Genomic DNA, 51,945 nt, shown 5'->3' on the forward strand with positions numbered 1-51,945 from the left:
GGTATGAAACTGATGCTGAGTGTGTGGTCGAAGATCGACAAGAACTCAGAAGTGGGTCAGCAGATGCTAGCCGCCAACTATTATATCCCTGAAACTGATTGGATTGATTTTTTTAATCCTGAGGCTGCCGCTGCCTATTGGAAGAACTTCAAAGAGCGCCTGTTGCCTTTGGGTATCGATGCCTGGTGGCAGGATGCTACCGAACCTGAGAACGACGACCTGTTGGGCCGTAAGGTGAACAACGGTCGATGGAATGGTGAACAGGTGCGTAATGTCTATCCGCTACTGGTGAACAAGACGGTGTATGAAGGTCTTGTGGCTGCTGGTAAGGAACCGATGATACTCACCCGTTGCGGTTTTGCTGGTATCCAACGTTACGGATCGGCCATGTGGAGTGGTGATGTGGGTAACGATTGGGAAACTTTCCGTCGCCAGATTACGGCAGGCTTAGGAATGCAGGCTGCTGGTATCCCCTGGTGGACCTATGATGCAGGTGGCTTTTTCCGTCCACAGAACCAATATACCGATAGTGCTTATATTGAACGCATGCTGCGCTGGATAGAAACGGCAGTATATCTGCCACTGATGCGTGTTCATGGTTATATGAGCAATACCGAGCCTTGGAACTATGGCAAGGAAGCACAGACTGTGATTGCCGACTGCTTGAAGGAACGTTATGCATTACTGCCTTATATCAAGCGTTGTGCCAAGGCTGTATCGGAACAGGGTGGTACGCTGATGCGTCCGTTGGTGTTCGACTTTGCGCATGATGCTGAGGCTTTACAGCAGAAGTACGAATATATGTTTGGTCCGGCACTTCTTATCAGTCCTGTTACTGAGCCTGGAGTGTCCAGTTGGCGCACCTATCTGCCTCAGCACCCTGGTGGATGGACCGATTACCATACAGGACAGCACTATGAGGGCGGTCAATATGTTGACACTCCGATAACTAAAGCCTTTATCCCCGTATTTATCAGAGCTGGCTATTCTATCAAATAACTACATAAACTTTAAACTTATGAGCAAAAAACTATTATTAACTCTACTGATGGCTTGCGTAATGCAGGCAAAGGCTGGAACCATCACTAATGCCGATGGTACGGTAACATTCCAGTACAAGAACGACCAGGCCAAAGAGGTGCTGGTAGATGTGCAGTTTGCAGGGCGTAAAGCCATGCAGAAAGATGCCAAGACTGGCTTATGGACCGTAACGCTGGGTCCGGCTGCCCCCGACATGTATCCCTATTGTTTCGTGGTTGACGGTGTGAGCATCATGGACCCCGACAACCCACAGTATTTCCCCAACGAGGGTTTTAAGAACAGTCTGCTGGAAATCAAGTCGAAAGACGGATTGCCCCACGACATCAAGAATGTGCCACATGGCACCATGGAGTATATCCATTATTACTCTAAAAGTCTGGGCGGCACCAATACCGCCATCGTGTATCTGCCACCCAACTACATGATGAGCCGTGATAAGAAATACCCTGTATTCTATCTGATTAGTGGTACAACCGATACCGAAGAGGTATATTATAAGGTGGGTCGTGTAAACTATATCCTCGACAATCTGCTGGCTCAGAAAGCTGCCAAGGAGATGATTATCGTGCTGCCTTATGGCAATCCTACCAAGCTGTTGGCTGCACCTGCTGCTAACGGCGCTCCACAGACCCGTTTTGGTGGCGACGTGTTCAGTAAGGATTTGATTAACGACCTGATGCCGTATATCGAGAAGAACTATCGTACTATCAACAACAAGGATCATCGTGCCATCGGTGGTTTCTCACGTGGTGGCAACCAGGCTTTGTTTAATGGCTTGAGCAACCTTGATAAGTTCTCGTATCTGTGCAGCTATAGCTCGTTTACATCAACAGATATTGCCGGTGTTTACGATAATGCAGAAGATACCAACAAGAAAATCCGTTTGTTCTGGTTAGGTGTAGGTACCGACGATTTCCTTTATGGCAATGCCCGCGACTATATGGAATTCCTTGATACCAAAGGTATCCGTAGCGTGAAGGAGTTTACCAACGATAAGTTCGGACATACCTGGATGAATGCTAAGTACTTCCTGACCAAGACCTTGCCACTGCTCTTTAATAAGAAGGCATCGGAAGAGGCTATGAAGAATGGTGAGCCAGCTCCTGCAAAGACCGGAAAGGAACAGCAGTTTACTGCTGGTGTGATGGCACGACTCTTCCCGCGTCCTATCATTTCGCCAGAGTATACCGAGGATGGTATCATCTTCCGTTTCAAGGCGCCTGATGCTAAGAAGGTGGAGCTGGAGTGCGAGATGCTGCCCGAGAATGTGGCTATGGAGCGCGACAGCAATGGCGTGTGGAGCGTGAAGCTGAACGAGTATCTGTTTGAGACCTTTAAGTATTGCTTTGTGGTTGACAGCATGCAGGTTACCGACCCCAGCAATATGTATATCTCGCCCGATGCCGGCTTTAAGTACAGTGTGGCCGACAATCCCAAGTCGCCATTCAACTTTGCCTCGCAAGGTGAGATGGATCACGGTCGTGTCAGCTACGACTTGGAGCGTAATACCGCTTTCTATATCTCTGGCAATATGCGTATGGGTGTGATGCCTGCCTTTATCCAGCTGATTCCTGTCGAAGGCGAATCGGTAGAAAGCTGGTTTAAGGTAGGTGGTGCCGATGCCATTACCGACCGTTTGATAGCCGATGGCAATGCCAAGCCCTGTATGATTACTGTAAGTGCTCAGGACTTGAGTCAGCAACAGGGTGGTATGCAGATGCCAGGCTTTAAGATGAATAAGTTGGATGCTAACGACTATCCTACATGGGGCTTGCGTCGCAGAGCTTTGGTAAAACTGTTGCTCGATATCAAGAAGCAGCCCGATCCAGAGTTCCCAGCCATGGGTGGCTTTGGCGGTGGCGGCTTTGGTGGCGGTTTTGGCGGCGGCCCCCAGATGTAATACGTTTCTAACTAATTGTTTTAATGATGAAGCAACTATTATCAACTATAATTCTTGGTTGTGTTACCCTCTGCGCTCAGGCGCAGCAGGGTGGCCAACTTCCATTAGCTTATCAGGTAGAGAATACTGGCGCAGCGTTTGCAAAGCCTGCCATGCCTGCAGCTAATGAACTGCCCGTTATCAAGGACCTGCCCGACCCACTGAAAGGCGTGAATGGTTTCAGCGACTGGGCGCGTCGCCGCAGTGAGATAGCTGCCCTGATACAGCATTACGGCATTGGCGAGAAGCCGGCTGTGAAGAAAGAGAATATCAAGGCCCGCATGAGTGGCGACACCCTCATTGTGGATGTGACCGTGAATGGACAGACACTCACTCTGACCTCTGAAATCAGATATCCCAAAACGGGCAAGGCGCCTTATCCCCTGATGATTGGCTCGAGCATGATTGCGCTGCCACGCCAGTTGTTCGAGGACCGTCCCATTGCCACCATGAACTTCCACGAGAAGCAGGTGAACGACTACGGACAGTGGGGTAAGCACCATGAACGTGGTGAGCACAACTTCGACCGTTTGTATCCACAGTTGAAGGATAACGGTGCCTATAGCGAATGGGCTTGGGGCTTCAGTCGTTTGATAGATGGACTGGAACTGTTAGGTCCTGAGATCACCAAGATTGACACCAAGCATATCGGCGTTACGGGGTGCTCGTATGCTGGAAAAATGGCCCTGTATTGCGGTGCCTTTGATGAGCGTGTGGCACTCACCATCGCTCAGGAGCCTGGTGGTGGCGGTGCTGCTGCCTGGCGCTACTCGCATCTGCAGGACAGCGTAGAGAATCTGGATAAGACCGACTATCACTGGTTCCTGGAGAGTCAGCTCGAAAACTTCCATGGCGACAGTGTGTATCAGCTGCCTTACGACCAGCACGAGCTGTGTGCATTGGTGTGCCCACGCGCCCTGTTGCTGTTGGGCAATCCCGACTACAAGTGGTTGGCCGACGATGCCATGTTGGTATCAGCCAAGGCAGCCAAGAAGGTATGGGAGCGTTTCGGTATTGCCGATCGTATGGGTTGGAGCATCGTAGGTGGTCACGGCCACTGTCAGTTGCCTGAGTGCCAATGGCCCGAGGTGCTGGCCTTTATAGATAAATTTTTGTTAGACAAAGATACTAAAACGAGTGATATTCGCGTTTATTCTAAAACATTAATCAAATGAAGAAGACTATATTATCAGTATGTATGTGTTGCCTCTCGGCTGTGGCCATGGCTCAGCCAGCAGGCGGATTCGGAGGTTTTCAGGCACCTCAGGTAAAGCTGGAAACCTCGCAGGAATGGAAGGATGTGAATTATGCTGGCGACGACCAGGCTTATCACACCTGCGACATTTATCTGCCTAAGCAGGAAAAGGCTTCTTATCCGGTGGTGATTCATATCTATGGCAGTGCCTGGTTCAGCAACAGCAGCAAGGGTATGGCCGATCTGGGTACCATCGTAAAGAGTTTGCTGGATGCCGGTTTTGCTGTGGTTTGTCCTAACCACCGTTCGAGCATGGACGCCAAATGGCCTGCTCAGATTCACGATATCCGTGCCGTGATTCGTTTTGTACGTGGTGAGGCTAAGAAGTATAAGTTTGATACCAAGTTTATCGCTACCAGCGGTTTCTCTTCAGGTGGTCATCTGGCTTCTACAGCTGCTACCACCAGCGGTACGAAACAGACCAAGGTGGGTACAGTTGATATCGACTTGGAAGGTAATGTAGGTAACTACCTGAATGAGAGCAGTGCTGTGAATGCTGCTTGCGACTGGTCGGGACCTATCGACCTGACTGCTATGGACTGTGGTGAGTCGATGAAGATGGGCGAGAACAGTCCTGAGGACGTGCTGTTGAACTCTAAGTTGGCTAAGGAACCAGATAAGTATCTCAGTCTGAGTGCCAATACCTATGTGGATAAGAACGATCCTCCTATCATCATCTTCCATGGTGAGAAGGATAACGTGGTTCCCTGCTGTCAGGGAAAGGCTTTCTTCGAGACATTGAAGGCTGCAGGTGTAAAGACCGAAGCCACCTTCGTTCCTGAGGGCAGTCACGGTGGTCCAGCCATGTATGTAGATGAAAACCTTCAGAAAATGGTGAATTTCCTGAAGGCTCTCCTGTAATATTACTATTCTTATAACGAAAAGTAGCTTTTTGTCACGCAAAAAGCTACTTTTTATTTGGTGAAGAATTACTTTACGACAAGCGAAAAGTTACTTCTTGATTAGTCGTGAAGGATTAATGCCGACTGTGGCTCTGCAATGGTCTTGGTGCCTTTAATGGTGCCGAGACCATTTTCGTTGATAGTGCCATCGCAGCACACAATGGTGTACTCTCCATCGGGAATCGTAATCTCAGTGGGCTCCTTGCTGGCGTTCAGTACCACGATGATGTTACGCCAATTGTCACGACCAGCGTAGTTCTTCAGTCGGAAGGCTACCACATTCTCTGGGGTATCGATAAACTCCAGGTGTTTGCGTACCAAATCGGCATTGCCTAAGCGGAAAGCAGGATGGTTCTTACGCAGCTGAATCAGGTTCTTATAATAATTGAATACCTGTGGATACTGCTTCAGGTTATCCCAGTTGAGTTGGTTGATGCTGTCGGGCGATTCGAAGCTATTGTGTACGCCTTTCTTATTTCGTAGCAGTTCTTCGCCGCTGAGCATAAAGGGTACACCCTGCGAGGTGAACACTGCGGTCTGGGCCAGCAGGTTGAGACGAATGAGCTCTTCGGTTGTGATGCCAGGGATACTCGACTGTAAGCGATCTACCAAGCACATGTCGTCGTGACAGCTTACGTAGCTAATCATCTGGGTAGGCTCGATAGCCCATGGCTCCTTGCTATAGTTTACCTTGGTCATATCCACCTGTGGATGACTGATGGCACCTGCAATGCCGAACTTGATGCTCTCCTTATGGCCATCCAAACCTGCTAAGAATGCAGGCTGTGTATCGTCGCTGAATGGACCACGCAGGGCATCGCGAATCTCATCGCTAAAGGCAGCGATAGTTGGCATCTGTGGGATGTTAGCCTTCATACCCAATTGCTCGTTAGGAATAGCACAGGCACCAGCGCTCCAGCCTTCACCGTAGATAAACAGACTAGGATCGATCTCGTTGACGGCCTTGCGAATGGCGTTCATGGTCTCGATGTCGTGTACACCCATCAGATCGAAACGGAAACCATCGATGTGATACTCGTTAATCCAGTATTTTACGCTCTCAATCATAAACTGGCGCATCATGGGCTTCTCCGATGCTGTCTCGTTGCCACAGCCACTGCCGTTGCTGTACTGGCCATCGGCTGTTTTGCGATAGAAATAGTCGGGATAGGTGCGCTGAAAGTTGGAGTGCTCGATGTCGTAGGTGTGGTTATACACCACGTCGAGAATCACACGGATGCCAGCCTTGTGCAGTGCTTGCACCATCTGCTTGAACTCGCGGATGCGTACTTCAGGCTTGTAAGGATTGGTGGAATAGCCACCCTCGGGCACATTGTAGTTCACTGGATCGTAGCCCCAGTTGTACTTGTTGTCGCTCAGTCGTGTCTCATCCACCGAACCGTAATCGTAGCTGGGCAAAATATGGATGGCATTCACACCTAACGACTTGAGGTGATTGATGGCCCAAGGCTCGGTGAGTGCCATGAACTTGCCTGGATATTGGGCATCCTGACGATGGATAGAGAAATCACGATGGTGCATCTCGTAGATAACCAGGTCGGCAGGCGACTTGCATACGGGATGCTGATCTTCGCACCATCCCTCGGGGTTGGTGCTTGCAAGATTGATAATGGCGCCACGCTTGCCATTGGCACCTACGGCCTTGGCGAATACACCAGGGCACTCGCCTTTGCCCATGTCGAAGGTGTAGAACATACCCATCAGGTCGCCCTTGATGGTGGCTGTCCAGCACTCGTTGCCGGTTTTCTGCATCTTCATGCTTTTAATGGCTTTGCCGCCCAGACCGTCCTTATAGATGCGTACGGTTACCTGCTTGGCATTATTAGGGGCAAAGAGTTGGAACTTAGTTTCTTTGGGGGCATAGTCAACCTCCTTAAAAGTCTGTGCTACCACCTGTTTAGGTAGTAGCATAGACAACAAACCTGCTAATATCAATTTTTTCATGCTTTATCTAGCAATAAGTGATACGGCGAATCCTCCACCAGGAGCCTCAGTGAGCTTGAGTACATCCTTGGCTGTTACCACCTTCTTGGTGATGACGTAAGCCTTTGGGTTGTGCTCGTAATGGGCATCCTTGGCATCGGCGTAGATGGTACAGTCGTATTTACGACCTTTATCCAAGAAGTTGAGCTTGATAGTGCTCTTGTGTCCGTTCTCATCGCACTTGCCGCCAATAAACCAGTTGTTGGTTCCCTTGGCCTTGCGGGCAACGGTGATATAGTCGGCTGGTTCGGCCTCCAGATAGATGCTCTCATCCCAGTCGCAAGCTACGTCGCGGATAAACTGGAAAGCATCATCGTACTTCTCGTAGTTCTCGGGTAGGTCGGCAGCCATCTGCAGGGGTGAGTACATGGTGAGATAGAGTGCCAGAGAACCAGCGATGGTGATACGTGCCCATGAGGTGTTCTCGCTCCAGTTCTTAAGCTGGGTCTCGAAGATACCTGGGGTGTAGTCCATCGGACCGCCTTGCAAGCGTGTGAATGGCAGGATACAGGTATGATCGGGTCTTGAACCACCGAAGGCTTCGTACTCGGTACCACGTGCACTCTCGCCACCAACCAGGTTAGGCCAGGTACGGCATAGACCAGTAGGACGTGTAGCTTCGTGGCTGTTAACCATGATATGATGTTTGGCGGCCTCCTTGATGACATAGAGGTAGTGGTTGTTCATCGACTGTGAGTAGTGGTGATCGCCACGAGGAATGATATCGCCTACATAACCGGTCTTTACGGCATCGTAGCCATATTTGTTCATCAACTCGTAAGCCTCCTTGATATGACGCTCGTAGTTCTGGGTAGAGCTTGAGGTCTCGTGGTGCATCAGAATCTTAACACCCTTAGAGTGGGCGTAGTCGTTCAGCATCTTGATATCGAAATCGGGGTATGGGGTCACGAAGTCGAATACATCGCGCTTCCATAGGTTAGCCCAATCTTCCCAACCTACATTCCAACCTTCAACCAATACCTCATCAAGACCGTTCTTGGCTGCAAAGTCGATATAGCGCTTAACCTTCTCGTTGTTGGCACCATGACGACCGTTGGGTTTTACCTTGTTCCAGTCGATCTGGTCGAGCTTGATGCTGGGGTAATCGTCGGTATAGTTCCAAGAGCTCTTACCAACAATCATCTCCCACCATACACCGCAGTATTTGGTTGGGTGAATCCATGAGGTGTCCTCAATCTTACAAGGCTCATTCAGGTTCAGAATGAGGTTGTTCGACAGCATGTCGCGTGCATCATCAGATACCATGACTGTACGCCAAGGTGTATTGCAAGGTGTCTGCATAGCGCCTTTCAAACCAGTGGCATCTGGTGTAAGATGACTTACAAAGGTGAAAGGCTTTGGCAGTGGGAAACGCGATGGAGCAGGATTGGGGGTATAGGCATTGGTAAAGCCTTTCAGCTCCTGTGAGAGATGCTTGGTCTGAGCATCAACCAACTCCAGGTGCATAGTGGCGTAATCCTGGCAGGCAGCCTCGTGGATGTTGATGTAGAGTCCATCGTCGCTCTTCATCTGGAGTGAAGTCTGAACACCTGTCTCTGAGAACACGGCTACCGATGAGTTATACCAGTTAACGGCCTCGTTGAAACGGGCACGTATACCAGAGAGCTTGGTCTCTTGTGTCTCCTGCTCCTGAGTATCGTAGTCGCCAGGCAGCCACCAGGCAGTGTGATCGCCTGCCATGGCAAACTCTGTGCGTTCCTCTTCAATCAGGAAGTAGTTCAACTCCTTCTGCTGTGGAAACTCGTAACGGAATCCGATACCATCGTTGTACACACGGAAACGGATAATCATCTGGCGTTTAGCCGAGGGCTGATCCAGCGTTACTACCAACTCGTTGTAATGGTTGCGAATGTTCTTGGTTTCGCCCCATACCGGCTGCCATGTCTCGTCGAAGGTAGATGTTTCTTCCTTGGCGATAGCGAAGCCGTCCATCAGGTCGGTCTCGTTTGTCCACTTGGATGAGTGACGGTCCTTGGCCAGTTCCAGTCCGAGATGTGAGGGTTTGATAACCGCACGACCCTTGTAGGTCATCTCGTAAACAGGGCGGCCTGTGTTGTCTACTGTGAATTTAACCTCGATATTGCCGTTAGGCGATTTTACATTGCCGGCGATGGCCATGAGTGGCAGCAAAGCCAGCGATAAGAGTAACTTTTTCATTTATTTTCTTCCGCTTTGGATAATTAATGTGCTGATTTCGTTATTGAAGTCGTCGGCCTGCAGCAACTGCTCGATGGTGAGATGCATGCGGTAACGCCAGTAATGACGTGGGTTAGCCGGGATATTGATACGTTCGGCATTCTGGTCGGGCAGACGGAGACTCTCGTCGGTGCTCAGCCAATCCTGCAATGACAGCAGACAGAGCATTGAGGGTGATGTGAGATGGCGACTCACAATGTCCTTTGCCAACCAACCTGGCAGTGGGTGTGGAGCTGCACCACCACGGCGTAAAGTGGTGTTATAGTAAGTCTGTGTCTGCTCCTCGTCCTCGTCCCACCATTGGCGCAATGTTGACATATCGTGGGTAGAGATGGTATCTACCGAGCGATAGGGGTTATGCGACAGTTTTCCGAAACGTGTGGTTGGATCCTTTGGCATCGACTGGATTTCGAGACTCAGGATGCGCAGTTCGTTCATTACCCAGGGCACGCAGTCGGGTACCATTCCCAGGTCTTCGGCACAAACCAACATTCGGGTAGCTTGTGTGAGGCGAGGCATCTTCTTCATAGCCTCGGTGTACCAGAACTGGTTGTTACGACGGTAGAAATAGTCGTTGTACAAACGATTGAACACAAACTTATCGTTGTCCCAAAGGGCTTCGTAGATAAAGTCGTTCTGTACACCGATACGTGGGTGGAACTTATCCTTGTTCTTACGGTCGCGAACAAACAGTACATCGCTGATCAAGGCATACAGACCATCGCGCAGATTCAGATCTGCCTCGTCGGTCTTGCCCTTGAAGGCGGTTTCAACCTTACGCTGGGTGTCGTATTCGGGCTTCATCTGCCAGATATCGTCGTGAGCATGATTCAGGAAGGTGTCTTTTACGTACTGAGCACGCTCGCCAAAAATGCGCTCCAAAGTCCAGTCGGCAATGAATGGCTTGGTGAACAGCTCCTCCTGGAAGTGCAGACCGTAGGCTTCGATTTCCTCGCGGGTCATGCCCAGTGATGGTGAGAACTGACCTAACAAGCCGTGAACGGCATCGATAGGAATTTCCCAGATGCGGAAGAAACCCAACACGTGGTCGATGCGGTAGGCATCGAAGTACTCCGACATCTTGCGGAAACGACGAACCCACCATGAGCAGCCGTCTTCAAGCATGGCATCCCAGTTGTAGGTGGGAAAGCCCCAATTCTGTCCGTTAGCCGAGAATGCATCGGGTGGTGCACCGGCCTGTCCGTTCAGATTGAAGTACTTGGGCTCTACCCAAGCCTCTACACCATCGCGACTGATGCCAATGGGGATATCGCCCTTCAGTACCACGCGCTTCTTTCGGGCATAAGCATGGGCGGAACGCATCTGCTGGTCGAGGTTGAACTGTACATAGTACCAGAAAGCTACCTCTTTATATAACTTAGTTGTTGACTTGCTCATAGCCTCGCGCTCGCTGTCGGGCAGCTCGTGATGGTCGGGCCAGTCCTGGAAGGTAGCTGTGCCGTACAAATCGCGATAGTGACAGAATGCAGCGTAAGGTACTAGCCACTCCTTATTCTGATCGAAGAACTGCTTGAAGGCTGCCGTCTTCATCGTCTTGGCGCCTTCCTGTGCATAGATGGCATGCAGATACTCCATCTTGGCATTGTTTACACGCTCATAGTCGATCTGTGGCAGGGCGTTCAGTGATTTACGTAGTACCTCGTACTCCTGACGTAGCTTCTCGTCCTTAAGCTGAGGCAGCTGGCGCAGATCGGTGTATTGTGGATGCAGAGCATAGATGCTGATAGAGTTGTATGGATATGAATCCTGCCAGGTGTGGGTGATGTTGGTGTCGTTGATAGGTAATACCTGCAGTACGCGCTGCTTGGTCTTGTCGCACCAGTCAACCATCAGTTTCAAATCACCAAAGTCGCCTACACCAAAGCTACCTTCACTACGTAGTGAGAAGATAGGAATGACGGTTCCAGCACCCTTCCAAGGATATACGGGGAAATAGGCTTGCGACAACTCGTAAACCACTACTTCGCCATCAGCCATCTGGGGTAGATCTACGGTACGATTCATGCCGTTTTCCCACAGTGGGGTAACATCCACTTTCTCGTCGAGGGCAACGAATTTGAACTCGATGGTACGGGGTAGCTTGTCGGCGTCAAGACTGATAACCCATTCGTTGTTCTCGTGTTCTGCCATATCAATGGCACGCTTAGCTTCCCAGTTTCCTAGGGTTTCGCCGCCACCAATCAGTGCCAGACGCTCGTTGTTACGTAGCTGTGGGGCACGAACCTTCAGACGTATGGTCTTGCTGTAGGATGTAAGGTTGCTCATTTTTGGTGTTCGGGCGGCTACACACTCGGTAAAAGCAGTCGAGTACATATACGAATCTTCTGGGATATCAATCCAGTGGTCGTAAACCATATAACAGGCTCCTTTTGAAGCAGCAAACTCCAAACGGTGTGGAATAACCAGCCACTCGTGGCGCTGCTCATGGTCGCCGCGCATCACGGTATAATAATAGTCGATGTGGGCAGACGATTTCTCTGCCTTATTCATTTCGCACATCCAGTGCAGCCCATCCAGGGTTGTCATCTTGTGCTCTTCCGTCTTGTCATCCGTTAGGATGTTCAGTGCCAGCTCTTCGCCGAAGATAGTCTGGTACTCCAGGTTGAAAATGATCTTCATACCAACTTGCTTTTAGTTATTTTTGGCAAAAGTACGAAAATAACCCGTTCGGTGTTTCCAAACGGGCTTGTATTTGATAGTTTCTCGATGCAAACGATTGCATGCAAGAAGCTCTGCTTATCGGGGGAGTGTCATGACGAATCTGGCGCCAGGACTGAAGTCGGTATCAAGTTGTATATCGCCTCCCATGCGGCGTGCCATACTACGTGCAACGGTTAGTCCGATGCCGGTGCCTTCGTAATATGTATCGAGCTGTACAAACTCGTCGAAGATGTGCTCAGCTTCTTTGGCAGGAACGCCGATGCCATTGTCTTCGATAGCGAACTGTACACAGTTGGGTAGGGTTTCTACATGCAACTTGACACGCTGGTCGGCGCTTTTTGCACTGAATTTGCGCGCATTGTCGAGTAACAGGGTTAGGGCACGAACAGCTGCTTGCATATTTGTCTTCAACTGTATCTTCTCAACATCAGGCTGCATCTCTAAATCGAACGTCAGTGAGGGAGTATCGGCAATCATACTCTTGACGATGGCCTCGCTAACAATCTTATTTGGCGATACCTTATCGGTTCGCTCAATCACGTTGCGGCTGTTGGCATCGCTCAGTTCCAACATCTTGTTAACCAGACCAGTAATACGTTCGGTATTGGTTACAATGTCGTTGGCAATCTGCCTCTTCTCATCCTCGCCTAACTCTAAGTCAGGTGTAGTGAGTATCTGTGTAAAACCACTCAGAATATTCAATGGGGTACGTATCTCGTGCGAAATCTGTTGGATGAAGTGGGTCTTCATCTTTGATGATTCCTCGGCTCTGGCTGTTGCCTCTATTAGCTGGTGGTTGGTTTGTTCCAACTCCATGTGACTCATTTCCAGAATGTTGTAGTTGGTTTCTAACATGGCGTTGGTGAACTGCAACTTGCGGCGGGAACGATACAAGGTGAAGATATAAAGTGATATGAGTGCCAGAATAATAAATACGCTTACATACCATATCCACATGGGCACACCATGATGACTGACACCTTCTTTGATTTCAGAGCCGTATATCTTATCAACCACTCCTTCGCTGTCCATCTTGGCTATCTCCAGACTGATGGCGTCAATCAGTTCCTTGTTGTGGCCAACATAGCAGTATTCGCGTGGCTGTAGCGAAATCTCCTCTCGAGCCAAACCTTCTAGGTTGTAATGATCGATAAAGTACTTGGCCTGATAACGGTAACAGATGATGGCGTCGTAACGGCCGTTTGCCAGTTCTCGGAACGACTGGTCGAGATCGTTTACTTTTACGCAAGTTCCACCTTCACGCTCCACCAGTTCGGAAATATGGCGTGAATTCAGGAAGGCAAACGTCTTACCTTTCAGGTTACGGAAATCAAACGTCTTATAGTCGCTTTTACGATACACCACCTGATAGTACAGACGGAAGATTGGGCGTGAATAATAGATGGAATCCTTGCGATAGGATGAATATACCATCATGGCCAGATCGGTATCGCCGTTCAGCACCGAGGTGGCCACCTTGTTCCACAGGTTAGGTACATAATAGTATTTGATACCCATACGTTTCATCAACTCACGTGTGAATTCGATGTCGTAACCATGGGGAAGTCCGTCTTTGTCTACCGATTGCAGTGGGGCATAGTTAGCATCCAGACCAATAGTAATCTGATCTGTAGGTGGTACGAATGCTGCAGCCCGCATAGATATACTGCATAGAGTTGCTACCAACAACCCTACAAGCCAGTATCTGTCTAGTCTTAATTTAATCACGTGTATTTGCTTTATTAATATAAGTTCTTAATCTTCTTAATCATCAGCCAGTGTAAAGTCTAGCTGTTTGCGCTCCAGATTGGCACGGGCTACCTGAATACGTATGGGGTCGCCCAACTGGTACTTGGTATGATGGCGACGACCAACAATCATGTAGTTCTTCTCGTCGAAGTCGTAGTAGTCGTTACCCAGGTCGCGAATAGGTATCATACCCTCGCAGTGGGTTTCGTCAATCTGGGCGTAGATGCCGTATGACTGGATGCCGCTGATATGTGCATCGTAGGTGTTACCAATCTTATCGGCCATGAACTCAACCATCTTGTACTTGATAGAGTCGCGTTCGGCATTCATAGATATCTGCTCCATGTCGCTGCAGTGCTCGCAAAACTCCTCATACTTATCCTTGTTAGCCGAACGGGCACCATCCTGATACTTGGTAAGCAGACGATGAACCATCATATCGGGATAACGACGGATGGGCGAAGTGAAGTGGGTGTAGTAGTCGAATGCAAGTCCGTAGTGACCGATATTGTGTACGCTGTATTTGGCTTTCATCATGGCACGCAGTGCAACTGTCTCGATAGCATTCTGCTCACGCGTTCCTTCGGCCTGCGACATCAGGGCGTTAAGCGATTTGGTGATAGCGCCCTTGGTACCAGCAGTTTTAACTTTATAGCCAAACTTAGCCACAAACTCGCGCAGGTTCTCCAGCTTCTGTGGGTCGGGTTGGTCGTGAATACGGTAGGGCAGCGTCTTTGCCTTAATACCCTTCTTCACGCGACCGATACTTTCGGCTACTGTTTTATTTGCCAGCAACATGAACTCCTCAATCAGCTTGTTGGCATCTTTCGATACCTTGAAGTAGGCACGGATAGGTTTACCTGTCTCGTCGATATCAAAGTGCAACTCCTCGCGGTCGAACTTCACACTGCCGTTCTTGAATCGGGCTTCGCGCAGTTTCTTGGCCAGCGCATCAAGCTTCAACAGGAATTCGGCGTTTTCGCCTTTTCCCTCTTCAATAATCTGTTGAACCTCTTCGTAGGCATAGCGGCGGTCGCTCTTAATCACGGTGTGTGCCAGATGCCAATCCTTGATGTTTGCCTCGTCGTCCATCTTGAAGATAACGCTATAGCACAGCTTTTCCTCGTCGGGGCGCAGCGAACAGATAAAGTTACACAAACGCTCGGGCAGCATAGGGATGGTACGGTCCACCAGATAGATACTGGTGGCACGTGCATATGCTTCCTTGTCGATGGTTGAACCCTCTTTTACGTAGTGTGATACATCGGCGATGTGTACACCAACCTCCCAAAGACCTTTGTCTGTCTTTCTGATACTCAAGGCATCGTCGAAGTCCTTGGCATCCTTGGGGTCGATGGTGCATGTGAATACATCGCGGAAGTCCTCGCGGCGAGCAATCTCCTCTGGGGTGATAGCTGCGTCGATCTTCTCGGCAGCCTCTTCTACGTTCTTGGGATACTTATAAGGCAGATTATACTGTGCCAGGATGGCGTGCATCTCGGCATTGTTCTCACCTGTCTTACCCAGAATGTCGATGACCTGACCGATAATGTTCTTATGGTCCTGATCGGGCCACTGGATAATCTTTACTACAGCCTTGTCGTCGGTCTTACCTCCTTTCAACTTACGTTTAGGGATGATGATATCGTGAACAATCGTAGAGTCGGCTGTTACCAGAAAAGCAATATCCTTTTCAACGCGCAGCTTACCGACGATAGTGTCGTGGGCTCGTTTCACGATCTCGATGACCATCGCTTCTTTGATATGCTTGTCGCGGCGCGCCATAAGCGACACTTTCACATGGTCGCCATCCATAGCCGACATTGAGTTACGTTCGGCCACAAACACTGGTGTACCACCATCATCGGGCACAAACGAGTTGCGTCCGTTAGCTTTTCTGTGGAAGATACCTTCCTGTACCTGAGTCTTCAGGTTTAGTTTATAGGAGTTGTCGCTCACCTTCAGCAGGAAATCATCCCATGCCATCTCCTCCATCACATCGATGGCCAGCATCTTGAGCGGATGAGTGTCGAGTTTCAACACCTTGAATATCTGTTTGAACGAGAATGTTTCGTTAGGATTATGCTGAAACAGGTTCTGTAGTAGTTCGCTTACCTGCTTCTTTCCTAAACGTTTTCCACCTTTCTTCTTACCCATAGCTTGTTTTCTTTTTCTTTCTGCCTGCAAAGATAGTAATTTTTGGCGCGATTTATACGAATTACGCGAATTATTTTGTGCTATAGAGATTAAAAATCGTGAAATTCGTATAATTCGTGCCTATTTTTTATACCTTTGCACCCAAATTGTAAACTGTATGAAGATATTAGTAACTGGTGCGAGTGGTTTTATCGGCTCGTTTATTGTTGAGGAGGCACTCCGTCGTGGCTTTGACACTTGGGCTGCTGTGCGTGGCAGTAGCTCTAAGGCTTATCTGCAGGATGAGCGCATCAACTTTATCGAACTGAACCTTTCATCGAAAGTTCAACTGGTGGAGCAGCTGCGTGGTATGACATTCGACTATGTAGTACATGCTGCTGGAGTAACTAAGTGCTTGGATAAACAGGACTTCTTTCGTATAAATACTGAGGGCACCAAGAATCTGGTTGATGCACTTGTTGAGGTAGGTATGCCGCTAAAGCGACTGGTGTTTGTGAGCAGCTTAAGCATTTTTGGTGCTATCCGTGAACAGCAGCCTTATCAGGAAATCACAGAAAACGATACTCCCCAACCTAATACCGCTTATGGTCGCAGTAAACTGGCCGCTGAGCAGTATCTGGAACAAATGGCTTCGCGCGTACCTTATATAATAGTTCGTCCAACTGGTGTTTATGGTCCTCGTGAGAAAGACTATTTTATTATGGCCAAGAGCATCAAACAGCACTCTGATTTTGCTGTGGGCTACAAGCGTCAGGATATTACCTTCGTATATGTAAAGGATGTGGTGCAGGCTATCTTCCTGGCTTTGGATAAGGGTGAGAACGGTAGAAAGTACTTCTTGAGCGATGGTAAGGTGTACCAGAGTGAGACGTTTAGCAATCTGATTCATCAGGAACTTGGATGCCCATGGTGGATTCGCATCAAGGCGCCTATCTGGGTACTGCGTGTGGTAACCTTCTTTGGTGAGTATATCGGCCGACTGACAGGTAAGGTTACGGCGCTTAATAACGATAAATATAATATTCTACGCCAGCGTAATTGGCGTTGTGATATACAGCCTGCTATCAGTGAACTTGGCTATAAGCCCGAGTACGACCTGGAGCGTGGCGTGAAAGAAACAATTAAATGGTATCAGGATAACAAATGGTTATAAAAAAATTATTCGAGATAGAAAAGAAACCCCGTAAGGGCTTAATGGCATTCGAGTGGGCAGTGATGGCTTATCTGCTGTTTACGCTGCTGCTTATTATGATTACCTTTACCAAATTGCAGAACCCAGGCGAAATGCTTTGGGGGCGTGCGCAGGTGGTTATTTCTACTCTGGCACTCTGGTGGGTGTATCGTATGATTCCCTGCAGACTTACGATGATGTTCCGTGTGGCATTACAGCTGATACTATTGTCGTGGTGGTATCCCGATACCTATGATATGAATCAGGTGTTCCCAAATCTCGACCATGTGTTTGCTGGTTACGAGCAGCAGCTGTTCCACTTCCAGCCGGCTCTGGTCTTCTCGCAGGCTATCTCTAATCCTGTGTTCAGCGAACTGATGCATCTGGGCTATGCTTCGTATTATCCGCTCATAGCTCTGGTAACGCTTTACTATTTCCTTTATCGTTATCAGGAGTTTTCGCGTGTGGTGTTTATCATTCTTGCATCGTTCATGCTCTATTATGTCATCTTTGTGTTGATGCCTGTTACTGGTCCGCAGTATTACTACTTGGCGGCAGGAGTGGATCAGATAGCGCAGGGTAACTTCCCTAATGTGGGCGATTACTTTGCTACCCACTCTGAGGCGTTAACAATACCAGGCTGGAAGGATGGCTTCTTTTACCAGTGTGTGGCCAGTGCACACGAGGCTGGCGAACGTCCTACGGCAGCTTTCCCCAGCAGTCATGTGGGTGTTACTACCATTCTGCTGTTGTTGGCTTGGCATGCCCGTAATCGTAAACTGCTATACACATTGTTGCCTTTTTACGTGTTGATGTGTTTCGCAACTGTTTACATTCAGGCGCACTATGCAGTCGATGTGATTGGAGGCTGGATTTCAGCTCTCGTCATCTATGCGTTTTTGTTTTTTTTATCGAAAAAATTTGTTTGATTCGAAAATAATGCTTATCTTTGCAACCGAATAAGTAAGGATAAGACATAATACAACATAGGGATTCCGACACAAGGCGAGTCGGGATTCTTTTCTTTTTTGTCCATCCGAGTAATTAAGAAAATCTTTAAAAATTGAATAGTTATGGCATACATGTCACAAGAAGGCTACGATAAACTGATAGCCGAACTGCAGCGTTTAGAAGGTGTTGAGCGTCCAAAGGCCTCTGCCGCTATTGCCGAGGCCCGTGAAAAGGGCGATCTGAGTGAGAACTCTGAGTACGATGCCGCCAAGGAGGCACAGGCTCACCTGGAGGATAAGATCAATCAGCTGAAGATGACTATCGCCGAGGCAAAGGTGATAGATACCAGCCGTTTGAGTACCGACTCTGTACAGATTCTCTCGAAAGTAGAGATGACTAACCTGACCAATAAGGCCAAGATGACTTACACTATTGTGAGCGAGAGCGAGGCTAACCTGCGTGAGGGTAAGATTTCTATCCAGACTCCTATTGCCCAGGGCTTGCTTAACCATAAGGTCGGTGACGAGGTGGAGGTGAAGATTCCTCGTGGTACTATCAAACTGCGTATCGACAAAATCACTGTCGGCTAATCAATAATTAATTATCAAATTGTAAATATTACGATGGATATCTTTAGCAAAATCGCTGCTGGCGAGATTCCCAGCTATAAGTGCGCTGAGAACGAGGAGTTCTATGCATTTCTTGATATTAATCCGTTGGTAGAGGGACATACATTGGTTATCCCTCGCCGCGAAGTAGATTACATCTTTGATATGGACAACGACGAGTTGGCTCGCTATCAGGTGTTTGCTAAGCGCGTTGCTCTGGCCATCAAGAAGGCCTTCCCATGCAAAAAGGTGGCACAGGTTGTGCTGGGTCTTGAAGTACCCCACGCACACATCCATCTCATCCCCATGCAGAGTGAGGCCGATGTTGACTTCCGCCGTGAAAAGCTGAAGCTTACAGAAGATCAGTTCAAGGCTATTGCCGAAAAAATACGTGGTGAGTTTGTGTAATTACACAAACTCATCGCCGTATTTAATCCTTACCTCGTTTACATATTTTTTTACCATCGACGAGTTGTCGCTCTTCTTGCAGATGAGTAGCACCCCGTCTTCTTCGGCAACGATATACCCCTCCAATCCGTTGAACACACCCAGTTTGCCTTTGGGTAGCTTGATGATGTTGTTCTTGCAGTCCTCAAGTATCACCTCCGAGTCCATCACCACATTGTCGTCGGGTACTTTGTGCATCACCTCGTAGATGGCATGCCAGGTACCCAGGTCGGCCCAACCAAAGTCGCACTTCATCACATACACGTTGTTGTTGCTCTGTTCCAGAATGGCGTAGTCGAGTGATAGGTTGGGGTAGCGTGGATAGTTGTCGGCCACAAACTTGGCTTCCTCCTCCTCAGTGTAGTTCGGGTTGTCGTAGCGTAACTCGCGCAGTACTGGGGGAAATACATGTTCGAACGTGTCGAGTAAGTGATAGGCGTTCGAAATGAAGATACCTGTGTTCCAGTAGAACTCGCCGCTCTCCATAAACATGCGTGCAAACTCGCGTTCAGGCTTCTCGGTAAACGATTTTACCTCAAACACATCAGGCTTGCAGCTCAGGTCGCCCAGCTGTATGTAACCATATCCTGGTTCGGCACGTGTGGGCTTAACGCCCATGGCCAGCAGTACGTTGTTTTTGGTTACGTAACTGATACCAACCTCCATGCTGTGTGCAAATGATGCTTCGTTCAATATCAGCTGATCACTAGGCGATACGATGATGTTGGCATCTGGTGTATGGTGGTGAATACGCATAGCTGCCCATGCCACACTGGGGGCTGTGTTCCGATGAATAGGTTCTACTATGATGTTTTTAGGGTCAACCTCGGGGAGTTGTTCTTTCACCAGTTCCAGATATCCCGCGCACGTACATATTAGTATGTTCTCTTTGGGTAGCAATCTGGCAAAACGGTCGTAAGTCGTCTGTAACAAAGTACGGCCAGTGCCAAAAAGGTCCAAAAACTGTTTAGGGTACTGCTCTCGGCTAACAGGCCACAATCGCTGACCGCGACCCCCTGCCAGAATCACGCAGTAATTTTTCTTATTATTTATTTCCATCATTAGGATTTTAGCGTTATATTCTACCTGCAAACGTACAAATATTTTGCGAAACAAACAAGAAAATCCAAGTTTTTTTTCATTTTCTTTTGGTAATTCAAATAAAAGTCGTATCTTTGCACCCGCTTTAGGAGATTAAGCAGCTAAAACTGTTATGCCCAGATGGCGGAATCGGTAGACGCGCTGGTCTCAAACACCAGTGGAGCAATCCATCCCGGTTCGATCCCGGGTCTGGGTACCAAGTCCTAAGGCAAGGGAATCTTCAGATTCCCTTTTTTTGTGTCAAAAAGTTACTTGTTTTTCAGGAAAATGATTACCTTTGCAGCCATGAGAAAGTGTTTTGCGTTTTTTCTGTTACTGTTATTGGCTGCTTTGCCTTGCTCTGCAAAGGCAAAAGCGACTATCAGTACCCGCGATTTGCAGGTTGATACTACAGGTCGTACACAGTGTACCAACCAGTTGCAACAAGCCATTGATCGATTGACGAAGAAAGGTGGTGGTACTTTATTGCTGGCGCCAGGACGTTATCTTACAGGTGGGTTGATGTTGCATTCGGGCATCACGCTGCAGTTTGATGAGGGGGCTGTGCTGCTCGGTAGCACTAATCCTTACCACTATCAATCAATGGTTGTTGAAGATACCGACGACCAACGGGGTGATAATGCCTCGATGGCATTGTTGATGGCAGACGGGGCAGAACACATCTCAATTTGTGGAAAGGGCGTGATTGATGGACAGGGCCTACAATTGGCTCTGAATATCGATAGTCTGCACCATACAGGCGAGCGAGTTGATGTACATTATAACCAGCGCCGCCAACGTCCCAGCGAATTGGCGCGTCCCAAACTCTTTTTCTTTTATAGATGTAAGGATGTTGAGGTAAAGGACATGACATTGAAAAGTAGCGCCAACTGGGGCTTGTCGTTCGATTTATGTCAACACCTGTCGCTTACCAACCTAACTATCGAGAATCGTGCTTATTGGAATAACGACGGCATCGACTTTACAGATTGTCAGCATGTGCTGGTGGCCGATTGCCGTATCAACTCGGCCGATGATGGCGTTTGCTTGAAATCGTATCACACCCAGAGCGAGTGCCGTGACATAGAGCTGGCTCGTTTGGATATCCGTAGTAGTGCTTCGGCCATCAAGTTCGGTACTGCTTCGTGGGGTGGATTCCGTCAGGTGTATATCCACGATATCAAGGTTCGCGATACGTTCCGTTCGGCCATTGCTATCGAGAGTGTAGATGGTGCTCAGATTGATAGCATCCTTGTGGAGCGTGTTGATGCACGGAATACAGGCAATCCTATTTTTATGCGTTTAGGACAGCGTGCTGGTCAGCGTAAAGGCTCGCTTAAGAATGTTACCATTCGCGATTTTAAGTGTGAGGTACCTTTCGGTCGTCCTGATGAGGCTTACGATCTGCGAGGCCCTGAAGTGGATTTCTTTCACAATCCCTTCCCCAGTAGCATCTGCGGTATCCCTGGCAACAAAATCCAGAACGTTATGCTCCAGAATGTCAGCATCCTTTATCCTGGTCGGGCCACCAAAGGTATGGCTTATATTCCCCTTTGGCGTAAAGCCGACGTACCGGAACAGATACAGAAATATCCGGAGTTTACCATGTTTGGCGAGCTTCCTGCTTGGGGCTTCTATATTCGTCATGTCGATGGTATAACGCTTCAGAATGTGTTGTTGAGGTTAGCTGCTGATGATTTCCGTCCAGCCATTGTTGATGAGGATGTGAATCGTCTGCAGATAAAATAAGAAAATGTCAAAAACTCTACAAAAGATTTTAATTAAATAGATTCGTTATGATTAGGTATACCAAGAAGGAGGAGATATGGAATGCAGCATCACACGGTGGAGGTGTTCTGCTAGGTGTGGTGTTTGGCATTATTTTCCTGATATGGTGCTTCCAGGCCGATAATAACTGGGCCCGAATTGGCGTGATTCTTTACCTGTTTGGTATGCTGGGTTCGTATGCTGCCTCTACCATCTATCACTCCATCAAGCACCACTCAAAATGGAAGGAACGATTACGCAAATGGGACCATGCTGCTATCTATTGGCATATAGCTGGTTCGTACTCGCCTTTAACGTTGGTGGCCCTGCGCGAACAAGGCTATTGGGGGTGGAGCCTTTTCTGCTTTGTGTGGGCTTGTGCTATCGCTGGAACCATTATCAGTTTTATCCATCTAAAAGAGCATTCCAACGTCGAAACGTTTTGTTTCGTCGGTATGGGTCTGAGTGTTCTGGTGGCCTTCAAACCTTTGATCGATTCAGTATCAACAGCAGCTGTTGTTTGGATTATTGCCGAGGGCGTGAGTTACATCACTGGTGCCGTTTTTTATTCTTTGAATAAGACCAAGTATATGCACTCCGTTTTCCACTTTTTTGTGCTTGCTGGTAGCATTTGTCATATCATTGCTGTGTGGGATGTGCTGATGGAGTACTTATAATGGTTAAAAGTTCGGCGTTTTTTTTGGTCGTTTCGCTAAAAAGTAGTAATTTTGCACGCAAATTTGCAAATTTAATCTATCATATGGCATATACACGTATCACAGCTGCCGAGGCTGCAGCATTGATTAAGAATGGCGAGAACATCGCCATGAGTGGTTTTACACCCGCAGGTGTAGCCAAGGCAACAACAAAAGAGTTGGCTAAAATTGCTGTAGCTGAGCATGAGGCTGGTCGCGAGTTCAAGGTAGGTATCTTTACCGGTGCATCTACAGGTCAGAGTACTGATGGCGATCTTGCAAATGCACAGGCCATTAAGTACCGTGCCCCTTATACCACTAATCCCGACTTCCGTAAGCATGTAAACTTAGGTGAGATTCCCTATAACGACCTGCACCTGAGTCATATGGCACAGGAACTGCGTTACGGTTTCTATGGCGATGTGGATTGGGCTATCCTCGAGGTGTGTGATATCGAAGAGGTTGGTAACGACTATCACGTGTATCTGACTGCTGCAGGTGGTATCTCGCCAACAGCAGCCCGCTTGGCTAAGAAGGTAATTCTGGAGCTTAACTCGTTCCACAATCCCAACGCAAAGTTTATTCACGACGTGTATGAGCCACTTGATCCTCCTTACCGCAAGGCTATCCCCATTGAACACGTAGGCGACCGTATTGGTAAGCCTTATGTAAGCATTCCAAAGGACAAGGTGGTAGGTGTTGTAGAGTGCAACATCCCCGATGAGGCCCGTGCCTTTAAGGATAGCGACCCTGTAACAGAAAAGATTGGTTTCCTCACAGCCGAGTTCCTGGTAGAGGAGATGCACAAAGGTCGTATTCCCCAGGAGTTCCTGCCATTGCAGAGTGGTGTAGGTTCTACTGCCAACGCTATTCTTGGTGCACTCGGTGAGGATAAGCACGTGCCCAACTTTAATATCTACACTGAGGTGATTCAGAACTCGGTTATCGAGATGATGCTGAACGGACGTGTAAAGGATGCCTCGGCTTGCTCGCTTACGGTGTCTAACGATTGCTTGATGCAGGTTTACGACAATATGGACTATATGAAGCAGCACCTGACACTGCGCCAGAGCGAGATCAGTAACTCGCCTGAGATTATCCGTCGATTAGGTGTGATTGCTATCAATACGGCTATCGAGGCCGACCTTTATGGTAACGTGAACTCAACCCACATCAGTGGTGTGAAGATGATGAATGGTATTGGTGGTAGCGGTGACTTTATCCGCAATGCCTATCTTTCTATCTTCACCTGTCCATCAATTGCTAAGGGTGGTGTAATCAGTTCTATCGTACCATTTGTTAGTCACCAGGATTCTTCGGAGCACGATGTAAACATCATTGTAACCGAACAGGGTGTGGCCGACCTGCGTGGTAAGAGCCCTGCTCAGCGTGCAGAGTGTATTATTGAGAACTGCGCACATCCCGACTATAAGCAGTTGTTGTGGGATTATCTGAAGATTGCAAAGATGGGACAGACCCGTCATAACCTCACTGCTGCATTTGCCATGCATGACACACTGGCTCGTAAGGGCGACATGAAACTGACTGACTTTGCTGAATATGTGAAATAAAAAACAATGGACTAATTATTAATATATGAGAGATTTGAAAAAATGGCAATTTAGGATTACCTTAATCCTTACTGCTGCAATCCTTATGTCGTGTGGCGGCAACTCGCGCTCATGGAAGGGAAACAGTAAGTCGGCTAAGGATTCGCTGAAGGTAAGTGCCATAGACAGTATGATTGTAGCTGTTGAGGAAGCAAAGGATTATGAACGTAAGTTTGCTTTGGCCGACAGTTTGGAAAAGACAGGCGACATCAGTCCTGTAAAGGCAAATTATTGGCGCGGTACTGCTTTGCGCAGCCTGAAGAAAAAAGCAGCCTCTGAGGCATACTTCAAGAAAGCCTTGGAAGTAGAGGAGTTACAGGAAAAGGATTTGCTCTATTATAGCCGTTCGGCTCGCGTGCTGGCGCAGATGCTTTCGGTTAAGAACGACTACGAGGCAACGCTTCGTGTAGCAACACCTGCCGTACAGAAACTGGCAGGACATCCTAAGGCACAGTCGGGCGATCTGGCTGTTCTCTATTATGTAATTGGTTCGGCCCAGATGTATCTTGGTCACGTCGAGGATGCTTCTGAGAGTTACGAGAAATCCTTCGAGCAGTATAAGAAATCTATCTCGAAGAAAGATACCAACGGTTCACGTATCCGTTCGGCCATTACCGGTATTAACAATATTACCGTGGCCTGTCTGAACACCCAGCACTATAAGGAGGGTAAGAAGTGGAACGACCGTACCGACTCTCTGCTGTATGTGTATCGCTTGCGCCCGGATGCCGACTCTGAGGTTTGCGACCACTTTCGCGCCCGTATCCGTTTGTTCAACGCTTTGACTGCCTATGAGTTCGGTCATCGTGCCGAGGCAGATGCCAGCTTTGCTGCCTTCCAGAAAACTGATTATGCAGCTACCGAGCAGGGCCAGCTGGATGCTAACGACTATCTGATGAAGGCTCATCGTTTCGAGGAGGCTGCTAAGAACTTCCGTATGCTCGATCACTGGGTTGATGTCCGTGGCATGAAGATGAATCTTGATAATATCTCGATGTATCTCATTCCTAAGTATCGTGCCAATATCGGTGCTGGCCGTAAGGATTCGGCTATTTACGTAGCCAATCAGATTGTAAACGCATACGATTCGGCCCTTGTATGGTCAAAGCGTGATGATACAGCCGAGATGGCAACCATCTACGAAACCCATCAGAAGGAAGAAGAACTGGCTCGCAGTCAGTGGGAGCTTGAGAAGCGTGGACATGATATTGCCCGTCAGCGTATGATCAGCTTCGGTATTGGAATCCTGCTGCTCACAGGCTTCCTGGGCTTCTATACATTTCACAAGCGTAAGGCCTTTAACCTGTTGCAGGATGCCTACGATCAGCTTGAAGAGGCGACTTCGGCCCGTGAGCGTATCGAGAGTGAGTTGCGTATTGCACGCGATATCCAGATGTCGATGATCCCGGCCTCTAATCTTGAGAGCGAGGGGTTGGATCTGTTTGCATCGATGACGCCAGCCAAGGAGGTTGGTGGTGACCTGTACGACTACTTCCTTGAGAAGGATCACCTTTATATTGCTATCGGCGACGTATCTGGTAAGGGTGTGCCTGCCTCACTGTTCATGGCTCAGGTTATCCGCCTGTTCCGTGCCATGGCTAAGCAGCACTACACGCCTGCTGATATTTGTACCCGCATCAACAACGAGTTGACCGAGAATAACGAGAACGGTATGTTCATCACCATGTTCATTGGTTTGATCGACCTGAATAGCGGTCGTCTCGACTTCTGTAACGCAGGTCATAATCCTCCCGTACTGGGTGGCGATGCTGATGGTGGTAACTTCCTGAAGATGATTCCAAACGCACCTATCGGTTTGTGGCAGGGCCTTGAGTTCGAAGGTGAGTTTATCGAGAGCATCAAGGGTAAGCCTCTCTTCATCTATACCGATGGTTTGAACGAGGCCGAGAACCCCGATCTGGTTCGCTTTGGCGACGACCACATGCTGGATGTTCTCCGTCATACCGAGTTCGCTAACGCCATGCAGGTGGTTGAGAGCTTGAAGCGTCAGGTAGAGGAGCACCGTCAGGGTGCCGATCCAAACGACGACCTCACCATGATGTGCCTGAAGGTAGGATAATACCCAAATTATATACCGATATCATCAAAAAGTGCCGCAACGCGTTGCGGTGCTTTTTGCGTATATGCGCTTGCATTTTTAGAAAAAAATGCTCATATTTGCAATACCAAAACAACACAAATATTCATATAATAGGCCATTTGATGGTATCACAATAGGGTTGTCTTGTTGCACATATCATTGAATTTAATTAGTTAGATAAGGTCACCGGCTTGCGAAAGTCGGTGGCCCATCTAACTGGGGAGAGCAACGCGTTGCGCAATTTTTTTTAAGTGTTGCGTATGATGTTTACGCAAAAATTTGTATTTTTGTGCTGACTAACATTATACAACGACTTAGATGAAAAGAATTTCGCAGCGAGAAATCGCTAACTTATTGGGTGTCAACGTCTCTACCGTATCTCGTGCTTTGCGAGGTCTCGAAGGCGTTAGTCAGGAATTACGTCAGAAAATTCTTAGTCTTGCCAAGGAGCAGGGCTATCGTCCCAATCCGTTTGCTGTAAGCTTACGTTACGATACCACCCGTACCATTGGTATTGTGGTGCCCGATGTATCGTTCAGCCATTATGCCCATATCGTGAAGCGTATCGAGGCCGAGGCCCGCAAAGTGGGCTATATGTGTATCATCACCGACTCTGACGACAAGTACGAGAACGAAAAGAATTGTATCGACTTGCTGGTGAATATGCATGTCGAGGGTATTATCGTTTGCCTGGCTCAGGAAACCACCGACTTTTCGCATATTCAGCATCTCCGTAAGATTCACATGCCTGTGGTGCTGTTTGATAGAGATGCTGCTATCGACATCTCGTCGGTGATTATCAACGATGCCGAGTCAGCCCGCGAAGTAACCAATCGTTTGATTGACAGTGGCGCTAAGCGTATTGCTTTCTTAGGTGGACCTAACAAGATGAAGCAGACGTCGGAGCGTAAGCATGGCTATCTCGAGGCTTTGCGCGAACGTGGAATCCCCATCCAGAAAGAGTTGGTAAAGTGTAATTTCATCAGTTTCAACTCTGGTTTGTCGGATACTAATGATCTTCTCGATTTGCCTGAGCCCCCCGATGCTATCATTGCCAGTCATGGTCTGCTCACCACATCGGCCATGAAAGCCATCGAGAGTCGTGGGCTGCGTATCCCCGATGACATCTCAATCGTGGGTTATTTGAGCGATTGGATCTCTGATGTGTTAACCCCTCGTGTGTCGTTTGTTGAACAGAACCAGAAAGAGATGGGCATCAAAGCCTTTAAACTATTGCACGACCAGATGGATGGCGATACCTGCGTACAGCATGTCATCGTAAAAGCCCGTCTGGAGTTGCGCGACAGTACTCGATAACAAGCGCGATACGATTTTTGCACAATTTTCAAAACTTAATACTTTTACCGAGGGTGTAGGCCTTGGCCTGTCGCTGTGTAAGCGAACCTCCCCAAACCAACATAAAATTTTTAGTTAGTAGTATGTACAAATTATTTAGGTCTTTTTTAGTTTTAACTTTATTATCTGTTACCTTTAGTGCTGCGGCGCAGCCCGACCCCGAGGACAGAAAGCTTACTATCCGCGGACAGGTGCGTGATGCCGAGCTGAAGGAACCGATGGTGCAGGCCACCATCCAGTTGTTTACCGCTTCCGATAGTACGTTTGTAGGCGGCACCGTTAGTAACGAGCGCGGTAACTTTTATCTTACCGCCCCTTCCAGTGGCACCTACCGCATCAAAATCTCGTCGGTAGGCTATCAGACCATCGAACGCGAGATAACGCTGCGTCGTAACGCTAATCAGGATTTGGGCAACCTGCTCATGGAAACCGAGAGTATCATGCTGCAGGAGGCTGTTATCACCGGTCGTGCCGCACAAGTCATCGTTAAAAAGGATACCATCCTGTATAACCCCGAGGCCTACCGCACGCCCGAGGGCTCGCCTATCGAGGAGCTCATCAAGCGTATTCCCGGTGCCGAGGTGGATGAGGATGGCAACATCACCATCAATGGTAAGCAGGTGAAAAAGATTCTGCTGGATGGTAAGGAATTTATGCTGGGCGATGTTGAGACGGCACTGAAGAATATCCCCGTGAGCATCATCCAGAACATGAAGTTCTACGATCAGCAGAGCGATGAGTCGCGTATCACCGGTATCGAGGATGGCGAGAAGGAAACCGTGCTCGACTTCTCTATCAAGAAAGGTATGAACCGCGGCTACATGACCAACCTCGACCTGGGTGGCGGTACCAAGCACCGCTATGCCTCGCGTGGTATGGGTAGCAGCTTTACCGATAAAACGCGCTTTGTGCTGTTGGGCAACTTTAATAATAAGGAGGAGAATGCCGGTTGGTGGAACCGTCGTGGCTTGAACTCGCGCAAGATGTTAGGCACCAACTTTAACTTTGATGATAACGATAAGCTCAAGATTGATGCCAGCGTGCGTTGGAACCACCGTGGTGGCGACAACCAGACCGAGAATGCCAAGGAGGATTTCTACAGCGAGGGCAGCACCTTCTCTAACACCCTTACGGCCAACTATACCCGTAGCGATAACTGGTGGGGTAACCTGCGCTTTGAGTGGAAGCCCGACAGTCTGACCAATATCCTGGTACGTGCCAACGGTAGCTATGGTACCAGCGATGGCACTACCCAGTCGATGGCTGCCACCTACGATGCCGACCCTTATCTGTATGCCACCGACCCGCTCAACCAGCTCTCGGTGCTCAAGCCCTATGCCATTAACCAGAACTTGAATGCCAACCTGACGTATGGCGAAAACAAGAATGCCTGGGCCATGCTGCAGCTGTATCGCCGCTTGAACCCTCGTGGTCGTAACATCATTCTGCGTGTTGAGGGTAGTGCTGGCGATAGCGAGAACCAGAGCGTATCCGACAACGAGGTGCTGCTGTTCCGTAAGCAGGATCAGTATGGTAACGATTCTACCTACTATACCGCCCGTTACAGCACTACGCCTGCCGATAACTGGGGCTATGTGCTGCGTACATCCTACAGCGAACCCCTGTGGAAAGGTGCCCACCTGCAACTCAGCTACGAGTTGCGTTATAACCAGAACAAGAGCGACCGTCTGACTTACGACTTCAGTCACATGTCTACGAACATCTTCGAGGGCATCACCCCCGAGTACCGCACCTGGGATCCCTGGCTGCACAGTGTGTACGATAAACTCGACGATTACCTGGAGCGCGACCTGAGCCGCTATTCCGAGTATAAGAACTATACCCACAACGTGCGCCTGAACCTGCGCCACCGTGTCGAGAAGTACGATTACAACATCGGTTTCCTGGTTCAGCCCCAGCACTCTAACTTTATCCAGAACTACCGTGGTGTGTATGTAGATACCGTGCGTAATGTAACCAACCTTACGCCAACCTTCGATTTCCACTATAAGTTCAGCGACCAGAGTAACCTGTGGCTGCACTACCGTGGCGATACCCGTCAGCCTGAGATGACCCAGTTGCTTGATATCACCGACGATTCTAATCCGCTTTACGTCACCATGGGTAACCCTGGTCTGAAGCCTCAGTTCACCAGCTCGCTCAATGGTTATTACAACAACTATATTGTGCGTTACAAGCGTAGTATCGTGGTTTATGCCAACTACCGCCATATCCGCAACTCCATCTCAAACCTGGTGCGTTACAACCCCGAAACAGGTGGTAGCATCACCCGTCCCGAGAATATCAATGGTAACTGGAACGTCAATGCCGGCTTTACCTTTAATACGGCGCTCGATAGCACTGCCCATTGGAATGTAGGTACCGATACCCGTGTGCGCTATAACAATCTGGTGAGCTATGTGGCACAGGATAAGGCCGATGCCGCCAAGAACACCACCCGTACCACCAACCTGAACGAACGCATCACCATGGGCTACCGTAACGATTGGCTCGAGGTGTCGCTCGATGGCCAGCTCAACTACCAGCACACCCGCAACGAGCTGCAGCCCACAGCCAACCTCGATACCTGGCAGTTTAACTACGGTGGACAGTTCCTGGTGCGCCTGCCGCTCGACTTCGAGTTGAGCATGAACCTGCACGAGCGCAGTCGTCGTGGCTATAACGATGCCTCGATGAATACCAATGAGCTGATATGGAATGGTCAGGTATCCAAGCCGTTCCTCAAGAATAAGTCGCTCATCGTGGCCCTTAACTTCTACGATCTGTTGGGGCAGCAGAGCAACTACGAGCGTTGGGTAAACGCCACTGGCCGTAGCGATACCCGCTTCAACAGCGTTAACTCTTACGCCATGCTGCATGTACGTTACCGCCTGAATATGTTCGGAGGCAAGATCGACACCGAGGGCCGTTACGACAAGAAGTGGGGCGGCCGCGACAACCGTGGTCGTGGTGGCTGGCGCCGATAAACACTAAAAAGAACTGCAATTTTTTTCCAAATTGCAGTTTTTTTTATCAATGTGCGAATAAATTTTGGTTGTTTCAGTGTTTTTTGTTTCCTTTGCACCCATGAATACGATACTCACGATAACAGGTAGCGACGGTACAGGTGGTTCTGGTGTTCAGGCCGACATCCGACTCATCGGTGCGTTAGGCGGTGCTGCAGCATCGGCTATCACGTCGATTACCGTGCAGAACACCCTGGGTATCCAGGAGTTCCACGATCTGCCTGCCTCTGTGGTTCGTCAACAGGTCGAGGCCATCATCAACGACCTCCAGCCGCAAGTCATCAAGATTGGTCTGGTGCGCCGTATCGATGTGGTCGAGATGCTGGCCGATGTGCTCAAGCGCTATCAGCCCAAGCACATCATCTACGCCCCCGTGCTCACATCTACCAAAGGCGAACAACTGGTTCTGCCCCGTGTGTACGAGGCCATCCAGCGCCTGCTCATACCGCTGTGTACGGTGGTTCTGGCGCCATCCGATCTGCCTGGCGGTCCCCGTCGCCATGGTCTTGCCAACCAGTTAGGTTCGGCTTTGGCCTACTATCTCAGTCTCGACGAGAAGGTGAGCGATGCCCTGTTGCATGCGCAAACTTATCTCAAGCAGTTGCCAGCTGTTTATGCCGATGGTAACACGCGTAGCGAGGAGCTTTACAATCAGTTCCTGGATGCTGTTGAGCATTACTACAACCGCTATGCCGATGTGGCTTTCTATGCCGAGCAGCTTAATGTCAGTGCGCGCTATCTGGCACAGGTCACCCGTCAGATTGCCGGTCGTTCGCCCAAGGCCATCATCGACGAGCGTATCACTGCCGAGATTGCCAAACTGATTACCACAACCAACAAGCCACTCAAGGACGTAGCCCTGTGTCTGGGCTTCTCGTCGCAGGCCCACCTGTCGCGTTTCTTCAAAAAGCGCAAAGGTGTTTCGCCCACCGAATTTCAACATAAACAATAATAAAACAATGACAAACGAAAGACAAGCGTTAAACCGCCAGTTAGCTCAGATGCTGAAGGGTGGTGTTATCATGGACGTGACTACTCCCGAGCAGGCCAAGATAGCCGAAGAGGCTGGTGCCTGCGCTGTAATGGCCCTCGAACGTATCCCTGCCGACATCCGTGCAGCAGGTGGTGTCAGCCGTATGAGCGACCCTAAGATGATTCGTGGCATCCAGGAGGCTGTAACCATTCCTGTGATGGCCAAGTGCCGTATCGGTCATATCGCCGAGGCTCAGATCCTGCAGGCTATCGAGATTGATTATATCGATGAGAGCGAGGTGCTCAGCCCTGCTGACAACATCTATCATATCGATAAGACCAAGTTTGATGTACCCTTTGTGTGTGGTGCCAAGAACCTGGGCGAGGCCCTGCGCCGTATTGCCGAGGGTGCTACCATGATTCGTACCAAGGGCGAACCAGGTACCGGCGATGTAGTACAGGCCGTGAGCCACATGCGTCTGATGCAGAGCGAAATCCGTCGCTTGGTATCGATGAGCGAGGACGAGCTCTTCGAGGCTGCCAAGCAGTTGCAGGCCCCTTACGAGCTGGTACGCTACGTACACGATAATGGCAAGCTGCCTGTAGTTAACTTTGCTGCTGGTGGTGTGGCAACCCCTGCCGATGCTGCGCTCATGATGCAACTCGGTGCCGAGGGTGTGTTTGTTGGTAGCGGCATCTTCAAGAGTGGCAACCCCGCCAAGCGTGCTGCCGCCATCGTACAGGCCGTAACCAACTATCAGGATGCCAAGCTGCTGGCCGAACTTTCTGAGGATCTTGGCGAGGCTATGGTAGGTATCAACGAGCAGGAGATCCAGCTCTTAATGGCCGAACGTGGTAAGTGATGAAAGTGGCTGTATTGGCCCTGCAAGGGGCATTTATAGAGCACGAGCAGGTGCTGCAACGCCTAGGCGTTGAAACTGTCGAAATCCGACAGTTAAAGGATTGGCAGCAGCCTATCGATGCGCTGATTCTGCCTGGTGGCGAAAGCACCGTGCAGATGCGCCTGCTCAAGGAGTTGGGACTGCTGGAACCCATCCGCCAGGCCATTGCCGACGGTATGCCCGTGCTGGGCACCTGTGCCGGCATGATCCTGCTCTCACAGGGTTATCTGGGCACCATGCATATCCGTGTGCGCCGCAACGCCTACGGGCGCCAGTTGGGCAGTTTCCATACCACTGGCTCTGTCGAAGGCATTGGCGACGACGTGCCCATGACCTTTATCCGTGCACCGTATATCGAAGAGGTGCTATCGGCCGACTGCCAACCGATAGCCGAAGTAGATGGCCATATCGTTGCCGCTCGTCAGGGTAACCAGATTGCCACGGCATTCCACCCCGAACTCGACGACGATACCCGTCTGCACCAATTGCTTATTTCGTTACAATAATAACTACTCCGTTCTTTAGACCGCCACTCTCACACGTGAGGGTGGCGGTTGTTTTTTGTGTGGTGCTCTGCACCAGCACCTGTGCCCTGCCGTTAAAGGCTGGCACGCTGAATGCCTTACAGTTCAGTTCCTTGGGATGGTCGATACCTGCATACATCGGGTCGCCGTTGCCCACGCCTAATATGCGGGCATCACCCTCTAATTGCAGGTTCAACATCGGGCAGGCATCGGGCACCACGCGCCCTTTCTGGTCCTGTACTTCGATGGTCACCACGGCCAGGTCCTGTCCGTCGGCCGTAATCGTCTGTCGGTCGGCCTTCAGCACTGTCTTATAGGCAGGCTTGGTGGTCTCTATGGTCTGTGTCAGTGTGCGCTTGCCGTTCTTGTAGCCTATGGCCACCACCTTACCTGGCTGGTAGGTGGCTTTCCACTTCAGGTGCCCGTTCTTCGGCATCGTCTGTCGGCCCAGTTTCTTTCCGTTCACAATCAGTTCCACCTCGTCGCAGTTGCTGTAGGCCCACAGCTCTATCTCCTCGCCCTCGTGGCCCTGCAGGTTCCAGTGTGGCAGCAGGTGCAGCGTAGGCTCATCCGTCCACCACGCTTTCAGGTAGTAAGCCTCGTCTTTCCAGAATCCGCAGTAGTCCAGGATACCGAACTCCGAGTCGTGTGCCGGATAGGACAGGGGATTGGGCTCGCCGCGATAGTCAAAGCCTGTCCAGTAGAACAGTCCTGCAGCCCATGGTCGCTCGTCGTAGAACTTCCAGCCGCGCTCAATGATGTTCTCGTAGTTCTGCTCCATGGTGCGGTTCAAACTTACCATGCGGCCCTTGCAGTCGGGGTTGTTAAAGTAGATGCCGCGTGTGCCGCAGCCCGTTGTCTCTTCGGTGCCCACAATCTTCCAGTCGGGGTTGGCCTTCTTGCGGTTGTCCACATCGTTCTGGATAATGTAGTTAAAGCCCTTCACATCCAGTCCCTTTATCAGCTCGGTACCGCCTGCATTAGCCACCGTACTGTGACGTGTAGGGTCGTAAAGCCTGGTGTATTCGCGCATGGCTTCGGCCAGTCGTGTGCCCTGTATGTTGTTCTCCAGGCCCCATTCCTCGTTGCCGTCGCTCCACAGGATGATGCTGGGGTGATTACGGTCGCGCTTAATCATCCGCTCCAGCAGTCGCAGATGCTCGTCGTTGATGCCCATCAGTCGGTTCTCGTCTATCACTAAGATGCCCTCGTGGTCGCAGATGTCCAGCAGTGCTGGCGTCATAGGGTTATGCGATGCACGGTAGGCATTGCAGCCAAAGGCCTTCAGCTGCTTGATGCGCCATGCCTGCAAGGCATCGGGAATGGCAGCGCCCACACCCGCATGGTCCTGATGCAGGTTCACGCCCTTCAGCTTCAGGGGCTGACCGTTCAGCAAGAAACCACGGTCGGCAGTAAACTGTATATCACGCAAACCTGTTGTTGTTTCGTACACATCCGTTACCTTACCATCTACCTTTACCGTGGTCTCCACCTTATACAGATAGGGGTCGGTGGTGCTCCACAGGTGCGGATTGGAAATCTTTATCCGATGATCGGTTGTTCGCGTTTCTTTGGCGAGTATAGGGTACGTGAATCCGCTGACGTGTGCCACCTCTCTGCCTTCGGCATCCAGCATGCGCTGCTCAACCTCATATAGCTGGGTTTTCAGACTGCTGTTGGTCACCTCTGTCTTTACATGTACCACAGCCTCGCTGTAAGGCTGCTGCAGTTCGGCGTACACAAACGTGCCGAAAGGTGCCACGCTTACCTGTGCCGCCTTCTCCAGCCACACGTCGCGATACAGGCCTGCGCCCTCGTAGAACCAGCCCTCCTCCAGGGTGGCATCGGCGCGCACGCATATCAGGTTGTCGTCGCCGTATTTGATATAGGGTGTGATGTCGTAGGTTTGTGTGGCGTATCCGCTGGGTTCGGTGCCCATATAGAAGCCGTTGAACCACACACGGGCATTGCGGAAGATGCCGTCGAAGCGCAGCATCAGTCGCTTGCCCAGATCGCCGTTGGGTATGTGGATGGTTTTGCGATACCATCCCACGCTGGTCTCAGGATATTTGTAGCCCACCGTTTTATAGCCGTGCGAGTGACTGGCTTCGGCCGCATAGGGCAGTGTGGTCACCCAGTCGTGCGGCAACTGCACCTCGTGCCAGCGGTCGTCTTCCTTAAACTTCTCGGTGTATGGCCCCTCGTTGTGTATCGAGTTGGCCTTTGTCAGGTAGTTAAAATACTCCGTGCCGCAGCCGAAATCCTTTTGGGGGTCGGCAGCGTTTCCCAGTGCAAATCGCCATCCCTTGTCAAGTCGGATGGTTTCGCGTACGCTCTGTGCATTCAAGTTGGCAGTTAGCAGACAGCCTATTGCTGCTACAATCGCTGTTTTTAGTTTCATTGTTGTTCGCTGTTTATAGTTCTCTGTGTGCAAAGATACATTATTTTTTGCCACTTGTCAAGTGCTTGTGCCTATTATTTTCGGCTGTGTAGCCTATAATACAAGCAATCGACAAAAAAGTACAAACAGCATCAAAAAAATTACGGTGCAACCCTTGCGAGCTGCACCGTTGCTTTTCATCATATTAGAAATCAAGTCGGTAGAAGATGTTTGGGAATGCGATACCGCCATCGTCTATGCGTACATCGCGAGTTCCCAGGTCGAAGCGCTGGTACTGTGGCACCTTGGCGCCCAGAACGTTCAGACCCTCGAAAGCGATGGTGTGGCTCACCTTACGCTTGTTGATCTTATAGCTGATGGTGAGATCCACTACGCTTGTTGGATCGAAGCGCTTGGTGAATTCCTCGCCTTCCTTGTAGATAGGACTATCGTCGATGATACCGGCTTCCACACGGTTGCGCATCTGATCCACATCAACCGGTGTATAGCGCAGACCGCCCTGGATGCTGTACTTGGCACTGACGTTGAACACGTTTTTACCAATCATCCACTCCTTACCGGCCAGGATCTTGAACATGAAACCACGGTCGTACAGCTGGTTGCGCCATACCTTATCCTGTCCGCGATATTCTGCCTTATAGAGCGAGAAGTTGGTCTGTCCGAAGAATCCATGCGACATGTAGTGCTCCAAGGTGATGTCGCCGCCATAGTTGCGGGTATTGCCCTTGTTCACCAGTGGCTCGTCGGTATAGTTGTAGTAGCGGTTTGTCACACAATAGGTGCTGCCGTTGATGCCCACTGGCGTGTCGAATCCGTACTCGTAGAAGGCATTCACGCGCAGTGTCAGGTTGCTGTTGAACTTATGCATGTAGGTGGCATGCAGGTGGTGCGCCTTGGTCAGTCCCAGGTCCTTGTTGACCAGACGGTCGTTGCCGTCGCGATAGAAGTAAGCGTCGAGCTTCTCAATCATTGAGTGCAGACCGTAACCCATCGAGAAGTTGTTCTTCTCGTTTGGTTCCCACTTGAAGCTCACGCGTGGCTCTATCGAGAGGTCTTTCGAGAGCAGGAAGTAGTTGCCAGAGATACCTGCTGACAGACTGAACTTGTCGCTCACGTTGATGATGTTATGCCAGAACAGGTTAGCCAGTCCGGTGTTGTCCTTCATCTTGGTATATTCAGTCATGGGGTTCACCGTGTCGTAGAGCTTGTCGTGCGAACGGTAGTAGAGATTGAAGAAACGGTGCGAGTATTCACCACCGAACTGTGTGAGCCACTTGCTGGTGACCTGCTTCGAGAGCTCTGTGTTGAACACCAGTCGGTCTTCGTTCATCTGCTGCTGGCTGAAGGGGTACATCTTACTGTTTGGGTTGTTGGGATCCTCGTATGCCAATGGCTGCTTGATGGTACCATTTTCAGTGCGTGCAAACCCATAGTAATGCATGTTGCTCTTCAGGTGCTGCATATTGTAGGCCACAGTGGTGCGCCAGGTCCACTTGTTGTTGAAGTGGATTTTGTGAGATGCACCTGCCAGAATCTGCGTCAGTTTGCTGTCATTATTCGAAGCGTCGTAAACCGAATGCGCATCTTCAATCTTCAATGGGTCGTCGTGGTTAGTATCAAACAAACCTAAACCGAAAATAGAGAACGTACCAGCACGCTTGGTGGGGAAGTTCAGCTTGACTGAGAAATCTTGGAAGCCCATGTGCGAACCCTCAGTGTCAACCAGTCCCAGTTTATCTACCAGTGATGTGAAACCATATCGGTAGTTGATGATGTAACTACTGTTGTTCTTGCGAGAGATAGGACCCTCGAGTGTCAACTCCTCTGATACGGTACCAATCTGCAGGATGTTCTCGTGCTTGGAGTTGTTTCCCGAGCGCATCTTCACGTCGAACACACCACTCAGGGCGTTGTTGTAGTTGGCGTTGAAGGTCGAAGTAAAGAAGTCGCTGTTGGCAATCACGTTCGAGTTCAGACCGCTCACCAGTCCGTAACCGGCATTCCACATGTCGTTAAAGTGGTTAGGTGTAAACACCTCGACCCCCTCGATACGGTACTGCATGCGTTCAGGGGCATTACCGTGGATCGACAGTCCGCTACCACCAGCATCACCCGATACACCTGCAAACGACATCACCAGTCGGGCAGGGTCGTTATAACCGCCTGCAAATCGGCTGGCCTCTTCCATCGAGAGCATCACACCACCGGTAAGTACCGATGGGTTCACAGTGGCCTCCTTGTTTACACGGGGCTTCACTATCACCTCCTTCAGCTCGGTGCTGTTCTCGCGCAGTGCTATCTCCAGCACCACCTCCTTGGCTCCCGAAATCATGATTTCCTTCATGATACTGGGCTCGTAACCGATATAGTTGGTCTCGATGGTGTATCGTCCGCCCTTGCTGATCTTGATGGTAAAGTTACCATCCATGTCGGCCACAGCGGCGGCATTCTCCAGTTCTACGATTTTTACGGTAGCACCAATCAGTGCTTCGCCAGTCACGGCGTCTTTTACGGTTCCACGCAAGGTCTCGGCTTGCAGGGTAGTGGCGCCCAATAAAACGATGATAAGGGCCAACTGTCGGGTGGCAGCCATCATCCAATACTTCATTCTGTTCATCATTGTCATATATATAAGTTAATAGATTACGCAACGTCGATGTTTTTAGTATCTGCTGGCACATACAAATATGCCGCAAAGATAGGGATTTTTACATTAAAATACAACTTTTTCACGATAAAATCGTTCTGTTTTACATTATTTAAGAGTTTTCGTGATTATAATCTCACTCCGAAAGCTGTGTTGATAAACCAGTCGTTCAGATAGCCATGCGTGCTTTGGTGGCGATAGCGTATGTTGTTAAACTGTCCGTAGGCACTGATAAAGTAGCGTCCGAAGTTGTAGGTGACCGACATGCGTGTGTCGAATCCCAGACTGATACCGCTGTTGATGGTTTTGTCGCCCATGGGTGTGATGTGCACATTGCTGTAGAACCACTCGTCCCATTCCTCGTTGCTGATGTCTTCGCTCCAGAATCTGTCGTCGGTCATCAGTTCGGGCACGTTGGTGGCGTAGGCAAACACCTTCAGTTTGTTCACGAATGTCACCATGGGCATCAGCATCACGTTAACCAGCAGTCCGCGTGCTGGCACCCAGTTGTAGGCATAGCCCACGCCAGCGCTGCCCTGCCACAGCTTTACTTTGCCCAGTCCGTGCATCAGATACACCAGGTCGCCATTCAGGTCGGTGGCATAGTCGATACGCGTATAGTTGTACATCAGTCCGGCCATGAGCGATCCTGCCGAGCGTTTCTGTATCACCGACTGGTCGTAGGCCGCCGCATACGAGAATTTCTTGCCGTTGAACATATAGTAGCCATCGGCAATCACGGTTCGCACGTGTATGGGGTCTATCAGTTGTACGTCGTCCCAGGTTTTCTGTTCTTCCTCGCTCAGCAGTTCGCTGTTCAGGTTGATGCTGGGGTTGCTGTTGTCGAACGAGTGTATGCGCACGTTCACGCCGTAGGCGCCTCCAGTAGCACCAAACACCAGGTTGCTACCCTTATCGCCGCCCACGTTCACGGTGTAGCCGATGCCATAGCCTCGGTAGCCCGCCCAGAAACCTACGTACTGTGAGGGCTGCGTTTTAAGATAGGGTCGGGCACTGTAGTCCACGCCTAATATGTTTCCATCGGCGTTCATACTCACAATCGTCTGACTCACATTGCCCTTGGCTATCAGTTGCCATGGTTTCTCAGGTGCATCAATATAGCTACGGTCGAGGCCTCTCACCGACATCGAGTCGATCATCGTGCCCACTTTCTTCACGAAAGTAGTCAGGCCCCCTTGCGCCGTCGCCGTCCCGCAACAGCCCATACCTATTGCTAAAATGATGCTTTTCAATGTCATTGTATATTAATAATCAGATTGTTTTATGCTGCAAAGATAGTGCAAATCGAGCGAAATACCAAAGGAAAACGCAAAAAAAAGTGCCCGGCGTTATCACAACGGTGGGCACTTGCCATTTATTCACTTAACAATGTCTGAAACAATTATTTCCTATTCTGCGTTCGATTGGTCAACGCTACCACTGCCTATGCCCATGGTCTGGTTGCCCACGTAGATGGTGACGTGATTCTGGTTAATCACAGGGTCGCCAGTGGTGTACACGGTAATCACTGCTGTACCTGGGCCTACGGCCGTTATCAGTCCGTTGGCAGTTACAGTGGCTACCGATGTATCGCTACTCTCCCATTCAAAGCCTGTACCAGGTATCATAAATCCATTCTCGGCCTTTAACTGCAGAGTCTGACCAATCTCTAAGTAAGCCTCGTGGCCTTGCAGTCCATCGCCCCAAACGTTGATGGCCTCACTCCAGTAATTATCCTCGTTACCGCAGCTGCTCAGCGCCGTTGTTCCTACCACCAGCGCCACAGCCATCATCAGTATGCTAAATATATTCTTTTTCATAATCTTCAATTTTTACATTTTTACATTTTCAATGTTCAATGATCATTTTCCTTTCGCCTTGTTCAGCACCGCTTTGCAGGCTGGCACCTTGGTGTTGATGCTTGGATCAATCTCGTAGAACTCATTGTCCTTCAGAATCATGTAGTTATTGCTATCAAAGTGCATGCCCTCAATCACAGGTACCAAGCAGTTGCCAGTGTAGCTGTTGGCATCTTCTTGAGCGATGGTAGCACCCGATAGCTGGCGGCCCGGACTGGCAGTAAACGTATAGGCATCGCCACCCTTATCGCTGGTGCAGGCCAGCAGCACGCCGTTGTTAGCCTTAATACCGCGTCGGTTGTCGGCCAGTTTCAGGTCGTCCTCGCTCAGTGGTACTATGCGTATTTTTCCGCCGTTGTAGGTGGCAATAAAGGCGTTAATGCCTTCGGGCAGTGTGCAATCCACGCCACTCGAGAATGTCCAGTACTTGTTCTTTGGTGTGGCTGTAGCTGTTATCAGGCTGCTCTCGTAGTTGTCCTTCAGCGATGTCATCAGGGCGTAATCGTCAAGCATGCTCAGTGGTGTAATCACGTTCAGCAGTTGGCCTTCAACCTTCATAGCGCCATCGGCTATCTCAATGGGGGTATCTGTTTCGGGCAGTATTACGGCTGTTACCACGGTGTTACTGTTGGCGTCGGTCTTAAAGGCGTCGGCCTTAATCTCGGTAACCTTGTAAATTACGTTGCCATCTACTATTTCGCTGGGCACTGTTACGGTAATCTCCTTTTTCTCGCCAGCCTGTTCGGGTACGGTAATGTCGTCAAGCACTACAGGTATTACGGTATATGTTTCCTGCTTCTCAGCGCCGGTCTCGGGGTCGGTAACGATACGTGTCTCGGTGGTGGTATTTTCGGCAGCATCGTCGGTTATACTCATCTTCATCTTCACGTCGTCAACCTCCTTATTTTCCTCGCCTGTTTCGTTGGCATCTACGTCAATCTTTGGCTCGCCCTCTTTAATGCGCCATGTGGCTGTGGCAGTGCCTGTAAAGTTGCCTATACCGGTGGCTTTGGCGGTGTAGTTGCCCACATCGGTGCCCTTGTTGCCGCTCAGGGTGTAGCCGCTTTCGGGCACATCCAGTTCGCCGGCTTTTACGCTGGCTGCCTCTACGGTAAGCTCCTTAAAGGCATGTGTAAGCAGCGTTTCCTTCAGTGTCAGCTGTGTCAGCTCGGCAGGATTAATGGTAAATGCCTTGCTGGCTGTGCCGGCATAGTCGTCGTTGCTGCTGTTAATGGTAACGGTTACCGTTGGTGCCTCGGTGGCAGTAGCGGCTGCTGCGTTCACGTTGTTAGTGTAGCTAACGCTGTAGGCGCTGGCGGGTATTGTTACGTCGCCGTTCTTTACGGTTACTGTGGGCTCATTAGCCTGAGCGTTGTAGGTGTATTCGCTGGTGCCCAGTGTAATCCAGCTGGTTTGTATCAGCTGCTTGTAGGTAGCGTTAATCTCTACGTTGGCACGCTGCATAGTAAACGTGTAGGTGTTAGTGCCTGCAGCGGTAAGCGTAATGTTGTTAAGCATGTCAACGCCACGTGTTTTGGCAACTGCGGCAAACCATTTTCCGCTAACGGCTTTGGTGGTCCAACCTGTGTTAGGTGTAACAATAACCGTTACGGTTTGTCCCTCTTGGGCAACGTTCACCTCGTTATCGCCCACCTTAAAGGTAATGGTGCCGTGTGCATTGGTGCCAACTGTTAGTTGGAAGTCTCCTTCGGCCCTCGCAGTCATCGCCACGAATACCAGTGCTAATATCGATAATATTTTTTTCATATTCGTTACTATTTTAATTATCAATTGTCAATTATCAATTATCTAACGATTACTTTCTTACCATTCTGGATGTAGATGCCCTTGCGGTTAGGCTTCTCCACCTTGCGGCCTTGCAGATCGTAGTAGTCGCCCTCGTTGTCGTCGCTAGTAGCGGCATCGATGCCTGTTGTGCCGTTACCGCCAACAATCGATCGGGTGTTGGCGCGTGTTGATGCAAGCTGATAGTTAATCTGCAGCCAGCACTTGTTGGCGCTGATGTTCAGTGCGTTCTTAACCCAAACAAAAGCCTTACCGTTTAGTGCGTAGTTGTCCTGCGTGCTGGTGCTGGCAGGAATGCTGGCAGCCTCCAGAGTGCCCTTAAACTGGCTTGCAGGTGTTACAGCGTCGGCATCCTCAGTGGCAGGTATCAGCAAGAATGTCTTCTGCTCGGTGCTGTTGTTGTAAACCAGCAATGGGGTGCTGGCAGGTGCAACGTTAAGCTTGCTGCTCAGTGTGGCTATTGTTTCGCCTACGGTGGTAATGGTGTAAAGCTCAGCGTTAGCGTCCTCAACCTTTATTTTCTCGTTCTTAAAGTAGGTAACGTACTCGCCTGCTGGTACGGTAATGTCGTAGCCAGCATATAGCTCAATGTCGTGGCCGTAGATGGTGCCTACATATGGCTTTCCTTCGTTGGCAGTAGCCTCCAAACGCCAGATACCGGGGCTAAGCTCAAGCTCAGACTTGCCCACGTATTCTTCGCCCTCTTTCTTTTTGAATGAGTAGTTCAGCTCGCCATTTGTCAAATTTACGTTGTTAATCTTATCTACAGCGGCATATTGCCAACCCTCGGTAGTAACAAATTTGTAGTGGCCTTCTGTGTCTTTAGCTATGCGTATGCGGGTAGAGGCAGTGCCATCAATGCGCACTTCCAGATCTACTTGCTGTGTAATGTCGCGCACCAGTTCGTACTCGGCGGTGGCATCGTAGGCGGGCATCTCCATCGTAGCCTCAGTCTTAGCCTCGTTGAGGGTCATCAATGGCCTAGGAGCAGTCACGGTTATAGTGGCAGATGATCCCATGTTATAAGAGACAGTAACCGTTGCATCACCACTGAAGGTGCCGGTAACTGTGAAGTTCTCATTACCATATTTTACGACTTTACCATCGCCTCCAGATATGGCATTGATGTTAACATTAAAATCTAAGTCTGTGACAACCGCTTTGAGAATGTCCGCCGTAGTTGACCAAGGCAGTGTGACATTCTCGTATGTCTTCTCTGTCGTGCCGCACTTGAGCGTGATAGTCGCTTCTTCTGCCCATGCGCCCGATGCTGCGGTCAGTAGCAGCACGAGCAGTGATAATATTTTGTTTCGCATATTGTTCATTGTTTTATGTTTTTATACATTTATATATATATACATTCGCGAGAGGGTTACTGCTTCGGAACACTCTTCTTCACCTCCACCTTGCGGAACTTGTAGCCGGTGTTGGCTTTGACCTTCACCTCGCTGCCCATCTTCACGCCCTGGAGCTTGCCCTCGGTGATGTCGCCGGTCTTGTCGGTGCCACCTACAGTAACGGTAGCCTTGCCGGCCTCGATGGTGTTGGCGTTGGCAGCGTTGAACTGGATGTCGAACTTGTTGGTGAGCACCTGGACGGTGAGGCAGGCGGGCTCGGTGTTGTCGAAGGTGTTGTCGAGCGTGGCGGCTACACCCTCGGGGGCGTCGGCGCCCTGGATGTAGTACCATACGTAGACGGTTGCTCCGTCGTCAGCGATGTCCTTGGCTGTGGGCACTGTGGCGCTGAAGGCGGTGAGTGCGGGGGCCTCGGTGGCTGAGGTGCCGACGGCGTACATCAGCGTGCCCTGCGTGACCTCGGTGCTCTCTCCGGCGAAGGCCACGATGCCGGTGCCCTCGGCGATGAGCGATGCGTCGGTGCCGGCGATGACGCCTTCAGCGGCTTCGGGCAGCAGCGGCTTCACTTCGGGCTCGGTGCCGGTGGTGGCGAATGCGGCTGCCTTGGCGTAGATGGGTGTCAGCACGACGTCGCTGCCGGGCATCGAGAAGGTGCCGGTCTTGGTTGCAGCGTTCCAAGTTACTTCAATGGTGCGTATAACCAAATGGAGGGTTGACTCCTTTTGGATGTTGTAGTCGTTCAGTGTCTTCGAGTCTTCGAGTTCCTTGCCGGCGAAGATAAGACGCTGCATGTCGGTTGGTATCGACTCTTTGTCCTTGATCATTCCTTTCACTTTTAAGATGGTGTAGGTAGATTCAACGTCGAGCGTGATGGTCTTGCCCGTCAGCGTCTTGACGAATATCTGCATGGCGCTTGCCGGTACCGCAACCGTGAGTAGCAGCGCGAGCGTCATTATATATCTTGATATTGTTTTCATATATTGTATTTCTTTATGTTGTTTATACCTTTTATATTATATACGCGCGAGAGGGGGGCGGTCAGTTCGTCGGCTCAATGGTGAACACAAACTTGGTAGTGCCCTCGCCACGATCCTTAATATCGTCGCTGAACGATACGCTGGAGGCATTGCCGGTCCAGGTGCTGCCCGACCAGCCTTCGCCTGATGCTTGCCAACGCGATGTAGTCACTTCAATCTTGGTGAAGTTGCCGAGGGTGGTGGTAAATGTTCCGCCTCCTATGAAATTCTTTTCATCGAAGTCTATATCGCCGGCAGTTATAGTGACACCGTCCTTGGTGAAAGAATTTCCACTGCCGGTTATATCATCGTTGTTCCACGTTACGGTGATGGGGACGGCAGCCTTCGCCTTCTTCTCCGCCTTCACGCCGAGCACTTTCTTCGAGCCGGTGTAGGTGACGGTGACGGTCTGGCCCTTCGTCACGCCGGCGGCGGGGTCGGCCTTCCACTTGTCGGTCTCTGGAGTGCCCTCGGCGAACTCAACGGTGTAGGTGGGTTCGGGCAGCACGGTGACTTGGAGGGGCTTGGGGTCGGTGTCGCTATGCTCGTCGTCGCCCTTGATGTAGTACCACACGTAGCAGGTGCCTGCTGCTTCGACGGTCTCAGCCGTTGGGATGGCGGCGCTCCACTGGGTCTCGGCCAGTGCGATGGCGTCGGCCTGGGAGAAGTTCTTGTCGGTGGTGACGTAGTACATCAGTGTGCCGCCGGTGACTGCGCCGTCAGCCACGACTGCGAGCGGAGCCTCGGTCTTGGCAGCGGCATCCTCTGCTGCGGTCAGCCCTTGGAAAGCCAGAGTAGCCTGCGGGTAGTACTCGGGCTCCAGTGTCACGTTGCCGCCGGGCATCGTGAACGTGCCGGTGTTCTTGGCCTTGTCCCAGGCGACCTCGGGGCCGGAGGAGGCGGGGGCGTCGGAGGCTGGTTCTATGGTGAAGGTAATCGTCCAAGGTCTATCCCCAGAATCGTCTGTTAAGTATCCCCCGAACGGAACCGCTGCAGCATTACCTGTCCACGTCCTGCCGCCACTCCAGCCCTCACCACTGAAGCCATTGATATAGCCTCCGGTGATTTCGATTTTGGTGAAGTTGCCAAGCTCGGTCGTGAACGTGCCCTTTTCTTCATCGTACGCCAGCTGCCATTCATCAGCATAATAATAGACGATATCACCCGAAAGCGTGACGCCGTCTTTGCTGTTGTTGTTTTCATAGGTTTCGCCACTGGACCATTTGACGGTAATCACGTCCGTGGCCCACGCTCCGGTCGTCACGGCTAACAGCGCGACGAGCGTCAGTATTGTTTTTTTAATTTGTATCATAATCTTAATGTTTTAATGTTTCTTTGTTCTTGATTCTATTCACTCCCCTCCCTCAGCAGGCGATTTAGTCCTTAAGCGGACAAAATCTTCAAGGCCGGGGGTGGGTCTCCTTATTCGGGCACCACCGGTGTTACGTCCCCGCCGTCCTGCGCCTCGGCCTCCAGCGAGTACTGTCCGGCCTCCACCTTCGTGGCGGCATCCACGGGCTCGCCCTGCTTGTCCAGCAGTCGGCGCTGCTGGAAGAGCACCTCGTCGTCGGCCGTCACCGTCCAGCCCTCGTTCGACTGCAGACCCTCGTCCACCGCCTCGCGCCAGGTCTCGCCCTGGTAGTAGCTGAAGTAGACGTTGTTGGCGATTTTCAGCTTCTTCACGCCGCGCGGGAACACCTGCTGCACGTAGTAGTCCTGGTCCTGATTCACCACGTCGATGGCGTGGTCGTAGGGGCTCACGCCCTGCTGCTGCTCCACCACGGCGAAGGCGTTGATGACCATCACCGTCTCCACATACACCAGGTCGGCCGCCACGCGGGCCCTCTGCATGGCCTGCGCGTCGATGCCCGCCTGCTGCTCGTTGCGCTGGGCAATGAGCGTCTGCACCTGCTGGTTCTCCGTCTTCAGCTGACCGACCAGCGCCGTGACGGCGAGCGTCGTGCAGTCGTCGGCCAGGGGCGACACTTCGAGCTGCTGGATGAGCTGGGCGATGTGGGTCGATTCCAGCTCGTAGCCCTCGCTGATGTTCACCTGATAGTCGCGCATGGCCTGCAGCACGCGGGGTGCCGCCTCCTTCTGCGCAGCGGTGCCCACGCGGCCCAGCGCCTCCACCATGGTGCGCAGACCTACGAAGGTGTTGTCGCGCACCTGGTCGGCCTCGGCTATCTGGTCCGACAGCGGGCTGCGCGTGATGGTGCGGTAGGCCTCGTCCTCGGCCTGTACGGCGGCCACCAGTGCCGTGTTCTGACTGACGATCATTGCCGGGCAGTCCTGTCCCAGTTCGGTCACGATGAGCGTCCCTACGCGCTCCTGAAACCGCTGCATCCACGAGAGGTGGGCGGCGTGGGGAGCGTGGTTCGCCTTGTTGATAAAGGCGTTGATTTGATGAAATCTTGTTGTTGCCATATCGTTTAATGTTTAAGTTAATCTAAGTTTTGGAGTCTCCTTCGGAGAGAAATCATTCAAATCATTCAAAATCTTACAAATTTATTTTATTTTATCTGTTCGATTTGGTCAGATTTGTCAGATTTCTGCCCCGACAGGGGCACTCTTTTCATGAAATTGATATACGAATCCCGATTTCCGTGGCGTAAATCCGAGTTCTGAGCCTCGGGCGGTGCTTCACCGCAGCGGAAGAGCAAGCTTTTTGCCTCGGCAGACCGATTTCCGCATCGGAAGAGCAAGTTTTTTGCCCCGAAATGCCGATTTCCGCATCGGAAGAGCCGTTTTTTTGCCTCGGGCAGCGGATTTCCGCAGCGGAAATCCATGTTTTTTGCCTCGGGCCGAGCTTCTCCGCCCCGTAGGAGCACTCCTTTCTCGCCATCGTCATCATCGCCTCCATCGTCATATACTCGAATTCTTGTATTCCTGTCTCCTTGTATTCTCGTCTCCTTGAATACTATACATTATATATATATATATACGCGCGCGAGGGAGGTTACTCTGAGGGATCAGAATGCCGTCCCCTGATTCACTTAGGGGTTGGGCGCAACCTCCTGAACGAGGCGGACGCTGCACCCGAGGCACCGATTGATGCTGTTCGCGGGTTCCAGACTGCCCGAATTGAATTTCACGCGGTACGCATAGTCCGCGCCATCAGGCGTAGCAGACCCGTAGTAGCCGTCCGAGCCCAGACCGATCATCTCCGAGCCATACCGGCAGCCTGCAGCCGGCAGGAACACACAGCCGGCAGACTCCATCTTAGTCCAATCCGCAGCGGTGTAGCTGTTGCCTTCCCAGCCATACTCGTCTGTTGCGTTGACACCTGTCGGAGCCGCCACGCCGTCGGGGTGAGTATAGGTGTCGGGGAAGAGGATAACGCCCCCCACATCGTTTACCTTAGCCTTGGCATAGCGGCCGTTCTCGGTGCCGTTCACGGTAGATGCACTGCGGGTCTTCAGCAGATATGCCCACTCGTCACTTGTCAGCGTGCGCCAGCCTGCGCCCATCGTTGCGCCCCAGTCCACGAAGTCGCCGGAATAATCGTCGTTGTTTGAAGAAGTACTCATGCCGTATGTGGTGGCAGATGTGCTCCAGCCGAAGTGGTCCCATGCGTCTGCGCTGTGGCTGGTGTAATAGTCATACTGGTTGTCGAAGAAGCTCCACTTCGACGATGCGTAGCGCAGGTTACCCTTCGAGAAATAAACCTGCTTGCCATCGCTGACGCTGAACTTGCCGCTGATGGCCCCGTCGGGAACGCTGGCCTCAGCCGCTTCGCTTGTAGCCTTGACGCCCTTCACCTTCAGTCGTCCGTTGTACTGCAGCGTCACCTTCTCCGTGCCGTCGCCCTTCAGTCCGCCGATGGGCAGCGCCTGGGCCTGGCCGTCGCCAACCTTCACCGTCCACTTGTCGGCATCCTTCACGCCGTCCTTCATGTAAGCGTAGAGGGGGGAGGTGGCGCTGACGGGGATGCCTTGAACATAACTACCAAAAATTAAATTGATGATGGTTTCGCCATCGGCTATAACCGTGACCGGGGTGCTTGCGCCGTTAAATTCGCCAATGCTGACGATGCTGGTGTTGCGGGAGGTGATTCCGGTAAGAGGCATGCCAACAGAGGACATACTGCTGATTAAATCACTGAAGGATTGGCCCGAAACGGCCTCATAGAGTTCGCCGATGGTAGTGGCGTAGGGCAGCGGCTGCTCCAGCGAGCGTGTCTGTTCGCGGTAAGTGGCCGTAATCAAATGCTTGGCGTCCTGCGCCCACGCGCCCGTCGCCGCCGTCATGAGCAGCACGAGCAGAAGTAATAGTCTTGTTTTCTTCATAATTAAATTGTTTTAAAGGGTTAATATCAAATACTTAAAATTCATTCATTAGGTTATTAGTAGGTATTATATGGTATTGATATCATTAGTTTGTAGTAATATGGCTACAAAAATAAGCAAAATCTTCGAAACCTGCAAGTTTTTTTTGGCCTGAAGTGAAGATTTTGTAAATTCTGCCACTGATTTTGTAAATTCTGCCACTCCGCGGGGGCGGGCCCCGCCGGGGGGAGGGTCCCCCCAGACTGTCCTTTTCTTTGTCGCAAAGAAAAGAACTAAAAGAAACACCACCCTCTAAATCTCCCTTTGTAAGGGAGACTTAACCGCTCCTCCTCGTCGCTCTTTCATTAAGGTATGCTCGGGGCATCAAAGCCCCGGCATGGATTGCTTTCGGCTGCGTGATGTTTTGGCGACAGCCAACATCTAATACCATGCTAAAACACCTAGGGGTCGTAGGGGCGAGCAGCCCCTAAATAATACTCCCTCCGCATGGAGTGTGCGGAGGGAGATCTTATGGTTTCAGATATAAGCTTACATAGCAATGAGGAATTCCGAAAGACTTTCCATGTCTTGGAATTCGTACATCTTTGCGTTTTCTACGCCACGCTTGCGTTCGCGACTGCGGCCATCGCGTACTTTCGTCATCATCGTAGCCACGTCGTTGTTCTGATTGACGAGTGTAAATGTCTTGCCGCCCATGTCGTCGATGATGTTGCAAACCTCATCGGCAAACGAGCGCGACATGAAGCCGATGCCCTCGAAATCGAGTGTTACCTCGTCGGCATCGTCGTTAATGCATTTGCGCAGCTCAGAAGCTCTGGAACGTGTGTAGAGATCTGCGCTATAGATATCCTGCAGTCTGATTGTCTGTTTCATATCATCACCTCCTTATTCTAGATAGTCAATATAATTAAATCCTTTGGGTAATACAACTGGGATACGCATGAGTATAACAGTGCCATTCCATCTGAAGATGTTACCCAGGTCGATATAGTCGTTTGCTCCATTCTCATATCGGTGGAATGCTCCGCCCGACAACATAAAGAACCCTCCCTTCATACCTGTTACGAGCATTGCCTTAGAAGTTGAAATGCCATAGCCACGGTTCTCTGCCTCTGGACGATTCTTGGTAGAGTATCCTTCGTTGGCCAGTTTTAATGCTTCGGCCTCATTACCATCGATTTCTTGCTGATACAATCCTGCTTTCTTAAAACTACCGGCTATGTTAATACCAGTATCTGCAATACAGAGATTGATTACACCTTCTTTTTCAAGATACTGCGAGAATACGTATCCATTGGGGCTCTGCGAGTGCTCGTAGATGTTGTCGAGCAGTTCGCTGATGAGATAGCTCAGCGACGAGCTGCCGCCCTGGCCGATATTTGCCTGCTTCATGAGCACGGTCTTCATGATAGATCCGAATGTATCCTTGTTCGAATCGGTCATGGCAAAGCTACACAGCGGCAGATAGGTCTTGTCAGTGTATTTCTGCATAACTGCCTCGATGTCCTCACTCTTCTCCTGACCGAAATGAAGCATGCGGTCGAAGCAGATGCTGTTAAGATACGACTGTATGCGTAGCGATATGTTGATGCATTCGATATCCTTGCCCGATGTATTCTTGTAGATAGCTAATGGGGCAAGAAAGAATGGATGCAGAAAGGTTACGTCGGCAAAGTCCCACTGTACGTCATCAGCAGCTTCAGTCTCAGCCATCACCTTAATCATGTAGTTGAAACTGTAGCCAATGCGAACCTCCTCGGTTACATTTGGAATCTTTACTATTACCTTTTTTGCCATTTCTATATCATTTCACGCCGCAAAGATACAATAATTTTCGGATATTGCAAGGGGTTTTGGGGGAAAATCAATCTTTATTGGCTTGCAGGGCGGACTCTTGCTCGGCGATCCAGTCTTTTACGCTCTGGCCGGTGCGCTGCTTGAAGGCTACGCTGAAGGTGCGGTAGCTGCGGTAGCCACTGCGGTTGGCCAAATGCTTGGCCTGGATAGACTGGCCCTCGGCGGCGGCCGACGCCTGGCGGAAGAGCTCTATGAAATAATTGATGCGCAGCATGTTGATGTAGGCATTGTAGGTAGTGCCCTGGCTCGAGAAATACATGCCGAGATAGGTGCGGTTGGTGCCCAGGGCCTGAGCCAACTGCACCGACGTAAGGTCGGTCTGCAGGTAGAGTTTGTTGCCCTCGCAGCGGTCGTGCAACAGCTTACCAATCTCCTGGATAACGGCCTCCGACAGGCCCTCGGCCGGCTGCGGGCGCCCGCCATCGCCCTCGAGAGTATCGTCATCGGCTTCGTCATCGGCTTCGGCAGCCTCGGCAGCAGCCCGCTGCGCTTCGGCCAACGCTATGTCGCCATCGGCCATCGGCTGGAAACTCAGGTCCTGCAGCGTCTCCACACGCCAAAGCAGATAGGCCACGAGCGCGATGCCGCACAGCTGGATGATGAACTCGTAGGTGATGCTGCCGTAGCCCACCACGTAATAGCAGAACAGCAGTATGATGACGGCCAGCACCAGCAGGCTCTGCCACACCTCCTTGTGCTCCAGGTCGGCATAGTTGTCGCGCAGCCATCGGCCGTACTGCCGCACGGCGCGCACCATATACGCCGTGAAGCCCACGGCCATCAGCAGGAAGTAGCCCTGCATCCACTGCACCAGCGCGTAGCTGCGCATGCCCACGCTAACGGCCGAGAGGATGATGAGCGGCGCCGTGATGAGCCACGCTATCCAGAGCGGCCTTTTGCGGTCTTGCAGCATGCAGAGCATCACCACGAGCGCCAGGGGCATGGTGAGCATGCAGTCGAGCAGCGCGCCGATGAGCATCCACAGCGTGGCCGCATCGCCATCGGCCATCATGGTTCCCGGCAGGTACCACAGATGGCCTGCCGTCAAGATTCCGAAGAACGCAGCCGTCCACCGGCGCAGTCGTTTGGGCGTAGATATGCGCCGCGTAAAGGCGTTGCCCCTGCGCAGCAAAAGATACACACAAGCCACCGCCGACACCGTAGCCCCCACGGCATACAGCATCAACAGCAGGATGATATCGAGAGTGATATGTTCGAACATTATCGTCTTAGGTTAGTATGGGTTGTTTAATCCTGGAAAATAGGATTATCGGCTATTACCTGTTTTGCAGGGATGCAGCGTATCACATTGTCATCGCCACATACGATGACGTCCTCATTGTTACGGGCTTTTTCTTGCAGCATCCTTTTCTCTGCTAACTCTAAACCACGACGCAATTTCTCTATAAACTCCTGTTTTTCCTTATTTGACATAACTCTGCATCTTTAAGTACAACACTTTTAAGAAACCCTTGCGGTCTTCAGTTCGTTCTCTAGGAAAGAGTACACGTAGCCAGGACTCTGGTAGTAGAGACCAGTAGCATCGTCCTGCAGACGCT

The 51,945-nt window shown here is 50.6% G+C and carries 38 protein-coding genes and 1 tRNA gene (1 of these 39 cut by a window edge); 18 read left to right on the forward strand and 21 right to left on the reverse strand.

Annotation, left to right across the window (positions count from 1 at the left end; genetic code table 11):
• The 4 genes in view from T500_RS0102620 to T500_RS0102635 are tightly spaced (at most 26 nt apart) and all read left to right on the forward strand, a layout consistent with a single transcriptional unit that may run on beyond the window.
• Positions 1-999: the end of a TIM-barrel domain-containing protein gene (locus tag T500_RS0102620; protein WP_028906829.1), read on the forward strand. Its footprint begins 1,149 nt before the window's first position; only the last 999 of its 2,148 coding nucleotides appear in the window; its start codon lies beyond the left edge, outside the window; it ends in the stop codon at positions 997-999.
• Positions 1,000-1,018: 19 nt separating this feature from the next.
• Complete coding sequence (locus T500_RS16255) at positions 1,019-2,941, forward strand: alpha/beta hydrolase-fold protein (protein WP_080694764.1); 1,923 nt, start codon at positions 1,019-1,021, stop codon at positions 2,939-2,941.
• A gap of 26 nt (positions 2,942-2,967) precedes the next feature.
• Positions 2,968-4,155 carry a hypothetical protein gene (locus T500_RS0102630; RefSeq protein WP_028906830.1) on the forward strand — a complete coding sequence of 396 codons (1,188 nt, stop codon included), beginning with the start codon at positions 2,968-2,970 and terminating at the stop codon, positions 4,153-4,155.
• Positions 4,152-5,096 (forward strand): alpha/beta hydrolase, encoded by a 945-nt coding sequence (locus tag T500_RS0102635; protein WP_028906831.1) that lies wholly within the window; start codon positions 4,152-4,154, stop codon positions 5,094-5,096. The genes T500_RS0102630 and T500_RS0102635 overlap by 4 nt, the downstream gene beginning before the upstream one ends.
• A 101-nt stretch (positions 5,097-5,197) precedes the next feature.
• On the opposite strand, the gene pulA is transcribed toward T500_RS0102635, so the two are convergent.
• From pulA to rnr, 5 genes are all read right to left on the reverse strand, one after another.
• Positions 5,198-7,102: a type I pullulanase gene (gene pulA / locus T500_RS0102640; protein ID WP_028906832.1), complete on the reverse strand. Its 1,905-nt coding sequence runs from the start codon at positions 7,100-7,102 to the stop codon at positions 5,198-5,200.
• A gap of 3 nt (positions 7,103-7,105) precedes the next feature.
• Positions 7,106-9,319 carry a glycoside hydrolase family 97 protein gene (locus tag T500_RS0102645; RefSeq protein ID WP_028906833.1) on the reverse strand — a complete coding sequence of 738 codons (2,214 nt, stop codon included), beginning with the start codon at positions 9,317-9,319 and terminating at the stop codon, positions 7,106-7,108.
• Positions 9,320-11,998 carry a 4-alpha-glucanotransferase gene (locus T500_RS0102650; RefSeq protein ID WP_028906834.1) on the reverse strand — a complete coding sequence of 893 codons (2,679 nt, stop codon included), beginning with the start codon at positions 11,996-11,998 and terminating at the stop codon, positions 9,320-9,322.
• 117 nt (positions 11,999-12,115) lie between these two features.
• Complete coding sequence (locus T500_RS0102655; protein ID WP_028906835.1) at positions 12,116-13,699, reverse strand: ATP-binding protein; 1,584 nt, start codon at positions 13,697-13,699, stop codon at positions 12,116-12,118.
• Positions 13,700-13,804: 105 nt separating this feature from the next.
• Entirely contained in the window at positions 13,805-15,946 is a 2,142-nt protein-coding gene (gene rnr, locus T500_RS0102660; RefSeq protein ID WP_028906836.1) for a ribonuclease R, read from the reverse strand.
• A 157-nt stretch (positions 15,947-16,103) separates the two neighbouring features.
• On the opposite strand from rnr, the gene T500_RS0102665 reads away from it, so the two are divergent.
• The 4 genes from T500_RS0102665 to T500_RS0102680 all read left to right on the forward strand — a co-directional run bounded on the left by T500_RS0102665 (position 16,104) and on the right by T500_RS0102680 (position 19,084).
• Positions 16,104-17,099, forward strand: a complete 996-nt coding sequence (locus tag T500_RS0102665) for an NAD-dependent epimerase/dehydratase family protein (RefSeq protein WP_028906837.1) — start codon at positions 16,104-16,106, stop codon at positions 17,097-17,099.
• Entirely contained in the window at positions 17,090-18,046 is a 957-nt protein-coding gene (locus tag T500_RS0102670; protein WP_028906838.1) for a phosphatase PAP2 family protein, read from the forward strand. Before T500_RS0102665 ends, T500_RS0102670 begins: the two co-directional genes overlap by 10 nt.
• A gap of 144 nt (positions 18,047-18,190) precedes the next feature.
• Complete coding sequence (gene greA, locus T500_RS0102675; RefSeq protein ID WP_013064600.1) at positions 18,191-18,658, forward strand: transcription elongation factor GreA; 468 nt, start codon at positions 18,191-18,193, stop codon at positions 18,656-18,658.
• A 33-nt stretch (positions 18,659-18,691) separates the two neighbouring features.
• Entirely contained in the window at positions 18,692-19,084 is a 393-nt protein-coding gene (locus tag T500_RS0102680; protein ID WP_028906839.1) for an HIT family protein, read from the forward strand.
• On the opposite strand, the gene T500_RS0102685 is transcribed toward T500_RS0102680, so the two are convergent.
• Complete coding sequence (locus tag T500_RS0102685; RefSeq protein WP_028906840.1) at positions 19,085-20,182, reverse strand: mannose-1-phosphate guanylyltransferase; 1,098 nt, start codon at positions 20,180-20,182, stop codon at positions 19,085-19,087.
• A 156-nt stretch (positions 20,183-20,338) separates the two neighbouring features.
• On the opposite strand from T500_RS0102685, the gene T500_RS0102690 reads away from it, so the two are divergent.
• From T500_RS0102690 to pdxT, 10 genes are all read left to right on the forward strand, one after another.
• A tRNA-Leu gene (locus tag T500_RS0102690) sits at positions 20,339-20,423 on the forward strand.
• 86 nt (positions 20,424-20,509) lie between these two features.
• Entirely contained in the window at positions 20,510-21,952 is a 1,443-nt protein-coding gene (locus T500_RS0102695) for a glycoside hydrolase family 28 protein (RefSeq protein ID WP_028906841.1), read from the forward strand.
• A gap of 47 nt (positions 21,953-21,999) precedes the next feature.
• Entirely contained in the window at positions 22,000-22,647 is a 648-nt protein-coding gene (gene trhA / locus T500_RS0102700; RefSeq protein WP_028906842.1) for a PAQR family membrane homeostasis protein TrhA, read from the forward strand.
• Between the two features lie 83 nt (positions 22,648-22,730).
• On the forward strand, positions 22,731-24,236 hold the full coding sequence (locus T500_RS0102705) for a succinate CoA transferase (protein WP_028906843.1): 1,506 nt from the start codon (positions 22,731-22,733) through the stop codon (positions 24,234-24,236).
• Positions 24,237-24,261: 25 nt separating this feature from the next.
• Positions 24,262-26,355: a PP2C family protein-serine/threonine phosphatase gene (locus T500_RS16260; RefSeq protein ID WP_155267402.1), complete on the forward strand. Its 2,094-nt coding sequence runs from the start codon at positions 24,262-24,264 to the stop codon at positions 26,353-26,355.
• Positions 26,356-26,694: 339 nt separating this feature from the next.
• Positions 26,695-27,693 (forward strand): LacI family DNA-binding transcriptional regulator, encoded by a 999-nt coding sequence (locus T500_RS0102715; RefSeq protein WP_028906845.1) that lies wholly within the window; start codon positions 26,695-26,697, stop codon positions 27,691-27,693.
• Between the two features lie 122 nt (positions 27,694-27,815).
• The gene (locus T500_RS0102720) at positions 27,816-30,719 is read left to right on the forward strand and encodes a TonB-dependent receptor (RefSeq protein WP_028906846.1); all 2,904 of its coding nucleotides are present in this window, start codon (positions 27,816-27,818) and stop codon (positions 30,717-30,719) included.
• 100 nt (positions 30,720-30,819) lie between these two features.
• Entirely contained in the window at positions 30,820-31,710 is an 891-nt protein-coding gene (locus tag T500_RS0102725) for a bifunctional hydroxymethylpyrimidine kinase/phosphomethylpyrimidine kinase (protein ID WP_028906847.1), read from the forward strand.
• Positions 31,711-31,717: 7 nt separating this feature from the next.
• A complete protein-coding gene (pdxS, locus tag T500_RS0102730) occupies positions 31,718-32,593 on the forward strand; it encodes a pyridoxal 5'-phosphate synthase lyase subunit PdxS (RefSeq protein WP_028906848.1) in 876 nt (291 codons plus the stop codon).
• Complete coding sequence (pdxT, locus tag T500_RS0102735; protein ID WP_028906849.1) at positions 32,593-33,138, forward strand: pyridoxal 5'-phosphate synthase glutaminase subunit PdxT; 546 nt, start codon at positions 32,593-32,595, stop codon at positions 33,136-33,138. The genes pdxS and pdxT overlap by 1 nt, the downstream gene beginning before the upstream one ends.
• Here the strand turns inward: pdxT and galA are convergent.
• The 15 genes from galA to T500_RS0102810 form a co-directional block, all read right to left on the reverse strand.
• Complete coding sequence (gene galA, locus T500_RS0102740; RefSeq protein ID WP_028906850.1) at positions 33,122-35,557, reverse strand: beta-galactosidase GalA; 2,436 nt, start codon at positions 35,555-35,557, stop codon at positions 33,122-33,124. The genes pdxT and galA overlap by 17 nt on opposite strands.
• 184 nt (positions 35,558-35,741) lie before the next feature.
• Positions 35,742-38,174: a TonB-dependent receptor gene (locus tag T500_RS0102745; RefSeq protein ID WP_196243457.1), complete on the reverse strand. Its 2,433-nt coding sequence runs from the start codon at positions 38,172-38,174 to the stop codon at positions 35,742-35,744.
• Positions 38,175-38,332: 158 nt separating this feature from the next.
• Entirely contained in the window at positions 38,333-39,463 is a 1,131-nt protein-coding gene (locus T500_RS0102750; RefSeq protein ID WP_080694766.1) for a DUF4421 family protein, read from the reverse strand.
• Positions 39,464-39,613: 150 nt separating this feature from the next.
• Entirely contained in the window at positions 39,614-40,024 is a 411-nt protein-coding gene (locus tag T500_RS0102755) for an Ig-like domain-containing protein (RefSeq protein ID WP_028906853.1), read from the reverse strand.
• A gap of 42 nt (positions 40,025-40,066) precedes the next feature.
• Positions 40,067-41,830, reverse strand: a complete 1,764-nt coding sequence (locus tag T500_RS0102760; protein WP_155267403.1) for a hypothetical protein — start codon at positions 41,828-41,830, stop codon at positions 40,067-40,069.
• A 38-nt stretch (positions 41,831-41,868) separates the two neighbouring features.
• Positions 41,869-43,185 carry a hypothetical protein gene (locus tag T500_RS0102765; protein ID WP_155267404.1) on the reverse strand — a complete coding sequence of 439 codons (1,317 nt, stop codon included), beginning with the start codon at positions 43,183-43,185 and terminating at the stop codon, positions 41,869-41,871.
• A 56-nt stretch (positions 43,186-43,241) separates the two neighbouring features.
• Positions 43,242-44,177 (reverse strand): ubiquitin-like protein, encoded by a 936-nt coding sequence (locus tag T500_RS17125; protein ID WP_230580823.1) that lies wholly within the window; start codon positions 44,175-44,177, stop codon positions 43,242-43,244.
• A gap of 85 nt (positions 44,178-44,262) precedes the next feature.
• Complete coding sequence (locus tag T500_RS0102775; protein ID WP_155267405.1) at positions 44,263-45,552, reverse strand: hypothetical protein; 1,290 nt, start codon at positions 45,550-45,552, stop codon at positions 44,263-44,265.
• Between the two features lie 110 nt (positions 45,553-45,662).
• Positions 45,663-46,667: a DUF6261 family protein gene (locus T500_RS0102780; protein WP_155267406.1), complete on the reverse strand. Its 1,005-nt coding sequence runs from the start codon at positions 46,665-46,667 to the stop codon at positions 45,663-45,665.
• A gap of 148 nt (positions 46,668-46,815) precedes the next feature.
• Positions 46,816-47,109, reverse strand: coding sequence for a hypothetical protein (locus tag T500_RS0102785; RefSeq protein WP_028906858.1), 294 nt, complete (start codon positions 47,107-47,109; stop codon positions 46,816-46,818).
• A 127-nt stretch (positions 47,110-47,236) separates the two neighbouring features.
• Complete coding sequence (locus T500_RS0102790) at positions 47,237-48,529, reverse strand: hypothetical protein (protein WP_028906859.1); 1,293 nt, start codon at positions 48,527-48,529, stop codon at positions 47,237-47,239.
• A 528-nt stretch (positions 48,530-49,057) separates the two neighbouring features.
• Complete coding sequence (locus T500_RS0102795; protein WP_028906860.1) at positions 49,058-49,402, reverse strand: STAS-like domain-containing protein; 345 nt, start codon at positions 49,400-49,402, stop codon at positions 49,058-49,060.
• A 12-nt stretch (positions 49,403-49,414) separates the two neighbouring features.
• A complete protein-coding gene (locus T500_RS0102800) occupies positions 49,415-50,326 on the reverse strand; it encodes an ATP-binding protein (RefSeq protein ID WP_028906861.1) in 912 nt (303 codons plus the stop codon).
• Positions 50,327-50,393: 67 nt separating this feature from the next.
• A complete protein-coding gene (locus T500_RS16265) occupies positions 50,394-51,608 on the reverse strand; it encodes a helix-turn-helix domain-containing protein (protein WP_051611847.1) in 1,215 nt (404 codons plus the stop codon).
• Between the two features lie 26 nt (positions 51,609-51,634).
• Positions 51,635-51,820 carry a hypothetical protein gene (locus T500_RS0102810; protein ID WP_028906863.1) on the reverse strand — a complete coding sequence of 62 codons (186 nt, stop codon included), beginning with the start codon at positions 51,818-51,820 and terminating at the stop codon, positions 51,635-51,637.
• Between the last annotated feature and the right edge of the window lie 125 nt (positions 51,821-51,945).

It is taken from the genome of Xylanibacter ruminicola Ga6B6, assembly GCF_000687715.1.
Taxonomy (GTDB): Bacteria; Bacteroidota; Bacteroidia; order Bacteroidales; family Bacteroidaceae; genus Prevotella; species Prevotella ruminicola_B.

Coding starts and splice junctions, on each gene's coding strand:
- greA (WP_013064600.1), top strand. CDS start 18,191: ATGGCATACATGTCACAAGAAGGCTACGATAAACTGATAGCCGAACTG.
- T500_RS0102775 (WP_155267405.1), bottom strand. CDS start 45,552: ATGATACAAATTAAAAAAACAATACTGACGCTCGTCGCGCTGTTAGCC.
- T500_RS0102760 (WP_155267403.1), bottom strand. CDS start 41,830: ATGAAAAAAATATTATCGATATTAGCACTGGTATTCGTGGCGATGACT.
- pulA (WP_028906832.1), bottom strand. CDS start 7,102: ATGAAAAAATTGATATTAGCAGGTTTGTTGTCTATGCTACTACCTAAA.
- T500_RS0102810 (WP_028906863.1), bottom strand. CDS start 51,820: ATGTCAAATAAGGAAAAACAGGAGTTTATAGAGAAATTGCGTCGTGGT.
- T500_RS0102650 (WP_028906834.1), bottom strand. CDS start 11,998: ATGAAGATCATTTTCAACCTGGAGTACCAGACTATCTTCGGCGAAGAG.
- T500_RS0102745 (WP_196243457.1), bottom strand. CDS start 38,174: ATGAACAGAATGAAGTATTGGATGATGGCTGCCACCCGACAGTTGGCC.
- T500_RS0102680 (WP_028906839.1), top strand. CDS start 18,692: ATGGATATCTTTAGCAAAATCGCTGCTGGCGAGATTCCCAGCTATAAG.
- galA (WP_028906850.1), bottom strand. CDS start 35,557: ATGAAACTAAAAACAGCGATTGTAGCAGCAATAGGCTGTCTGCTAACT.
- T500_RS0102795 (WP_028906860.1), bottom strand. CDS start 49,402: ATGAAACAGACAATCAGACTGCAGGATATCTATAGCGCAGATCTCTAC.
- T500_RS0102765 (WP_155267404.1), bottom strand. CDS start 43,185: ATGCGAAACAAAATATTATCACTGCTCGTGCTGCTACTGACCGCAGCA.
- rnr (WP_028906836.1), bottom strand. CDS start 15,946: ATGGGTAAGAAGAAAGGTGGAAAACGTTTAGGAAAGAAGCAGGTAAGC.
- T500_RS0102685 (WP_028906840.1), bottom strand. CDS start 20,182: ATGGAAATAAATAATAAGAAAAATTACTGCGTGATTCTGGCAGGGGGT.
- T500_RS0102715 (WP_028906845.1), top strand. CDS start 26,695: ATGAAAAGAATTTCGCAGCGAGAAATCGCTAACTTATTGGGTGTCAAC.
- T500_RS16255 (WP_080694764.1), top strand. CDS start 1,019: ATGAGCAAAAAACTATTATTAACTCTACTGATGGCTTGCGTAATGCAG.
- T500_RS0102750 (WP_080694766.1), bottom strand. CDS start 39,463: ATGACATTGAAAAGCATCATTTTAGCAATAGGTATGGGCTGTTGCGGG.
- T500_RS0102655 (WP_028906835.1), bottom strand. CDS start 13,699: ATGCGGGCTGCAGCATTCGTACCACCTACAGATCAGATTACTATTGGT.
- T500_RS0102780 (WP_155267406.1), bottom strand. CDS start 46,667: ATGGCAACAACAAGATTTCATCAAATCAACGCCTTTATCAACAAGGCG.
- T500_RS0102720 (WP_028906846.1), top strand. CDS start 27,816: ATGTACAAATTATTTAGGTCTTTTTTAGTTTTAACTTTATTATCTGTT.
- T500_RS0102755 (WP_028906853.1), bottom strand. CDS start 40,024: ATGAAAAAGAATATATTTAGCATACTGATGATGGCTGTGGCGCTGGTG.
- T500_RS16265 (WP_051611847.1), bottom strand. CDS start 51,608: ATGTTCGAACATATCACTCTCGATATCATCCTGCTGTTGATGCTGTAT.
- T500_RS0102800 (WP_028906861.1), bottom strand. CDS start 50,326: ATGGCAAAAAAGGTAATAGTAAAGATTCCAAATGTAACCGAGGAGGTT.
- T500_RS0102695 (WP_028906841.1), top strand. CDS start 20,510: ATGAGAAAGTGTTTTGCGTTTTTTCTGTTACTGTTATTGGCTGCTTTG.
- trhA (WP_028906842.1), top strand. CDS start 22,000: ATGATTAGGTATACCAAGAAGGAGGAGATATGGAATGCAGCATCACAC.
- T500_RS0102630 (WP_028906830.1), top strand. CDS start 2,968: ATGAAGCAACTATTATCAACTATAATTCTTGGTTGTGTTACCCTCTGC.
- T500_RS0102785 (WP_028906858.1), bottom strand. CDS start 47,109: ATGACGATGGAGGCGATGATGACGATGGCGAGAAAGGAGTGCTCCTAC.
- T500_RS0102725 (WP_028906847.1), top strand. CDS start 30,820: ATGAATACGATACTCACGATAACAGGTAGCGACGGTACAGGTGGTTCT.
- pdxT (WP_028906849.1), top strand. CDS start 32,593: ATGAAAGTGGCTGTATTGGCCCTGCAAGGGGCATTTATAGAGCACGAG.
- T500_RS0102645 (WP_028906833.1), bottom strand. CDS start 9,319: ATGAAAAAGTTACTCTTATCGCTGGCTTTGCTGCCACTCATGGCCATC.
- T500_RS0102665 (WP_028906837.1), top strand. CDS start 16,104: ATGAAGATATTAGTAACTGGTGCGAGTGGTTTTATCGGCTCGTTTATT.
- T500_RS17125 (WP_230580823.1), bottom strand. CDS start 44,177: ATGACGCTCGCGCTGCTACTCACGGTTGCGGTACCGGCAAGCGCCATG.
- T500_RS0102635 (WP_028906831.1), top strand. CDS start 4,152: ATGAAGAAGACTATATTATCAGTATGTATGTGTTGCCTCTCGGCTGTG.
- T500_RS0102670 (WP_028906838.1), top strand. CDS start 17,090: ATGGTTATAAAAAAATTATTCGAGATAGAAAAGAAACCCCGTAAGGGC.
- pdxS (WP_028906848.1), top strand. CDS start 31,718: ATGACAAACGAAAGACAAGCGTTAAACCGCCAGTTAGCTCAGATGCTG.
- T500_RS0102705 (WP_028906843.1), top strand. CDS start 22,731: ATGGCATATACACGTATCACAGCTGCCGAGGCTGCAGCATTGATTAAG.
- T500_RS16260 (WP_155267402.1), top strand. CDS start 24,262: ATGAGAGATTTGAAAAAATGGCAATTTAGGATTACCTTAATCCTTACT.
- T500_RS0102790 (WP_028906859.1), bottom strand. CDS start 48,529: ATGAAGAAAACAAGACTATTACTTCTGCTCGTGCTGCTCATGACGGCG.